Origin of the sequence: Curtobacterium uvaldense (assembly GCF_028307415.1) — a bacterium.
GTDB lineage: Bacteria > Actinomycetota > Actinomycetes > Actinomycetales > Microbacteriaceae > Curtobacterium.
Genome location: NZ_JAQMHU010000020.1, coordinates 1 through 57406, shown reverse-complemented (window position 1 = coordinate 57406; position 57406 = coordinate 1). Strand labels below are relative to the sequence as shown.

Sequence of the window (57406 nt, the reverse complement as noted above, 5' to 3'; positions counted from 1 at the left end):
GACGGGAGGTAGTCGATGACCGCGTCGAGCATCGGCTGGACGCCGCGGTTCTTGAAGGCCGAGCCGCAGAGGACGGGGTAGACCTCGGAGGCGATCGTGAGCTTGCGGATCGCGCCCTTGATCTCGTCCTTGGTGAGCTCCTCGCCACCGAAGAACTTCTCGAGCAGGGCGTCGTCGGTCTCGGCGACGCGCTCGATCAGCTTCGCGCGGTACTCCTCGGCGCGGTCCTGGAGGTCCGCCGGGATCTCCTGGACCTCGTACTGGGCGCCCATGGTCACGTCACCCTTGGCGTCGCCGGGCCAGACCTTGGCGTGCATCTCGATGAGGTCGATGACGCCGACGAAGTCGTTCTCGGCACCGATCGGGAGCTGGAGCACGAGCGGCTCCGCACCGAGGCGGTTGATGATCGTGTCGACGGTGAAGTAGAAGTCAGCGCCGAGCTTGTCCATCTTGTTGACGAAGCAGATGCGCGGGACGTCGTACTTGTCCGCCTGACGCCACACGGTCTCGGACTGGGGCTCGACGCCCTCCTTGCCGTCGAAGACGGCGACGGCACCGTCGAGGACGCGGAGCGAGCGCTCCACCTCGACCGTGAAGTCCACGTGACCGGGGGTGTCGATGATGTTGATCTGGTTGTTGTCCCAGAAGCAGGTCGTCGCGGCCGACGTGATCGTGATGCCGCGCTCCTGCTCCTGCGCCATCCAGTCCATCGTCGCGGCGCCGTCGTGGACCTCACCGATCTTGTGCGTGATGCCCGTGTAGAACAGGATGCGCTCGGTCGTCGTGGTCTTGCCGGCATCGATGTGCGCCATGATGCCGATGTTGCGGACCTTGTTCAGGTCGGTGAGCACGTCCTGTGCCACAGGTTCCTCCGGAAGAGTTGTAGGAGAGGTTGGCGTCCGGGTGGGCGCCGACGGTTCATGACCGCCGGCACCCACCCGGAGCCGGGACTACCAGCGCCGGACTTACCAGCGGTAGTGGGCGAAGGCCTTGTTCGACTCGGCCATCTTGTGCGTGTCCTCACGGCGCTTGACCGCGGCACCGAGACCGTTCGACGCGTCGAGGATCTCGTTCATGAGACGCTCGGTCATCGTCTTCTCGCGACGGGCCTTGGCGTACGAGGTGAGCCAGCGGAGCGCGAGGGTGTTCGCGCGGTGCGGCTTGACCTCGACCGGGACCTGGTAGGTCGAGCCACCGACGCGGCGGCTGCGGACCTCGAGGGTCGGACGGACGTTGTCGAGCGCCTTCTTCAGCGTCGCGACGGCGTCCTGCTGGTTCTTGGCGGTGACGCCCTCGAGTGCATCGTAGACGATGCGCTCGGCGAGGCCCTTCTTGCCGTCCAGGAGGATCTTGTTGACGAGCTGCGAGACGATCGGCGCGCCGTACACCGGGTCGGCGACGACGGGACGCTTCGGGGCGGGACCCTTACGAGGCATCTAACTCAACCCTTCTTCGCGCCGTAGCGGCTGCGGGCCTGCTTACGGTTCTTGACGGCCTGGGTGTCCAGGGCACCGCGGATGATCTTGTAGCGCACACCGGGGAGGTCCTTCACACGACCGCCGCGGACGAGCACCATCGAGTGCTCCTGCAGGTTGTGGCCCTCACCGGGGATGTAGGCCGTGACCTCGGTGCCGTTCGAGAGCTTGACACGAGCGACCTTGCGCAGGGCCGAGTTCGGCTTCTTGGGGGTGGTGGTGTAGACGCGGGTGCAGACACCACGCTGCTGGGGGTTCGCCTTCAGTGCCGGCGCCTTGGTCTTGACGACCTTGGGCGTACGACCCTTGCGAACGAGCTGCTGGATGGTAGGCAACTGTTCTCCTGGTTCTTCGCTCGTGTTCTGGCCGACGCCTTCCGTCGGCTTCCTCATCCCACGCTGATCACCGCCTGACGGCGGAGGGGAGGTCGTGGGATGGATGACCCGGTACGGTCTCGTCGAGGACGACGAGGGTGACCCGGGATTTCGGGCGCGCCCGAGAGCGCACACCTGGTAGAGACTACCCGCGTCACACGGCGAAATCAATCCGGGCGCGTCGCGCTCCGAGCGACCCGCCGACGCGCCAGACCGGCCCCGTACCGGACCGCACCGGTCGGGGCGGAGGCGGGGCGGGCCTCCCGGCCGTCGACCGCGGGTCCGGGCCGGTCCGCGTCAGGAACCCGAGTCCGACGACCCGTTCCCGACGGCGGACTCGAAGGTGGCGCCGTCGTCGGAGAAGCCCGACACGTACCCGCTCGCGTTCACGTTCATCGGCCCCGCCGTGGCCGTGCCGACGCCGTCGGGTCCGGAGATGTCCGCGGTGAAGGTGGCGCGGCCGAGCGTCGTCGTCGAGATCGTCCACCCGCGCGACAGCCAACCGCCGACCGTGACCTCCGGGCGCTGCTCGAGCGTCCACTTCTGGTTGGTGTAGGTGTACGCCGGGTCCTCGCCGTAGGCGTAGAAGCTGCAGCCCGCCGGGGCCGGGTCGGTGGAGGCGATGCAGCCGTCCACCCAGCGGTCCACCGCCTGCTGCGCGGCCTGCTTGCCGTCGTCGGTGAGCTCCGTCGTCAAGGACACCGGCACCGAACCGGTCCCGCTGAACCCGGGGACACGAGCGGAGGCGCGCTCTGCCGTGAACCACTTCCCGCCGTCGACGGTCACGTCGTACGTCCCGGGCAGCGCGGTCAGGTTCGCGATGCCGTCGTCGGACGTCCGGACACGCTGGCCGGCGACCTCGACCGGGGTCCCGCCGGGGCCGCGCACCGAGACCTGCACCCGGCCGAGGTCGGGGGCCTCGAGCTCCCACACCGGGAAGACCCCCCAGTCGGTCCCCGTGCGGTCGAGCGTGAAGGTGGAGGCGACGTCCCGGCCGCCCTGACGGAGGTAGGCACGCACGGTCGCGGTGTCGCCGTCGGTGCGCGTCGCCGCGATGCGGTACCCGGTGACCCGGTCGGACGCCTTCGCGTAGGCGGCGTCGGTGAGCAGGACGTCCTCGTCGTCGTGGTCCACACCCGCCAGACGCAGCGCGTCGTCGACGTGACCGGCGGTCAGGTCGTCGAGGAAGGCCCGCACCGGCCGGTCGGCCGAGTGCGAGGAGGACTGGAGCGCGTACCCGACGACCCCCGTCGCGAGCAGCAGCACCACGGCGGCACCGCCGGCGATGATCCCGACCAGTGCGCCGCGGCGCATCCGGCGACGAGGCCGTCGTGCAACCGGGGCGGCCGCCGGGACCGGTGCTTCATGCGTCCCGCGGATCGTGTCGACGTGCGGGACACGTGCCCACCCGTCCGGCTCATGGTCGGTCATGCGTCCCCCGTCGTGCCTGTTGCGTGCCCCCGGATCCTACCGCCGACCGGCGCCGCGGGACCGGGGCTGTGGCCGGCGCTGTGGAGCGCGGGTCGGAGTCGGAGTCGGGGCGGGGTCGGGGGGGGGGCGCACACGCATGCACGGCGCGCGACGGCCGGGGGGGGCGCCGAGCGCGCGGGTGACTCCTAGCGGCGGTCGCCCTCCACGCCGGGGGTCGCGCCCGCCGGACGCTGCCGGGCCTGGTAGCGGGCGGCGGAGACGCCGCCGACGACGCAGAGCAGCGCCACGACGACGGACCCCACGACGAACGGGCTCAACGCGGACCCCGCCGGGAACACGAGGAGCTCGGTACCGTCGCCCCGCGTCATCGAGTACCCGACCGCACCCGTGCCGAGCATGACGAGGTACGTACCGGCAGCGGCGACGAGCCCGGTGACGCCCGGGTTGCCCTCGCGGATGCCCGCGGCGGTGGCGAGGAACACGACGGCGGCCGCCGCGACCACCATCGCAGGGCCGAGGTAGGGACTCGCGTCCGGCTGCGGGATCGCCTCGACGTCGGCGAGCAGGGCTTCGAAGCCCGTCACCGCGATGACGAGCGCGATGAAGAGGACCGACGTCATCGTCGCGATCAGCCACCGGGACATGGCTCGATGCTACTGCCGGGCACCCTGGGTGGCGGGTTGCGGCGCCGTCACGTCACCGTGCGGCGTGCTCCTGCGCGTGCTGGGGTCCCTGCGCTGCGGGGCTGCCCTGGGTCGCCTGGTGCTGCGCGGAGTCGTCCTGGGTCGCCCGGTGCTGCGCCGAGTCGTCCTGAGCCACGTGGTGCTGCGCGGGGCCGCCCTGGGTCGCCTGGTGCTGCGCGGCCGCGACGAGCGCGAGCGCGATCGTCGCCGTGATGACGGGGACGGACTCCGTCATGGGAGCGACGGGGGCCGTCATGGTGCCGTCCTGGAGGCGCGACTCGCCGCGGTCGCGCTCCCCCGGCTCCGCCTCGTGGTCGCGCAGGGCCGGCCCGACGACCGGCAGGACCGCCGTCGTCGTCGGCGGCTCGCTGTGCAGGACCGGCGCCGTCGGCAGGGCCGACGCGCTCGGCAGGGCCGAAGCCTGGTTCCGGGCGGCCCGACGTGCGCGGCCCATCCTGACCAGGACGACCACCGCGATGACCGCCCAGATGCCGTTCACGATCGTCGACGGGATCGCGTGGTGCGCAGCGACGTTGACGGCGACGGAGAGGCCGCCGACCAGGTTGAGGGACTGGTAGAGCGGCCCGTTCGGGATCTTGCCCAGTGAGAACAGCAGGTAACCTGCGAGAACGGTTACGGCTCCGAACCAGCCGAGGAACTCCACGATTCCGACCAACACGCGCGACTCCGGGCACGACGAGGAACGGCCGTCCTGAGGCGACCGTCCGAGAGGGGTGTGAGCAGCCGCGAGTGCGGCGTCGGGAGCATCGTAGGCACACCGACGGGTGTCGCGGAAGTGGGCGCGGCGTGGCGCGTCGCACCCACTTCGCGGGGGGCTCTGCGGAGGGGGTGTCAGCCGTTCGCCGAGGCCGTCGACGAGGTGTCCGTGAAGACGTAGACCGATCCGGAGAGCGACCAGGACTGCGACTCCATCGGGGGCGCGTCGTCCTCCTCCTCGCTCGCGGCCGCGATGCCGGAGACCAGGAAGAGCCGCGACCCGGACTGCATCGCCTTCGTGAACGCGAGCGCCTGGTCGTACGACCCCTGCACCGCCACCGTCACGGGGACGAGCGAGAAGTTCGCGTCGGTGACCGCAGGGTCGGTCGCCGGCTGCGCCGAGGGCACGTCCTCGTCGGTGCTCGAGGTCGCGGCCGCGGACGGCGCCGCGGATGCCGTCTTCTCCGCCGTGGGCTCGGTGGCGGGGGCGTAGGCGGTGGCGTCCCCGATGGTGACGTTCGTGACCTGGACGCCGGCCGCGGCGGCGTTCGCGTCGATCTGCCGGACGAAGGACTCGCTGTCCGTCGTCGACGGCACCGATGCCCGGAGCTGCGCCAGTTCGGCCTTCGTGGCGTCGAGTCCGGCGAACGCCGCGGCGAGCCGCGTGAGCTCCGCACGGTTCTTGTCGTTCGTCGCGTCGATGGTGCTCTGCTGCGCCTGGTTCGACGACGCCGCCGCGAGTTGCGGCTGCACACCGAGGAACCAGCCCCCGGCCAGGACGACCGCGCAGACCACGAGCGCGATCACGAGGGACAGGTGGTGCTTCGTCATCGGTCGGCGTCCTTCTCGTACTTGCCGTCGTAGGCCCGCGCATCGAGCTCGAGCTCGATCACGGAGGTGTACTCGCCGCGGTCCTCGTCGTACGAGATCGACGAGATCGACGAGTCCAGGTAGCCGGTGGTCCCGGACAGGCGCGAGGTCCAGTCCGGGACGGACGGGATCGTCGTCGACCGGGCGGTCAGCGTGAGGGTGGCGACCCTCGGCGTGGGTCCTGCGTCCGCTGGCTGCCCGAACGGCTCCGTCACGGTCGCGGACGCGATGGTCATCCCGCTGATCGCGAGGTCTGCCGGCAGGACGTCCCGGATGCCGCCGAGCGTGCCGTCCCAGTCGACCTCCGTCGACCCGCCGACGGCGCGGGCGGAATCGAGGAGGTCGGTGTCGCGTTCTGCCGCACGCAGTTCCGCGTACCGCTGCTGCTGGGCGAGGAGCGTCGTGGTCTCACCCTGCGCCGCGGTCAGCGCCGCCGCCGTTGCCATCTGGTGCGCCATCGCCCCGCCGCTCGCGAGCACGACGGCGGCTGCCGCCACCACGACACCGAGCCAGGCGCGACGCGTGACCGCGCGCTGCCGACGCTCGACGTAGACCTCCGCGGGCAGGAGGTCGACGCGGGGCGTGCGCCCCGCGGTCGAGTCCGCAGCCGCTCGACGGCCTGCCCGACCCCGACGACCCTGCGTCGCGTCCGTGCGTTCCTCTGTGCTGGTCATGCTGCCTTGCTCCCCACCGCGAGTCCGTACGCGACCGCCACCGAGTCGCCGTGCGCGAGGACGTCCTCCTCGCGCACCGCCCGCCCGAAGCCCGCACCGCGGAAGGCGGAGGGCGTCGAGACCGGCAGGTGTGTCGTGTCGGCGAGTGCCTCGCGCAGCCCGATGAGCTGCGCGCCGCCGCCCACGAGGGCGATCCCGGCGACGACCTCGTCCGGACGGGTGTTGACGTAGTAGTTGATGGTGTTGCGGAGGCTCGTCACGAGTTCGTTCACCGTGTCGAACACCGCCGCGACGGCGCGGACGTCGTCCGGTGTGCGGGCCCCCGGTCCGATGCCGAAGTGCCGCTTCACCGCCTCGGCCTGGGCGAAGGGGATGTCGAGTCGACCGGCGAGCGACCGGGTGATGTCGTCACCGCCGGACGGGATGATCCGCACGAACTGCGGCACACCGTCCGTGGCGAGCACGACGCTCGTGGTGTCCGCACCGACCTGGATGATCGCGATGGTGCCGTGCTGCGCCTGCGTCGGGCTCAGGACCCGGGTGAGGGCGAACGGGATGAGGTCGACACCGACCGGGTTGAGACCCGCGAGCCGCACGGCGCGCACGTTGGCGAGCACGGCGTCCTTGATCGCCGCGACCAGGAGTCCCTTGATCACCGGACCGGTCTCGTCGACACCCTCGCTGACCGGGTAGAAGTCGAGGATGGCGTCCCCCACCGGCACCGGCAGCATGTCCTGCACGTGGAAGGGGAGGCTCTCGCGGATCTGCGCGAGCGGAGCGTGCGGCACGGTGAGGTCACGCGAGAGGACCCGCTGGTTGCCCATGCCGAGGACGACGTCGCGCGACCGGAACCTGCCGACCGACCAGAGCTGCCGCAGCGCGGCCCCAACCGTGTTCGGCTCGAGCACCTCGCCGCGGCTGACCGCACCCTCGGGTGTCGGCACCTCGGCGACCCGGAGGACGACGGGGCGGTCACGGTCGGCGTCCCCGACCTCGACCGCGCGGATCGACGACGCGGCGATGTCGACGCCGACGATGCTCTTTCCCATGGTGCTGCTTTCGTTGAGGGTCAGGAGAGGCCGAGGAGCCCGAGGTAGGCCGACCAGAGGGGTGCGCCGAGGACGATGCCGATCCAGGCGCCGACGAGCATCGACGGCCCGAAGGGGACTCCGCTGCCCATCCGTGCGCGACCGACGGCGACGAGTGCGATCGCGACCGTACCGCCGACGAGGAAGCCGCCGAAAGCTCCCACTGCGAGGGGTCCCCATCCGAGGTACGCGAGCACGAGGCCGAGGACCACGGCGAGCTTGACGTCGCCGAGCCCCATCCCCCCGGGGACCGCGAGCGCCAGGACCAGGTACGCACCACCGAGCACGACGGCGCCGAGGAGACCGCGCAGCAGGGCGCCCCAGTCCCCGGACACCGCGGACACCGCGCCGAGGAGCACCAGCAGCACGACGGCAGCCGGGTAGACGACGGCGTTCGGCAGCCGGTGCGTGTCGAGGTCGATCAGCGAGAGCGCGACGCTCACCGCCATCAGGAACAGGAGAGCGGCGAGCATCACGGTCCGACCGAGGGCCTCGCCGACGGTGGTGGCGCCGAGCGGCTGGGGGACGACGAGGGCGACGAGCACGAACAGGACCGCGGTCGCGCCCTCGACCGCGGGGTAGCGGGCCGAGATGGGAGCGGCGCAGTCGCGGCACCGCGCGCGCAGCAGCATCCACGAGAGGACCGGGACGTTGTCCCGCCTGCGGATCGGGTGGTCGCACCGCGGGCACGCGCTCGCCGGCGCGACGACGGAGATGCCGGCGGGGACACGGTGCACGACGACGTTGAGGAAGGAGCCGATCGCCAGACCGAGCACACCGGCCAGGGCGGCGAGGACCCAGGCGGCGCTCACCGGCAGGCTCCCGTGCTCGTCCTCGCGCACGCACCGTCGACCTGGTACGCGGACTGCACCTCGACCTGCGTCGTCACGCCGTACGAGGTCGAGACGGGCTGCAGGAACTTCGGCGGGGCGGTGGTGAGCAGCCGCTGGTCGTACACGTAGTTCTTCGAGAAGCCGGTGTTCCCGGTGGTCGCGACCGGTCCGCGCCAGTTCTGCGCGATGGAGCCGACGACCTTGAGCACGCCGAGCTTCGGTCCGACGTCGTAGTTCTGGTTCCAGAACGTCCCGGCGTTGCTGGCGATGGCACCGCTGATGGTGATGCCGTCCCCGGTCGAGCGGTTCAGCAGGGCGATCCCCGAGTTGTTGCAGGCGGTGCCGTCGGACGCGTACGAGGTGCACTTGGTCGGGTTGTACACCTCGACCGCGTTCTGGCCGACGAGGCCGAGGATGTCGGTGGTGGGGTCGGCGTACGTCACGCTGCCGGTCGCCCAGATCGTGCCCGACGAGGCGATCGTCATCGCGCCGGCGAACGGCCCGCTGACGAAGACGTCGCCGGCGGTGCACGAGTAGGTGTCCGGCGCGGAGCCGGCCTGCGTCGTGTTGTTGCGGCCGGCGCTGCGGCCGTTCACCCACTCCCCTGCGGCCGGGTAGCCCATGCCGTTGCTGAACGGCTGGTTCGCCTTCGTCGTCGCCCGGCCGTTCGCCCCGACCGTGACCGTCGTCGTGCAGTAGGTGTTGGTGTACTTCGACGGGAAGGTCCCCGACCAGGTGTTCACGTTGTTCGTCGCCGACGGGACGTCCTGCACGTACACGAGGTTCGCGGGCAGCGTGGGGATCGTCGCGCCGCCCTGGCTCTGCAGGGCGTCGATCGACCCGCAGAGCGACGCTGCCTTCGCGGTGTCCGCGCTCGCGGACACCTCGCCGGACTGGCTGTCCACCCGGATCTGCGTCGCCTTCGACCACGGCGACCAGACCGTCATCTTGCCGCCTCCGAGGAAGGTCACCCGGGTCGGGCCCGTGTACAGGCAGCCGGGACGGGGAACCGTCGCCGGGATGTCGGTCCGGGTCTCCTGGGACATGTTCGAGTTCAGCGCCGGAAGCCCCAGGTACGGCACCGGTGACGGGTCACCACCGAGGAACTGGCCGCTGCAGGTCCCGCTGGACGGACGCACCCGCGTGTCGTGCTGCTCGACGCTGCCGTTGAAGGTCGTCGCGCACGCCGCCGTGAAGACGTCGTTCGTCCGGATCGGGCCGTTGAGGACGTCGGTCCCGGCGAACTGGACGGCCTGGCACCTGTTCGACACGCCTCCCTGCCACTGGTAGGCGGTCGTGCAGTCACTGCCGGAGATCGACGGACTCGACGACTCGTAGTTCGTGAAGTACAGGTAGTTGATGAAGCCGTCGCCCTTGAGGTTCGCCACGAGCGACCGGACGCTCCCGCCGGACTTCCCCGTGACGCGGACCCGGAGCACGCCCTTCGACGAGTAGTCGGCGTTGTCGACCTCGTACCGGAAGAACTGGTCCGTGGAGCCCACGACGGACGCCCACTGCGAGCCGCTGCTGGTGAAGGCGGTGTTCTTGTCGTCGCCGGTGAACGTCGACCCGCTCGTCTTGCTGAACTGTGCTGCCGCGTTGCCGTAGAGCGCGTAGCCGTTGTCGTTGGACAGCTTCGACTGGTAGTCGGCCAGGCCGGCGTACGCCGCGGCCATGGCGTTCTGGAAGTTCCGGTCCGTCGCCGACTTCACCGCCCCCGAGGTGGACACCGCGACCATCGTCGCGACGAGCATGAGCATGACCGTGCCGAAGATCACGACGTTCGCCAGGGCCATGCCCCGTTCGTCCCCGTGCGCGCGGCGGAGGGCAGCGCTGATCCGGCCGATCACGGTGTCGCTCCGGAGTTCGTGCCGTACGCCACGTTGAAGAGGTACAGCGTGTTCTGGATGTGGGTGTTGCCCGGGGTGTCCGCCGTGGGGGCTCCGAGCTCGAGGTTCACGCGGACGGCGCGGACCGCTCCGAGCTGCGTCGTGGCCAGGGAACCGTCGGCGAGGGTCGGCAGCGGAGTCCCGTTCGCACCGAGGTAGGTGAAGAGCGGGTCGCCGTCCCCGGTCGGGGAGGACACCGCTCCGCCGAGGACGGTCGAGGTGGTGGGCGGCTGCGTCGGTGCGGGGAAGGTCGTGAAGCCCTTCGTCGTGGTGCCCGTCCACCGGTCGAGCACGATGCCCTTCGCCCCGTTGAGCGAGTACCGCACCTGCACCGGGACGTCGGTGGCGTTGCCGTCGAGGTTCACGAAGGCGGTGAACGTCATCCTCGAACCGTCGGCCTGGGTCACCGCGGACGCGTAGGTGCCGTCCGCCTTCGGCAGCAGGCTCGCCGCGTGCACGTAGCGGGTGAGCGAGTTCATCACGACCGACGCCGATCGCGCGTTCTGGTCGGACCGGGTGTTCGTCGACCCGGCACGCAGCGTCGCGGTGAAGAAGCCCCCGACCGCGACGAGGATCACCATCGAGATGCTCATCGCGACGATGAGTTCCATGAGCCCGACGCCGTCGTCCTCGTGCCGGAAGCGACGGAGCACCCGCATCACGAGGTCTGCCCGCGCGGGTCGAGGGTGAGCGTGTTGTCGTAGCTGATGACGATGAGCGCGGTCTTCCTGTTGACCGTCCCGGGCGTGACCGGCGCGACGTTGGAGGCGTTCGTGGCGATCTCGTTGCGCGACGTCGACCCGAACGTCGTGCCGGACGAGATGGTCCACGTGCCGAAGGGCAGGGCGATGGTGGCGGTGTCCGCGGACGACACCGGGAACTTCATCGTCATGCCCGCTGCGCAGCCCGGATCGCCCGGACCGGGGTTCGCGGAGGAGACCGCGGTGACGTAGCGCCCCTTGACGCCCTTGACCGTCGCGACACCCATGCGCACGGAACCGCTCGAGGGCTCACCCGCGCTCGTCGTGATCACGTCGAGGGTGGCTCCGACCGCTCCGTCCGCGTTGGGCGTGGTCCACGCGGCGGGGCTCGGGCTGAGGCAGTTGACCCTGGCGTTCGGGCTGTTCGAGTAGGGGCCGGCGTAGGCCGTGTACCCGGAGGTGAAGGGGAAGACCGGGAGCGAGGGCGTCGAGGTCGAGGTGATCGCGAGCGTCGTGCTCGTCGTGTCCCAGGGCGTCACCGTGTCGAGCCCGCCGCCGGTGCTCGAGAGCACGGTGGGCATGTTCGTGGGGAGCGTCGCCCCGTAGGACTGCGCGTACCCGAGCGTCAGTCGGCTCGCGCGGTCGTAGACGAACGGGACGGGGGCGCTCGCGCCGGCGGCAACGGTGATCGGGGTCTGCTGGGAGGGCTGCTTCTGGTCGGTGTCGATGCCGCCCGCGACGCTGGCGGTGACGGTGTAGTCACCCGGCGCCACGTTGACCGCGTACGAGCAGCCCTGGGAGTCGGTCGGCAGCGGGGAGGTGCTCGGTGCGACGGCGCCGCTGCCCGAGATCGGCGTCAACGAGACGGTCACGCCGGCGAACGGCGCACCGGACGCGTTCGCGACCGAGACGATCACGGTGCCGTAGCCCGGGTCCGTGACGGCGTCGCTCGGGGCGATCGCCGAGGTCATCGACGTGGAGGACGTACCGCCGCGGGCGTTCGGCCAGGACACCGTCGCGACGACGCTCTTGTAGGCGAGCTTGCCGTTCGAGGTGCCGCACGCGCCGCTCGCACCGTCGCTCTGCACCCACCGCACCGACCGGTCGATCTGGTAGGTCACGCCGCCGAGGGTCTTCGTGTTGACCGCCCCGTCCTTGCTGATGACCTTGAAGATGCCGGCGGTCGTCGCGGCGGCCGTCTGCCGCATCGAGTCGATGTCCTGCGAGGCGAGCGCCACCGCGGTCTCGCGGCCACGGCTCGTCTGGGTGAGCTGGAGGGTGTTCGCGATGCCGTAGGCGATCCCGACGCTCATCACGGCGAAGACCATCATGGCGACCATGACCTCGATGACCGAGAGGCCCGCCTCACGGGTCGTCGGGTCGACCGGGCGCAGGACGCGCTGCAGGGTGCGGATCACGGTCACCTCCTCGGCGGTGGTCGGAACGATGATGGGGTGACCCGTCTACAGACCGGTCACCCCATCGGGGCCGTACTACACGCAGTTGCCGGCCTTGGTGGCCGCCGTAGTGTCGGTGATGGTGAAGGAGGTCTTCGTGTCGCCACTCGCGCAGATCGAGAACGACGTGCCGGTAGCGGCGGGCGTGTAAACGAACTTGGTCCCATCGCTCTTCGTGTACCCGTACGGAGACATGGTCGGGACGTCCTTGAACTCGGCGTCCGTCGGGAGCTTCCCGTTCTTGTCCGTCTGGAACGCGATGACCGCGGTCTTCGCGTTCGCCAGGTCGGACTTCACCGACGCGTCCTTCGCGTTGTTCTGCACATTCAGGTACACCGGGATGGCGATCGCGGCGAGGATGCCGATGATGATCACGACGACCAGGAGTTCGATGAGCGTGAAGCCCTTCTCCTTGTCCTCGAGGAGGCCCTTGCGGCGAGCGTCGAGCTTGCCCATGAGAGCGAAGTACATGATGGTTCCGTTCTTCTCGGGAATGCGATGGGGGTTGTGCCGCAGACTGCTCCGCCGCCGCTGGCAAGCGTATTGACGGCACTTTCCGGGCATAATCCCGAGAACGGGGGTGATCCGTGCTGCGAAATGCCCCCAGTACCGGGGGTGCGAAATTCCTGACCGGCCCCCGAACGGAGGGCGTGCGCCGTCGAGTTACTTGACGAGCGAGGAGATCTGGAAGATCGGCAGGTAGAGCGCGACGATCATGCCGCCGACCACGACGCCGAGGAATGCGATGAGCAACGGCTCGATGAGCGACGTCAGGGATTCCGTGGTCGATTCCACCTCGGAATCGTAGAAGATTGCGATCTTCTCCAGCATGACCTCGAGCGAACCGGCGTCCTCGCCGACCGCGATCATCTGCGCGACCATCGGCGGGAAGACGTTCTCCTTTGCCAGTGGCTCGGCGATCGATTCGCCTTTCCGGACGCTTTCCGCGACCCGGTCGAGCGCTTTCTGCACGACGAAGTTGTCGGATACTTCTCCGACGATCTTCAATGCCTGCAGGATGGGGACGCCGGCCCCGATCATGTTCGAGAAGTTCCGGGCGAACCGGGCGATGACGATCTTCTTCGTCAGCTGCCCGAAGACCGGCATCCGCAGCAGGATCGGGTCCCGGAACGCCCGGAAGCGGTCCGTGTTCTTGTTCCCCCGGTACCAGAGCCACCCGACGACGACGAGTACCGCCAGGATCGGTCCGGCCCAGCGCATCGCGTGCGAGAGCTGCACGAGGATCCGGGTCGGCAACGGCAGCTGCCCACCGAGCGACGCGAACATGTCCTGGAAGATCGGCACGATGAAGACGAGCATGACGACGACTGCCAGCAGCGACATCACGAGCACCACGACCGGGTAGGTCATGGCCGACTTGATCGTCGACCGGAGCTTGTGCTCCTTCTCGAAGTTCGTCGCGATCGAGTCCATCGCCTGGTCGAGGAATCCGCCGGTCTCCCCCGCGCGGATCATGTTGATCATGATCGGCGGGAAGTCGACCGGGTACTTCGCGACGGCGTCCGAGAACGAGACGCCGCGCTCGACGTCGTCACGCACCTTGCCGAGGATCTCCTTGAGCTTCTTGTTCTCGGTCTGGCCCGCCAGGATCGTCAGCGCACGCAGGAGCGAGAGCCCGGACGAGAGCATCGTCGAGGCCTGGCGCGACATGATCGCGAGGTCCTTGAGCCCGACGCCCTTCTCGAGCCCCGGGATCTTGATCTCGGTCTGCAGCCCGGTGCCGGGCTTCGCCTCGGTGATGGCGATCGGCGAGACGCCCATGCCGCGCAGGCGCTGGACGACCGCGCCCTCCGACGCGGCGTCGAGCCGACCCTTGACGAGCTTGCCGGCGCCGTCGCGGCCCCGGTAGTCGAACGCGAGCGACATCAGTGGCCTCCGGAGTACTTGTCGCCGAAGTCGATCTCGGATGCGGCGATCGCGGCGGCGGACGAGTCGGAGGGCGACTCGACGCGCTGGACGAGCCGGTCGAAGCCGTCCTCGTCGTGCACCTTCTCCATCGCCGCAGCCCGGGTGACGGTGCCGACGTTGACCAGCTCGGCCAGGTCCTGGTCCATCGTGTGCATCCCGGCGTCTCGGCCGGCCTGCATCGCCGAGGTGATCTGGTACGTCTTGCCCTCGCGCACCAGGTTCGCGATCGCCGGCGTCGTCCGCATGATCTCGGTGGCGACGACCCGGCCGGTGCCGTTCGCCTTCGGCACGAGCGTCTGGCAGACGACACCCTCGAGTGTCGCCGCGAGCTGCGTTCGGATCTGCCCCTGCTGGTGCGGCGGGAACACGTCGATGACGCGGTCGATGGTGCCCGGAGCGCTCTGCGTGTGGAGCGTCGCGAAGACGAGGTGGCCGGTCTCGGCCGCGGTGAGCGCGACGGAGATGGTCTCGAGGTCGCGGAGCTCACCGATCAGGATGACGTCGGGGTCCTGCCGCAGCACGTGCTTCAGCGCGGCGGCGAACGAGTGCGTGTCCGCCCCGACCTCGCGCTGGTTGATGATCGCCTTCTTGTGGTCGTGCATGAACTCGATCGGGTCCTCGACCGTCACGATGTGGTCGGCCCGGGTCTCGTTGACCAGGTCGATGAGCGCGGCGAGGGTCGTCGACTTGCCGGAACCGGTCGGCCCGGTGACGAGCACGAGGCCGCGGGGCAGCTTCGCGAACTCCCCCACGTGCTCCGGGATGCCGAGCTGCTTGAGCGTCTTGATCTTCGTCGGGATGATGCGGAAGGCCGCGCCCCAGTTGCCGCGCTGCTGGTAGTAGTTCACGCGGAAGCGGAACTCCGGCGACAGGGAGTACGCGAAGTCGAGTTCCTGCTCGTGGTCGAACTGCCCGGCCTGCTCGGGGCTCAACAGGGTCTTCAGTGCGGCGATCACCTTGTTGCGTGCCCAGGGTCCCCCGGGGACCGCGGGCCGCAGGGAGCCGTCGACCCGCACGGTGGGCGGGGCGTCGGCGGTGACGTGGAGGTCCGAGGCGCCCTGGTACACGACCTGCGAGAGCGCCGTGATGAGGTCGGCGTCGGCGACCTCGCGCGCGTGGCGCGTGAAGCCGATCTCGGGGTGCGAGCCGGCGTCGACGGCGCGGCCCTGCGTCGTGGTGGTGACGGCCTGGAGGCTCGTGGTCGGTACCGCGGGCGCCACCGGCAGGTGCTCGGTCACCGTCTCGGCGTAGCCGTACGCGGCCGTCGACGCGGGGACGGCCGCCGGGGGCGTGGCCGGCGCGGCCTGCGGCTGCGCGACCGGGACGGCGACGGGGTCGCCGGCGGGCGGCGGCCACGAGGATCCGCTGGAGGTCGCAGCCGCGGACGAGCCGCCCCACGCCGCCGTTGCGCCCCACGCGGGCTCGGTCGACAGGTCGTACACGGCACTGCTCGACGTCGGCACGGGCGAGCGGTCGCTCGACGACGCCGAGGGTGCCGACGCCGCAGCGGCCGCAGCAGCGGCAGCGAGCCGCGCAGCCCGACGACCGCCGACCTCGTTGCCCGGCTGTCCGGGGTGCCATCCGGCGACGGGGTCGTCGCCGGCCTCGATGTCGTACACCGATTCGTTCATCGTCCTCGTGCTCCCGGGACTACGCGACCACGCGCAGGATCTCGTCGACGCTGGTCATGCCGAGCTTGACCTTCTCCCACCCGTCCTGTCGGAGGGTGAGCATGCCCTGCTGCTGGGCGACGCGGCTGATCTCGGCGCTCGAGGCCCGCGCGACGGCGAGCCGCTCGATCTCCTCGGTGACGGTCATGACCTCGTGCAGGGCGATCCGGCCGCGGTAGCCGGTGTTCGAGCAGACGGCGCAGCCGATCGGTGCGTAGAACTCCGGCACGGCCGCGTCCGCACGGTCGAGGAACCCGAGCGCGTGCAGCTGCTCGGCCTCGTAGACCGCCGGGGCCTTGCACCGGTCGCAGAGCCGGCGGGCCAGACGCTGGGCGACCACCGAGTCGAGTGCGGAGCCGACCAGGAAGGGCTCGATGTCCATCTCGGTCAGACGGGTGACGGCCGACGGTGCGTCGTTGGTGTGCAGCGTCGAGAGCACCAGGTGACCGGTGAGCGAGGCCTCGATCGCGATCTGCGCCGTCTCGTGGTCGCGGATCTCACCGAGGAGCACCACGTCGGGGTCGGAGCGCAGGATCGAGCGCAGCGCGGACGCGAACGTCAGCCCGGCCTTCGGGTTCACCTGCACCTGGTTGATGCCGGCCATCCGGTACTCGACCGGGTCCTCGACCGTGATGACGTTGATCTCGGGCTTCGCGACGGCGTTCAGCGTCGTGTACAGCGTGGTCGACTTGCCCGAACCGGTGGGCCCGGTGACCAGGATCATGCCGTACGGCTTCGAGTAGGACCGCTGGTACGCCTGGAAGTTCTGCTCGAGCAGGTTGAGGTCCTTGAGCGTCAGCGACGTGTTCGTGTTGTCGAGGATCCGCATGACGACCTTCTCGCCCCACACGGTCGGCAGCGTCGCCACACGCAGGTCGATCTGCCGACCGCCGTGGCGCACCGACATGCGGCCGTCCTGCGGCTTCCGACGCTCGGCGATGTCGATGTCGCTCATGATCTTGAGCCGGCTGATGACACCGTTCTGGATGTTCTTCGGCGCCGGGGCCATCTCGTGCAGCACGCCGTCGATGCGGTAGCGCACCCGGACCTCGTGCTCGCCCGGCTCGATGTGGATGTCGGACGCGTGGTCCTGGATGGCCTGCGACACGAGCAGGTTCACGAAGCGGACGATCGGCACGTCGTCGAGCGCGCCGTCGGTCAGGTCCACCTGCTGCTGGGTCGGGGCGGCCGACTGGTCCTCGAACGACGAGGTCAGGTCGTTGAGCTCGTCGTCGGCGCGCAGGTACCGGTCGAGGGCGCTCACCAGGTCGCGCTCGTCGACCTGCAGCGGCTTGATCGAGCGACCGGAGGCGGTGCGGGCGTCGTCGATCGCGAGCACGTTCGAGGGGTTCACCATCGCCAGCACGAGCGTCTCGCCCTCGAACCCGACACCGAGCACACCGTGCCGACGGCAGAGCGCCGCGGGCAGCATCGACACCGCCGTGCCGTCGACCGGGTAGTCGGTCAGCGGGACGGTGTGCGCGTTGTTCGAGGCCGCACGCGCGGTGATGTACTGCGCCTCGCTCACCACGCCCTGGTCGACCAGGGTGCGGATCGAGCGCTCGTCGATCGCTTCGTCCCCCGTCATCGAGTCGAGGTGTTCGATCGGCAGTGCGCCGTTGAGGATGAGGATCTCGGAGAGCGTGGCCATGTGTCCCGGAGCCTCCTTCGGGTCGAGACCGGGTCGTGGGGATGCGTCCCGCAGCGGTGCGGCGCCCGTCCACGCTATTGCCGCGGTGCGCGGCGACCGCAGTCCCACAACGAGGGGGCGACGGGGTGGCGGGTGTCCCCAGTGCAGGGGTACCCGCCGGTACTGGGTGGTCCGGACGATGATCGACACGGGTCGATGCTCCGTCGCGAGCGTGCTCGCGGGGTGGGCGGTCCGGCGATCGGTGGAGCACTCGGTCGAGACCCCGGGCTGTGCAGGAACGGACGCGACGGGGTCCACGCGCGGCCGCCGCCCGCACCGCCCCACGACGAAGTCCTCGACGTGCGGCGCCGCCCCGGGCCATGATGAGCCATGGACATCACGAGCGTGACCGTGGGCCTCCCCGTCTCCGACATCGAGGCGTCCTGCCTCTGGTACGGCGCCGTGTTCCAGCGTGCGGACCCCGACCTGGAGCCCGAGGACGGCGTCGTCGAGTACGAGATCGGCGGCATCTGGCTGCAGCTGTACCTCGACGCGGACGCCGAACGGCGTCCGGCGACCGTCCGGTTCGGTGTCGACGACGTCCGGTCCCAGCACGCCCGCATCGGGTCGCTCGGCATCGACGTCGGCCCGGTCGAGTGCGTCGACGGTGCCGTCGACTGGTTCGACGTCCGCGACCCCGACGGCAACGTCCTCAGCCTGTACTCGCTGGTCGACGAGAAGGGCCGCACGGCCTGAGACGCGACCGCGCGCCGGCCTGGAGGCGCGTGGCGGGCCCGTCACGAGCCTCCAGGCCGGCAGCACGCCGCTGACCGGCCACGCGCCGGCAACGAGGAAGGCCCCCGCATCCGAGGATGCGGGGGCCTTCCGGGTTCAGCTCAGGCTCAGTTGTAGGTCCCGGGCGTGAAGTCGTCCGACGAGAAGCTGTCGAAGTCGACGAAGCTCAGGTCGGCGTCCGAGAACGAGGAGTCGTCGGCGAAGATGCGGTTGGGGTACCGCTCCGCCTTGGCTTCCTCGGTCGCGGCGACGTCCACGTCACGGTACCGGCTGAGGCCCGTCCCGGCGGGGATGAGCTTACCGATGATGACGTTCTCCTTGAGACCGACGAGGTGGTCCTGCTTGCCCTCCATGGCCGCCTGCGTGAGGACGCGGGTGGTCTCCTGGAAGGACGCGGCGGACAGCCACGACTCGGTCGCGAGGGACGCCTTCGTGATGCCCATGACCTCCTGGCGAGCCGAGGCGGTCTTGCGACCCTCCTGCAGCGCCGCACGGTTCAGCGCGTTGTAGCGCGACCGGTCGACGAGCTCGCCCGGCAGCAGGTCGGTGTCGCCGTGGTCGACGACGGTGACCTTGCGGAGCATCTGGCGGACGATGACCTCGATGTGCTTGTCGTGGATCGGCACGCCCTGCGAGCCGTACACGTCCTGCACACCGTTGACGAGGTGCTTCTGGACCTCGCGCACACCCTTGACCCGGAGGACCTCCTTCGGGTCCACCGTGCCGGCGATGAACTGCTCGCCGAGCTCGACGTGCTGGCCGTCCTCGATGAGGAGGGTCGCACGCTTGAGCACCGGGTAGATGAACGGCTCGTCGCCGTTGTCCGGCGTGAGGATGATCCGACGACCCTTGTCCGTGTCCTCGATCGTGACGCGGCCGGGGGCCTCGGCGATCGGGGACGCGCCCTTCGGGGTGCGGGCCTCGAAGAGCTCGGTCACGCGGGGCAGACCCTGCGTGATGTCGTCGGCCGAGGCCGAACCACCCGTGTGGAAGGTACGCATCGTCAGCTGGGTACCGGGCTCACCGATGGACTGGGCGGCGATGATGCCGACCGCCTCGCCGATGTCGACGAGGTTGCCCGTGGCGAGCGAACGGCCGTAGCACTTCGCGCAGACACCGACGGCCGACTCGCAGGTCAGGACCGAGCGCACCTTGATGCTCTCGACACCCGCCTCGAGCAGCGTGTCCAGCAGGACGTCACCGACGTCCGAACCGGCCTCGGCGACGACCGTGCCCTTCGCGTCCGCTGCCTCGGTGGCCAGCGTGCGCGAGTAGACGGTGTTCTCGACGCGCGGGTCGCGGACGAGGGCGCCGTCGGCACCCACGGTCGCGATCGGCAGCTCGAGGCCACGGGTCGTCCCGCAGTCGTCCTCACGGATGATGACGTCCTGCGACACGTCGACGAGACGACGGGTCAGGTAGCCCGAGTCGGCGGTACGGAGAGCCGTGTCCGCCAGACCCTTGCGGGCACCGTGCGTGGCGATGAAGTACTCCGCCACGGTCAGGCCCTCGCGGTACGAGTTGATGATCGGGCGGGCGATGATCTCACCCTTCGGGTTGTTCACCAGACCACGCATACCGGCGATGTTGCGCACCTGCAGCCAGTTACCACGAGCACCCGACGAGACCATGCGGTTGATGGTGTTGTCGACCGGGAAGTTGTCGCGCATCTCCTGCGCGATCTCGTTCGTGGCCTCGGTCCAGATCTTGATCAGGTCGGCGCGGCGCTCCGCGTCGGTGATCAGACCCTTGTCGAACTCGCCCTGGACCTTGGCGGCCTGGACCTCGTAGCCCGCGATGATCTCCTTCTTGCGAGGAGGCGTCACGACGTCCGACAGCGCCACGGTCACACCGGAGCGCGTGCCCCAGTAGAAGCCCGCGTCCTTGATCCGGTCCAGCGCAGCGGCCGTCTCGGTCTTGGAGTAGCGCTCGGCGAGGTCGTTGACGATCGCGGAGAGGGTGCCCTTGTCGGTGACGCGCTGGACGAACGGGTAGTCCGCCGGCAGCGTCTCGTTGAAGAGCGCACGGCCCAGGGTGGTCTCGAGGAGGATCGGCTGACCGACCTCGTAGCCCTCCGGCGCCTCGCCCTCGGCGAAGTGGACACCCGACATGCGGATCTTCACCATCGCGTTGAGGTGCAGTGTGTTCTGGTCCTTGGCCAGGATCGCCTCGGCGACCGACGAGAACGCACGGCCCTCGCCGAGCGCGCCCTCACGGACGGTCGTCAGGTGGTGCAGACCGATGATCATGTCCTGTGCGGGCAGGGTCACCGGACGGCCGTCCGACGGCTTGAGGATGTTGTTCGAGGCGAGCATCAGGATGCGGGCCTCGGCCTGGGCCTCGACCGACAGCGGCAGGTGCACGGCCATCTGGTCACCGTCGAAGTCCGCGTTGAACGCAGCACACACGAGCGGGTGGAGCTGGATGGCCTTGCCCTCGACGAGCTGCGGCTCGAACGCCTGGATGCCCAGACGGTGCAGCGTCGGCGCACGGTTCAGCAGGACGGGGCGCTCGCGGATGATCTCCTCGAGCACGTCCCACACCTGCGGACGCGAACGCTCGACCATGCGCTTGGCCGACTTGATGTTCTGCGCGTGCGACAGGTCGATCAGGCGCTTGATGACGAACGGCTTGAACAGCTCGAGCGCCATCTGCTTCGGCAGACCGCACTGGTGCAGCTTGAGCTGCGGGCCGACGATGATGACCGAACGGCCCGAGTAGTCGACGCGCTTGCCGAGCAGGTTCTGGCGGAAGCGACCCTGCTTTCCCTTGAGCATGTCGCTCAGGGACTTCAGGGCGCGGTTGCCGGTACCCGTGACGGGACGACCACGACGACCGTTGTCGAACAGCGCGTCGACCGCTTCCTGCAGCATGCGCTTCTCGTTGTTCACGATGATCTCGGGGGCACCGAGGTCGAGCAGGCGGCGGAGACGGTTGTTGCGGTTGATCACACGACGGTAGAGGTCGTTGAGGTCCGACGTGGCGAAGCGGCCACCGTCGAGCTGCACCATCGGGCGCAGCTCCGGCGGGATGACCGGCACGACGTCGAGCACCATCGCGGCCGGCGAGTTGCCGGTGGCGAGGAAGGAGCTGACGACGCGCAGGCGCTTGATCGCGCGGATCTTCTTCTGACCCTTGCCCTCGGCGATCTGCAGGCGCAGCGACTCGGCCTCGGCGGCCAGGTCGAAGGCCTCGAGCCGCAGCTTGATCGCCTCGGCGCCCATGTAGGCGTCGAAGTAGATCCCGAAGCGGTCCTGCAGCTCGTGGAACACGGCGTCCTCGGGCTTGAGGTCGCCGACCTTGAGGTTGCGGAAGTCCTCCCACACGCGCTCGAGGCGGGTGATGTCCTCGTCGAAGGACTTGCGGACCTGGGACATCTCCTTCTCGGCGGTGTCCTTGGTCCGGCGCTTCACGTCGGCCTTGGCGCCCTCTTCCTCGAGCGCTGCGAGGTCGTCCTCGAGCTTCTTGAGGCGGTCGGCGATGATCGAGTCGCGCTGACCCTCGAGGTTCTTGATCTCGAGGCGCATCTCGTTCTCGAGACCGGGCATGTCGGCGTGACGGCCCTCTTCATCGATGTCGATGATCATGTACGCCGCGAAGTAGATGACCTTCTCGAGGTCCTTCGGCGCCATGTCGAGGAGGTACCCGAGGCGCGACGGGACGCCCTTGAAGTACCAGATGTGCGTGACGGGGGCGGCGAGCTCGATGTGGCCCATGCGCTCACGACGGACCGAGGACTTGGTGACCTCGACGCCGCAGCGCTCGCAGACGATGCCCTTGAAGCGGACACGCTTGTACTTGCCGCAGGCGCACTCCCAGTCGCGGGACGGACCGAAGATCTGCTCGCCGAACAGACCGTCCTTCTCGGGCTTCAGGGTGCGGTAGTTGATGGTCTCCGGCTTCTTGACCTCGCCGTACGACCACTGACGGATGTCCTCGGCGGTCGCGAGGCCGATCCGGATGGCGTCAAATGACGTTGCTTCGAGCAATGTTCTTCTCTCTTGCTGAGTTCGAAACGTGTTCGGTACGGGCCGGCTCAGATGTCGTCGACGGACGACGACTCGAACCGCGAGGAGATGTTGATGCCGAGCTCTTCAGCGGCACGGAAGACCTCGTCGTCCGTGTCGCGGAGGCTGACCGCCTGGCCGTCCGCCGAGAGGACCTCGACGTTCAGGCAGAGCGACTGCATCTCCTTCATGAGGACCTTGAACGACTCGGGGATGCCGGGTTCCTGGATGTTCTCGCCCTTGACGATCGCCTCGTAGACCTTCACGCGGCCGAGGATGTCGTCGGACTTGATCGTCAGGAGCTCCTGGAGGGCGTAGGCGGCGCCGTACGCTTCGAGCGCCCACACCTCCATCTCACCGAACCGCTGTCCACCGAACTGCGCCTTACCACCCAGCGGCTGCTGCGTGATCATCGAGTACGGACCGGTCGAACGGGCGTGGATCTTGTCGTCGACCAGGTGGTGCAGCTTGAGGATGTACATGTAGCCGACCGAGACGGGCTCCGGGAACGGCTCGCCGGAGCGGCCGTCGAAGAGCTGCGCCTTGCCGGAGGAACCGATCAGGCGCTCGCCGTCGCGGTTCGGGAGCGTGCTGTCGAGGAGCCCCTCGATCTCGCGCTCGTACGCACCGTCGAACACCGGGGTGGCAACCTTCGTGCCGGGCGCCGCGCTGTGCGCTGCCTCCGGCAGGGCGGATGCCCACTCCTGGATGCCCTCGACGTTCCAGCCCTGCTTCGCGAGCCACCCGAGGTGGATCTCGAGGACCTGGCCGAAGTTCATGCGGCCGGGGACGCCGAGCGGGTTGAGCACGATGTCGACCGGGGTGCCGTCCGCGAGGAACGGCATGTCCTCGACCGGCAGGATCGTCGAGATGACGCCCTTGTTGCCGTGACGACCGGCGAGCTTGTCACCCGCGGTGATCTTGCGCTTCTGGGCGATGTAGACGACCACGCGCTGGTTGACACCCGAGCCGAGCTCGTCGTCGCCGTCCTGCGCGTCGAAGACCTTGACGCCGATGATCGTGCCCTCTTCACCGTGGGGCACCTTCAGCGAGGTGTCGCGCACCTCGCGCGACTTCTCGTTGAAGATCGCGCGGAGCAGGCGCTCCTCGGCGGAGAGCTCGGTCTCGCCCTTCGGCGTGACCTTGCCGACCAGGATGTCGCCGGGGCGGACCTCGGCACCGATGCGGATGATGCCGCGCTCGTCGAGGTCGGCCAGGAGGTCCGGGCTGACGTTCGGGAGGTCGCGGGTGATCTCCTCCTTGCCGAGCTTCGTGTCGCGGGCGTCGACCTCGTACTCCTCGATGTGGATCGAGGAGAGCGTGTCGTCCTTCACGAGGTTCTGCGACAGGATCATCGCGTCCTCGTAGTTGTAGCCCTCCCACGGCATGAACGCGACGAGGAGGTTCTTGCCGAGCGCGAGCTCGCCGTTCTCCGTCGCGGGGCCGTCGGCGATGACCTCGCCCTGCTCCACGCGCTCGCCTGCGGAGACGATGACGCGGTGGTTGTAGCTCGTGCCCTGGTTCGAGCGGTCGAACTTGCGCAGGTAGTAGGTCTGCGTGCCGCCCTCGTCGAGCTGCAGGGTCACGGCGTCGGCCGAGACCTCGGAGACGACACCCGCCTTGTCGGCGGTGACGACGTCACCGGCGTCGATGGCGGTGTAGCCCTCCATGCCGGTGCCGACGAGCGGCGACTCGGAACGGAGCAGCGGGACGGCCTGACGCTGCATGTTCGCACCCATGAGGGCGCGGTTCGCGTCGTCGTGCTCGAGGAACGGGATGAGCGAGGTCGCGACCGACACCATCTGGCGCGGCGAGACGTCCATGTAGTCGACCTCGTCCTTGCCGACGAGCTCGACCTCGCCGCCCTTCTTCCGGACGAGCACCTTGTCGTCCTGGAAGTGGAAGTCGTCGGTCAGCGGCGCATTGGCCTGGGCGACGACGAAGTCGTCCTCCTCCGATGCCGTGAGGTAGTCGATGGTCGTGGTGACCTGACCGTTCACGACGCGGCGGTACGGCGTCTCGATGAAGCCGAAGGAGTTGATCCGACCGAACGACGCGAGCGAGCCGATCAGACCGATGTTCGGGCCTTCCGGGGTCTCGATCGGGCACATGCGGCCGTAGTGCGACGGGTGGACGTCGCGGACCTCGACGCCGGCACGCTCACGGGACAGACCACCCGGGCCGAGGGCCGACAGGCGACGCTTGTGCGTCAGACCCGCGAGCGGGTTGTTCTGGTCCATGAACTGCGACAGCTGCGAGGTGCCGAAGAACTCCTTGATCGCGGCGACGACGGGTCGCACGTTGATCAGGGTCTGCGGGGTGATCGCCTCGATGTCCTGCGTGGTCATGCGCTCGCGGACGACGCGCTCCATGCGGGACAGACCGGTGCGGACCTGGTTCTGGATGAGCTCGCCGACGGCGCGGATGCGACGGTTGCCGAAGTGGTCGATGTCGTCCACGTCGAGGCGGAGCTGGACGGGCTCGCCGTCACGGACACCGTCGAGCGTCGTCTTCTCGGCGTGCAGCGAGACGAGGTACTTGATGGTGCGGACGATGTCCTGCACGGTCAGCACCGAGTCCGAGAGCTGCGCGTCGATGCCGAGCTTGCGGTTCAGCTTGTAGCGACCCACCTTGGCGAGGTCGTAGCGCTTCGAGTTGAAGTAGAAGTTGTCGAGGAGCGCACGCGCGGCCTCGGCGGCGACCTGCTCGCCCGGACGCAGCTTGCGGTAGATGTCCTTGAGCGCCTCTTCCTTGGTGAGGACGGCGTCCTTCTCGAGGGTCGACTCGATCGAGGCGAAGCCCTGGAACTCCTCCATGATCTCCTCGCTCGTCAGGCCGAGGGCCTTGAGGAAGACGGTCACGGACTGCTTGCGCTTGCGGTCGATGCGCACGCCCACCTGGTCGCGCTTGTCGATCTCGAACTCGAGCCACGCACCACGCGACGGGATCACGCGGGCGGAGTAGATGTCCTTGTCGGAGGTCTTCTCCTGCTGGCGCTCGAAGTAGACGCCCGGCGAGCGGACGAGCTGCGAGACGACGACGCGCTCGGTGCCGTTGATGATGAACGTGCCGCGCTCGGTCATGAGCGGGAAGTCGCCCATGAAGACGGTCTGCGTCTTGATCTCACCGGTCATGTGGTTCATGAACTCGGCGTTGACGTACAGCGGCGCGGCGTAGGTCTTGCCACGCTCCTTGCACTCGTCGATGGAGTACTTCGGGTCCTCGAGCTCCGGGGACGTGAACGAGAGCTGCATGGTCTCGCCGAGGTCCTCGATCGGGGAGATCTCCTCGAAGATCTCCTCGAGGCCGGAGTGCAGCGCGAGGTCGGTGCGACCCTGCTCCTGTCCTTCGGCGAGGCGGGCCTTCCAGACGTCGTTGCCGACGAGCCAGTCGAAGCTCTCCGTCTGGAGGGCGAGCAGATCCGGCACCGTGAGGGTGTCCGTGATCTTGGCGAACGAGAGTCGCGAGTGGTTGCGACCGTTCTTGGGGTTGGTGGATGCGTTGGGCGCAGCAGCCAAGGGTGTGACCTCCGGTAGGCCCCGTCGGGCCGGTACTGACGAGCAGCACGTAGGTGAGTGGATTGATCGCTCGGCGCGACCCCGGGACCACCGACACGGAACGCACGACGGCAACGACCGTCGAGGACCTGTGGGATGATCGGTGAGCGGGTCCCGCCGCCATATACGGGACCGGCTGCACCAGGGCGCGTGTTCGACCGCAATATGACGACACACGAATGCCAGGGAGCGCGAACTGTCATCATAGGTCGCCCTGGCGCGCGCTGTCCAGTCCTGGCTTGACCGGATTCGGCGATGGCGTGTATAAGCACGCGGACCGCCCCCGCGACGGCGTGTACAAGCACGCGGACCGCCCCCGCGACGGCGTGTACAAGCACGCGGACCGCCCCCGCGACGGCGTGTACGAGCACGCCGACCGCCCCGGGATTCCCGCAGCGCGGCCCGGATCAGTCCTCGAGCGCGTGCAGCAGCTCCTCCGGGTGCTCGGTCCGGACGAAGGTCACCCGCCCCCGGTCGTCCGTGATCCGCACGCCGCGGCCCGGCGTGAGGATGAGCGCCCGCACCCCGCGACCGAGCCGCAGGCCCACCCCGCCGAAGGTGCTCGCGTCCGCGTCGGCGACCGTCACGTCGGCGATGCGTCCCCGCGCGATCCGCCGCGTCGGCAGCGGCCGGAAGTGCAGGACGACGGCGGCGTCGGTCACCGCGATGCCGGTCCGGGCGAGCAGCAGCAGGGCACCGGCCACGAGTGCGACCACGCCCGGCAGCAGCAGCGCGACCTCCGGTGCGTCCCCCGGCCAACCGAGGACGGCCGCGGTCAGCGCGCCCCCGCCGAGCAGCAGCACGGCGCCGACCACGCGCATCCACCGGGGAGCGCGCTCACCGTCGACGGCCACCGGCCGGGAGGCGCGGTGCGGCCGGGCGGACCGGCGACCGTCCGCCGCGGCGGAGCCGGTCCGGCTGCGTGGCACGCCGGCCGGGCGCCGGGCGGGACGGAGGGTGGGGATGCTCAGGGTGTCGGTCATCGCGGGTCTCCTGCGGGAGTCGTGTTCCTGCCGCGGGCGCCCGGGTCGTCGGACGGCGCACGCGTGGTGCCGTGCGCCGTCGCACGCGGGAGGGCGGCGAGCCTCTGGTGGGGGTGCGGGGCGCGCCGACGACGTTCGGGGCACCCGGGCGCGGTGGGGGTCGCGCGGGGTCGTGCCGGTCCACGTCGCGGTCACCCGGACCGGCGGAACACCACGGCCTCGGCCGCACGGTGCTCGACACCGGTCGGGTGACGACGACGAGAACGGTACGTCGTGTCCCTTGACGTCGGCTGGTCGTGCGGAGAGCGGAGGCTCCGCGGTGGTGTTCCATGGGAGGCATGGCTGATGCGTTCGACGGGTTCCGGATCGGTGCGGGCTGGGCGTCGGTGGAGCCGGACCGGCACCGCCCCGGGTCCTTCACGCTCGTGGTGGACGGCACGCCGCAGTCGCACGTCGACCTCGAGGACCCGACGCACCTGGCGTTCGAGTACATCCGGCGCATCGGACACGCGATCGACCTCCTGCCGGAGGGACCGATCACGGCGCTGCACCTCGGTGCGGGTGCACTGACCCTGCCCCGGTACGTCGCCGTCACCCGCCCGGGCTCGCGGCAGCAGGTCGTGGAGCTGGAGCGGGACCTCGTCGAGCACGTGCGCGAGGTGCTCCCGTTCCCCCGCGGCGCCTCGATCCGGGTCCGCTACGGCGACGCCCGCGAGGTGCTCGGCAAGCTGCCGGCCGGCCTCCGCGGCACGGTGGACCTGGCGGTCGTCGACGTGTTCGGCGGCTCGCAGATCCCCGCGCACGTGACGAGCGTCGAGTTCTACCGCTCCGTCGCCGAGTTCCTCTCGCCCACGGGGATCGTCGCCGTGAACGTCGCGGACGGGGCCGGCCTGGCCTTCGCACGCGGGCAGGCATCGACGCTGCAGGCCGTCCTGCCGTCGGTCGCGGCCGTCGCCGACACCGGCATGCTCAAGGGGCGGCGGTTCGGCAACATCGTGCTGCTCGGGTCGCGGACCGACCTCCCCGTGGCGGACATGCCCCGGCGCTACTCGTCCGACCCGATGCCGGCGAAGGTGGTGCACGGGCAGGAGCTCCGTGCCTTCACGGCCGGCGCGCCCATCGTCACCGACGCGACCGCGGTCGCGTCCCCCGAACCGAACCGCAGCGTCTTCGGCGGCTGAGCCCGCGGTCGCGTCCCGACCACACGCCGGACGGGAGGCCCGGTGCCGGTCCGGTGCCGGGCCTCCCGGCCGTGGGACGGGTACAGGAGCGCCGAGTCCCCCTGAACACGTCGGGCATCCGGCTGCCAGGATGGGGGACAACGACCGCGCGACCGCGCGACCGACCGAGGGAGTCCCCTGATGACGAACGACGACCGGAGCAACGAGGACCGGACGGGCGACGGCGACGCGCCGGTCTGGGGCAGTGCGCCGCAGCGCGACCAGCGCGACCAGCACGACGCACCCCGCTACGGCGAGCGCGTGGACCCGGCACCGGGATCGGCGCCGCAGTACGGCGAGCAGCACCAGGGCCAGCAGCAGTACGGGCAGCAGCAGTACGGCGAGCGCGACCAGTACGGGCAGCAGCAGTACGGCCAGCCGCAGCACGGCGAGCACGACCAGCACGACCAGCACGGTCGGTACGACCAGCGCGACGGCCGTCACGAGTCCCCGACGTGGGGCGAGCACCAGGGGTCGCACCAGCCCTACGCGGCGTCCTCGGCGCCGGCGAGTGCAGGCAGCCCGGCGTGGCAGTCCTCCGAGGAGACGAAGCCGGCGAAGAAGAAGAAGAAGACCGTCGGCCTCGTGGCGTTCGCGCTCGGGGTCCTGTCGCTCGTGCTCGGCGTCGTCGGCGGTGCCGTGCTGGGCGCCGCGTTCGCGGGCAACGCCGCAATCGAGCAGATCGCGCGCGACGGCGGCGGATCGGTGCAGCAGCAGGAACAGCTGCGGCAGCAGCTCATGAACGACCCGTCCGCGATGAGCCAGTTCGGCGGCGGGTCGATCATCATCCTCATCGCAGCCGTCCTCGGTCTCTGGGCCCTGGTGCAGGGCATCATCGCGGCGGTCGCGGGCCGGGGTCGCGTCTGGGGTGTCCTCGCGATCATCCTCGCCGTCGTCGCCACCTTCGCGACGTTCATCGCGGTCAGCATCGCCGCGGCTGCCGCGGTCACCGGCGGCAACTGATCCACGAGTACCACCGACGGCCCGTCCCGCTGCAGCGGGGCGGGCCGTTCCGCGTCCCGGACCGGTCCGCGTTCTCGGACCCCCCGTGCGCGTGGCACCGCCCGCTCACGGGAGCCCGCGGTTACCCTCGAACCGATGTCCCTCCCGCCTGACGACAGCCAGCAACCCGACCGCGCTCGGGAACCCCGTCACGCCGCGCCGGGCGACTCCGCCCCGGTCACCGCGGGTGTGAGCCCGGGGAGCACCTTCGCGCCGATCAGCCTGCGGCCGGCCGTCGACGCCGACGCCGTGCAGCAGCGGCTGCGCGACCTCGGGCAGAGCCGGAGCACCGAGGCCCTGGCGGAGCGGGCCGAGCTCCTCCGCCTGCTCGGCCGGCTCGACGAGTCGCTCGTCGTCGCGGAGGAGGTCTTCCGGTTGACGATGTTCACCGGTGAGCGGTCGGACAAGGTCGCCGCGCGCATCCGTCGTGCGCACGTGCTGCACGACCTGGGACGCCACGAGCGTGCCGCGACCGAGGCCGCGATGGCGCGCGACACCGCCCGGACCGAGGAGTGGCCGGAGCTCGAGGGCGCCGCCGCCGAGCTCGAGGGCTGGTCGCTGTTCGAACTGTCACGGTTCGACGAGGCCCGGTCGGCGCTCTCGCGTGCCTACCAGGCCTTCCGGCAGGCAGGGGCTCCCTCGGAGCGCACCGAGGCACTCCGCACCGCGGTCGAGGCCGCACTCCGGGCCTCGGTGGCGCAGCCGAAGGCCCCCGAGGACAAGCCCCGCACCGCCCGCGAGGTCGCTGCGCGCCGTGCCGAGGACGACGAGCCGCAGACGACCCGCGTCGCCGAACCGGTGAAGCAGGTCCCGCCGGTCCGTCGCCGTGTGCTCGGAGCACCCGACGCCGCACGCACCGACGCCGACGACATCTGGGGCCGGATCGCCGCGAAGGCGGCGCAGAAGGGTCAGGCGCCGCGCGACGAGCCCACCGACGACCTGCGGGACCCCGGCGCACGGTGACGACGCAGCCCGCAGCGGCGACGCAGCCCGCGGCGATGCTCGAGCGGGTCCGTGCACGAGCCGAGCACCTGCTGGCGGTGCACCTCGGCCCGGGCGGGTGGACGTTCGCGTTCGACCACGCCAGGACCCGCGCGGGGCAGTGCGACTTCGGCCGCCGACGCATCACGGTGAGCCGGCACATCGTCACCCGGGTGTCGGACGACGACGTGGACCAGGTCCTGCTGCACGAGGTCGCGCACGCGCTCGCCGGTCCCCGTGCCGGTCACGGTCCCGTCTGGCGACGCACCGCGGCGGACATCGGGTACACCGGCTCCCGCCTGTACGACGGGCCCGTCGCGTCGGAGCTCGCGCCGTGGGTCGGCACCTGTCCGGCGGGCCACGAGCACTTCCGCTACCGGACACCGACGCGCCCCCTGGCCTGCGCCCGGTGCGCGCGACGCTTCGACGGCCGGAACCTCATCACCTGGGAGCGGCGCGCGGCTACCGCATGATCGATCCGGCACCTGGAGGCGCGCCGGGGAGCCGTTAGCCTGGGCGGATGCACACGGGGCAGCACATCCGGACGGACAGCGGGTCGTCGTGGTTCTTCGACGCCGGCCGGATCGCCCTGGACTTCGCCCACACCGGTGGGTTCGCCGACGATGCCGACGGCCGTCGCCCCCGCGCCCGGCTCGGTGAGCTCCTCGTGACGCCGGCCGACCTGGACGAGTGGCTCGGCGACCACACCGAGCCGATCGACGTCGGCGCGACGGCACGGGAGCTGCAGGACGCCCGAGCCCTCCGCGCCGCGATCGGACGACTGGCCGTCGCCGCTGCCCCGGCCCCCGTCGGCTCGTCGGGCCCCGCCGAACGGACCGCGGTCGCCGCCGGGCTCCGCGCCGGTACCGGACGGACCCGGCCGGCACCGGACGACATCGACACGGTGAACCTGTTCGCGGCGCTGCCGGACGTGCCCCCGAGCCTGCCCGGGGGCCGACGTCGCGCGGGCGCGAACCGGGTCCGTCTGGCCCAGGCGCTGTCGAGCGTGGCCCGCGACGCGGTGGCGCTCTTCACCGAGGTCGGCTTCGACGACGTCGCCGCGGACGGACAGGCGACCCGCCTCAGCCGGTGCTCGGCGGACGACTGCGGGCTCGTCTTCTACGACTCGTCGCGTGGCGGCACCCGCCGGTGGTGCTCGATGCAGCGGTGCGGCAACCGCGCGAAGGTCCGCGCGCACCGGGCGCGACGCGCGGCCGCCTAGGGCGCCCTGCCCGGACGACTCGTGACACGCCGAATCTGAGGATTCGGCCCGCCGAAACCTGGCAGGCTGTCGGCATGTCCGACACCGCCGCCGCCCGCCGTGCCCCCTCCGGACGTCTCGACGACGGCACCGGCGGACCCGGTCCCGGTCGGCCGCGTCGCCGTGCCGCCGGCCTCACGCTGCTCGGGCCCGCCTTCGTCGCCGCGATCGCCTACGTCGACCCGGGCAACGTCGCGGCGAACCTGACCGCCGGTGCGCAGTACGGGTACCTGCTGCTCTGGGTGCTCGTCGCCGCGAACGCCAGTGCCGTCGTGGTCCAGTACCTGTCGGCGAAGCTCGGGGTCGTCACCGGGAGGTCGCTGCCGGAACACCTGGGCCTGCGGATGCGTCGCACCCCGCGGCTGCTCTTCTGGGCCCAGGCCGAGGTCGTCGCCGCCGCGACCGACGTCGCCGAGGTCATCGGCGGGGCGCTCGCGCTGCACCTGCTGTTCGGCCTGCCGCTCGTCGTCGGCGGCGTGCTCACCGGCGTGGTCTCGATGGCGATCCTGCTCCTGCACAGCCGCCGGGGCACCCGCACGTTCGAGGCCGTGGTGACGACGATGCTCGCGGTCCTCACCGTCGGCTTCTGCGCGGGCCTGCTGTCCGCGCAGGTCTCCCCCGGCGAGCTCGTCAGCGGCCTGGTCCCCCGGTTCGAGGGCGCGCAGTCGGTGCTCCTCGCCGCCTCGATGCTCGGTGCGACGGTGATGCCGCACGCGGTCTACCTGCACTCGGCCCTGGCACGGGACCGGCACGGCGACGTCCCCGCCGGGCCGGAGCGCCGCCGGGTGCTCGTCGCGACGCGGTGGGACGTCGGGCTGGCCCTCGTCGTCGCGGGCGGTGTCAACGTCTGCATGCTCGTGCTCGCCGCCGCCACGCTGCCCGGGGTCGCGGGCACCGACACCATCCCCGGCGCGCAGGCCGCGATCGCGGCGAACGTCGGCCCCGTCGTGGGCGTGCTGTTCGCGGTCGGCCTGCTCGCGTCCGGTCTGGCGTCGACCTCGGTGGGCTGCATGGCCGGCGCGGAGATCATGCACGGGCTGCTGCACGTCCGCATCCCGGTCGCGGTGCGCCGGCTCGTCACGCTGCTGCCCGCCGTGGTGCTCCTGGCCGTCGGCGCGGACCCGACGATGCTCCTCGTGCTCAGCCAGGTGGTGCTGAGCTTCGGCATCGCCTTCGCGATCGTGCCGCTCGTGGTCTACACGTCACGGCGGAGCATCATGGGCGCCGACGTCAACGCGATGACCACCCGCGTGGTCGCGGGCGTCATCGCGCTGGTGATCGTCGCCCTCAACGTGGCGCTCGTGGTGCTGACGCTGGCCGGCTGAAGCCGCCGGACGGCGACGACCGGGCCGTCCCCGCGTCAGTCGACGACGCGGACTTCCTTCCAGAAGGCGTAGTAGCCCGAGTAGTCCTTGCCGACCCGGTCGAACGACGACGGGATCGGCGTGGGGTAGGTCCAGGCGCGGTCCGGCAGCGCCTGACCGTCGACCGTGACGGTGTAGTACTGCGTGTCGCCCTTCCACGGGCAGTGGTACTGGGTGTCGCTCTCCGAGAAGAACTCCGGCGCCACGCTCGACGGCGGGAAGTACCAGTTCCCCTCGATCTGGATGAGGTCCTCCTGCGGAGCCTCCGCGATCACGGTGTCGCCGACGACTGCCTTCATGACGTGCTCCTTGCGATCAGCGGCGTCCTGGCGACGCCGTTCCCGATCGGGAACGCTACGCCCGGGTGCCGGATTCCCGCAGGACGACGAGCTCGGGCCCCGCGGCGAGCGCCGCGTGCACCGTCTCCCGGTCCAGGTCCGCCGCACCCTCCGCGGCGCTCACGAGGTGCCGCACCGCGCGACGGAGTCCCGTGTACGCGGCGCAGGCGGTGGCCGCCTCGGGCGAGGTGTGGTCGATGCCGACCGTGACGAGGGCGTCGACGACGGCCCCGGCGGCGAGCAGGTCCTCGACCGCGGGCTCCGGCGTCTCCGCGCCGTCCGTCGGCTCCCCGGCGGCGTCCGCGACGGTGACGCCGGGGTCGGTGGTGCGGCCCGCGGCGACGACCGCGACGACGCACCGGTCCCCGCGCTCGGCCTGGAGGCTCGTCACGCGTTCCGCGACCGCCGCCGCGTTGCCGAGGTGGCCGAGCACGACCTCCGGACCGTCGGGCAGCAGGGCTGCCGCGGCCCGCGCCCGTGCCGCGGGGTCGGCCCCGCCCCCGGACGGTTCCGGCAGGACGTCCACCCACACCACGAGGTGCGTGCCGTGCGCGATCCGGTCGGCACCGGCGCTCCCCCACGCGAACCGGACCTGGTACTGCTCCTGGGTGCGTGCTGCCACCGGTCCACGATAGCCGCGGGCCGTCCCCGTCCGTCCCGGTCCGTCCCCGTCGGTCCCTGTCCGTCCCCACAGGAGCCCGGTCCACAGCCTGTGCCCGCTCGACCCCGCTGTCGGTGCCGCGACCGTAGGATCGGTGACCATGGAGATCGCCACCGTCCCCACGCTGACCGGCGACCGCGTCACCCTCGAGCCCCTGGCGGCCGAGCACGCGGACGACCTGCGGGCGGCGGTGGCGGACGGCGACCTCTGGCGCACCTGGTACACCTCGGTGCCGGCCCCCGACCGGGTCGAGGCCGAGATCGACCGGCGGCTCGGCGAGCACGCGGCGGGGCGGATGGTGCCCTTCGCGATCCGTGACCGCCCGACCGGTCGCGTCGTCGGGGCGACCACCTTCGCGAACATCGACACCGCCAACCGTCGCGTCGAGATCGGCTACACCTTCCTGGCGCGGGCGGCACAGCGGAGCGGGATCAACACCGAGGCGAAGCTGCTCCTGCTCTCGCACGCGTTCGACACCTGGGACTGCATCGCCGTCGAGTTCCGGACGCACTGGCACAACCAGCAGTCGCGGGCGGCGATCGCCTCGCTCGGCGCGAAGCAGGACGGCGTCCTGCGCAGCCACTCGATCGGCCGGGACGGCACGCTGCGCGACACCGTGGTCTTCTCGATCACCGCCACCGAGTGGCCGACCGTGCGCCTGTCGCTCACCGAGCGCCTGCGCACGCGGGACCGTGCCGAGGGCGCACGGCGTCGGGCCGCCCGGCACGCCTGACCCGTCGGACGCACGGGTGCACCGTCCCTCGCGGGGACGTCGCCCGCCCAGCGCCACGGCGTAGCGTCCGCAGCATGCACGTCGGTCTCCGCATCGTCCTCGACGCCCCGGTCGACGCCGTCCGCGACGCCCTGCTGTCGCCCTCGGTGATGGTCGCCGTCACGAAGCCGTTCCTCGTCTACCGCTCACGGTCACCGGAGGGACTCCCGGAGCGCTGGACCCCCGGCGTCCCGCACCCGATCACCGCCGACGCACTCGGGGTCGTGCCGAGCGGCGACACGCACGTCGACATCGACCTGTACGAGGTCGACGGGGTGCCGGTGCAACGCGACAACGGAGGTGGCACCTCGGGACTCTTCGGGCGGATGACCATGCGGCACCGGATGGCCACCGTCGACCTCGGTGACGGGCGGACCCTGCTGCTCGACCGGCTCACCTACCGGATGCGCCCCACGCTCCTCGGGGCCGCACTCTGGCCGGGCATGTGGGTCATCTGGCAGTGGCGTGCGCTCCGGATGCGGCAGCTCGCCCCGTCGTGGGGCCGTCCCGGGCACTGACGCGCGACGTCCGTCAGGACTTCGGCTGCTCGTCCACCTGCACGTGGACGGCGTAGTCCGTGCCGTCGACGTCACGCACCTCGACGACGGAGTCGTACACGGTCGTGTCACCCTCGGCACCGATCTCGCAGTGCACGGTGTCCCCCTCGACCAGGTCGATCGGGTCCGTACCGCAGTCGACCAGCGGACGCTGACCGACCTCGCGTTCGAGTGCGTCGGCCACCACGTCCTCGAACCCCGACGGCGACACCGTCCGGTTCGCGGAGGCGGACACCGTGCACCCGCTCAGGACCGCGACGAGGGTCAGACCCGCCACGGTCGGGGCGATCGAGCGGTGCACGCGTGGTGCCGCCCGTCCCGCCGTGGTCCGCGCGGCGGCGGTCCGTCTGGTCGTCGTTCCCCTGGTCACGTCGCCCGTCCCCTCGTCGGTCGCTGTCCGACCAATGTGCCAGGGCCGTCACGGGAGCACCCGCAGGGGACCGTCCACAGCCCCGGCCCGTCGCTGGCGGGTCCGGAGCACCCGGGCGTACGCTCGTCCTCGTGAGCCAGACGCAGGAGCCGAGGGCCCAGGACCGCGTGCACAGCACCCTCGCCACCGTGGACTGGCGGCGGATGACGTTCGACCTGTACCGACGGGTGCGGGCGACGGCCGACCCCGAGACCGCGCACGCGATGTGGCGCGAGACCCGCGACGCGATGTTCGCCGAGCACCCGGCCAGTCCGCTGCTCGACGAGGACGCCCGCGACTTCGAGGCGCTGCCCGTGCCCGACTACGACCCCGAGTGGCGGTTCCGCGCGCGCATCGAGTCCGCCGAGCCCCGTGCGATGGACGTCGAGACGGGCACCGACGGCGTCGTGCACTTCGACCGGCTCGGTGTCGTGCGGCTGCCGGGCATCGGCACGCTCGACGTCTGGTCGCACGGCGGCTACGCGGGCGGGGTCTTCGTGCCCGTGAAGGACGCCAGCGCCGGTCGTGCCCGCGGCACCTACGGCGGCGGGCGGTACCTGCTCGACACGATCAAGGGTGCGGACCTCGGCGGCGACGACGGCGAGCTCGTCCTCGACTTCAACTTCGCGTACAACCCCTCGTGCGCGTACGACCCGGCGTGGGCGTGCCCCCTCGCGCCCCCGGGCAACACCGTCGCCGTGCCGATCCCGGTCGGCGAGCAGTACGACTTCTGACACGACGCACGCACGAGCACACGGACAGGACGCAAGGGTGGATCGCATGACGGGACTCGTGGCACTCGACGCGGGCGGCCGGGTGCCGCCCTTCGAGCAGGTCCGTTCGCAGATCGCGGCGCAGATCGCCGCCGGGTACCTGGTGGACGGGGAGCGCCTGCCGAGCGTGCGCGCCCTGGCCGAGGAGCTCTCGCTCGCCGCGGGCACCGTCGCGAAGGCCTACCAGCTGCTCGAGGAGGCCGGGCTCGTGCACACCGCCCGGGGCGCCGGCACGCGGGTGGTGCGGCCGGCCGAGGTGCCCGACGCCGTCGCCGGGGCAGCGCACGCCCTGGCCGCCGCCGCGCGAGCGGCCGGGTTGTCCGCCGACCAGGCCGCAGCGGCACTGCGCGACGCCTGGCCCGCCTGAGGCGACCGCCCGCCGTCCGCGACGCGCGGGGCGGAAGGCACACCGGGCCTCCCGGCCGACCGCCGTGTGCGCGCCTCCCGCGACACGCAACGTCGGCGAGGTCTCGCAGCGCTGGACTCCTGCGCACTGCCGCCGACGTTGCGTCGCGCCGGGCGGGACGGGACCGGACGGGGTCCTCAGCAGTGCTCGAAGACGTACTCGTCCGAAGCAGGGGTGACCAGGTCGCGGTCCCGCAGGATCGTCATGGCCGGGCGGTCGCGCAGGCGGCACACCGATGCCCACGAGCGGTCGAGCGTGTCCGCGTACTCGACGTCGACCACGCGCTTCCCGTACGCGGCCGTGTAGGCCGAGCACTCGTCGTACTGCACGCACTCCTCGGCGACGACGAAGTCGAAGCCCGTCGACTGCCGCCCGGCCTTCCCGAGCTGCGGCGTGTTCTTCTGCCCGACGGCCAGACCGCGATCGTGCCCGAGCCGCACGAGCGTCGCCGCCAGCGCGAGGTTCCCCGCGCGGGTCAGTCGCTTCCCCGACCGTGTCCACGAGTCGAGGTTGTCGAACTCGACGGCGGCGAACCCGCGGTCGGCGCACCGCGCGACCGACTTCGTGAGCTCCTTCGTGATCGCGGCGCGCTTCGCGGCGGTCCGGGTGTCGAGGAGCACCTCGTCCGGCCAGCCCGGGTCGGCCACGAGCTCGCCGGAATGGTCGCGCAGCAGTGCCGACGGCGCCCGGCGCTCCCACCCGGCGAGCGCTCCCGGCTGGGTCTGGAAGCCGTTGACGTAGCAGATGGAGTACTTCCCGGCGGCCGGGCGGTCGGTGCTGTCCCGCTCGACGATCGTCACCCCGGACGGCGGCGTGTACCCACCGCCGAGCTGGTAGTCGGGGCGCCCGGAGGTCGGCAGGTTCCGGTACGAGGAGGCCGTCGACCCGGCGGGTGTCGCGGCCTCGGCACAGCCTGCGCTGCCGAGGACGGCGACCAGCGCGATCGCGGTGGTCAGGAGGACGGATCGCGTGCGCACCACGGGATCATCGCACGCCACATCGCACGCCACGTCGCACGCCCGACGCGAACGGCCCCGGCTCGCTCGACGAGCACCCGCTATGCTGGTGGTACTCGAGGCGCCGATCGCCTCGTGCGTCGTACGGACGCCCCCGACTCCCGACCCTCATCCGGTCGATGATCGCGCACCGACATCCCGGTGCCAGGCTCTCTGCTGCGGCGACCGCGTCAGCCTCTGCTGACGCGGGGTTCCCGCCCGCGCGCCACATGCCAGCGCGCCCACGGCCGGCACGAGCCGGCCCGAAAGGTCACCATGACCAACCAGGACATCCGTTTCTCCGACCTCGGCGTCCCCGCGCCGATGGTCCAGTCCCTCGCCCAGCAGGGCAAGGAGACCGCGTTCCCGATCCAGGCCGACACCCTCCCCGACTCCCTGCAGGGCAAGGACGTGCTCGGCCGCGGGCGCACCGGCTCCGGCAAGACGATCGCCTTCGCGATCCCCCTGGCCGCCCGTCTGGCCGCGAGCCGTCGCCCGCGCCGCGCCGGCCGCCCCCGTGCACTGGTGCTCGCCCCGACCCGTGAGCTCGCGACGCAGATCGACGCGACCCTCGCCCCGCTCGCGAAGTCCATGGGCCTCAACACGACGACGATCTTCGGCGGCGTGGGCCAGGGCCGTCAGGTCGACGCGCTCCGTGCCGGTGTCGACGTGGTCGTCGCCTGCCCGGGCCGCCTCGCCGACCTCATGCAGCAGGGGCACGTGAGCCTCGGCGACATCGAGGTCACCGTCCTCGACGAGGCCGACCACATGGCCGACATGGGCTTCCTGCCCGGCGTGACGAAGATCATGCAGGCGACCCCGGAGCAGGGGCAGCGCCTGCTGTTCTCGGCCACGCTCGACAACGGCGTGGACAAGCTCGTCAAGAAGTTCCTGCACAGCCCGGTGATGCACTCGGTCGACGACGAGACCAGCCCGGTCGAGGCGATGACCCACCACCTGTTCGAGGTCGCCGACGCCGACGCGAAGAAGGACCTCGTCCGCGCGCTCGCCTCGGGCACCGGCCGCCGCATCCTCTTCATGCGCACCAAGCACCACGCGAAGCGCCTGGCGAAGCAGCTCACGAGCCAGGGCATCCCGGCCGTCGACCTGCAGGGCAACCTGTCGCAGGGTGCGCGTGAGCGGAACCTCGCGAAGTTCTCCTCCGGCGAGGCCCTCGTGCTCGTCGCCACCGACGTCGCCGCCCGTGGTGTGCACGTCGACCACGTGGAGCTCGTCGTGCACGTCGACCCGCCGACCGAGCACAAGGCGTACCTGCACCGTTCGGGCCGCACCGCGCGTGCCGGGTCCTCGGGTGACGTCGTCACCGTGACGCTGCCGGCCGAGCGCCGCGACGTCGCACAGATGATGCGTGCCGCCGCGATCAAGGTCACCCCGCAGCAGGTCACCGCGACCTCGCCGGCCGTCGCGTCGCTCGTCGGCGAGGTCGCGCCGATCCGCCACCTCGCTCCGGAGCAGCCCGCACAGCAGCAGCGCCAGCGGCAGCCGCGTGCGACCGAGACGGGTCTCGCCGAGTCCGCGGGCGGCGGTCGTCGCCGTGGTCGCGGCGGCCGGTCGGGAGGCTCGACGCAGGCTCCCGAGACCGCCTCGACCGGTCGCGGCTCGGGTCGCGCCGCCGGTGGTCGCGGTGGTCGTCCGGTCACCGCGGGGGCTCCGGCCTCCGCTGGTGGCACCGGGCGCGCCGGTGGCGCCGGTCGCGGCAACGGCTCGGGCTCGGGTGCTGCAGCGTCGGGCGGTGCGGCCGCCGGTGGTCAGCGTCGTTCGGGCGGGAGCCGTCGGGCGTCCAGTGACGTCGTCCGTGGCGGGTCCGCCCCGGTGTGGTCGTCCGAGGGCGGCTACGCAGCGGGTCGTTCCGGTGCGGGTGAGTCCGGCGGCGGTCGTCGCCGCGGCGGATCGCGTCGCGCATCGCGTCCGGCGGGGGCTGCCGACCGCCACTGAGCGGTCCGCTCGGGCCGGAGTGGTCCGTCGAAGCGACAGGACGCCGCCGATGTCCGGCGGCGTCCTGTCGCTCCCGCGTCGGCGTCGGCGTCGGCGTCCCGAACCTGGACGCCCGGTGGGAGCACCGGGCTTCCCCACGCGTAGGTTCTCCTTCACCGACGGCCGCGCGAGTGGCCGACGGGGAATCGTCCGTCGTTGGAAGGAGACCGTATGGCTGGCAGCGAAGAGAACCACACCGGCGAGAAGCTCGTCGGCAAGGTCAAGGAGGGCGTTGGCAACCTGACCGGCAACGACAAGCTGAAGGCCGAGGGTCAGACCGACCAGGCCAAGGCGTCGGCCAAGCAGGGCGTCGACGACGTCAAGGGCGCAGCGCACGGCGTTGCGGACTCCCTCCGCGACGAGAAGCACTGAAGCCGGTCCACGACCGAGCTGCGAAGCCCCCGGAACCGCATGGTTCCGGGGGCTTCGTCGTGTGTGCGGGGATGTCGGACCGACCGGCGCCGCGGGCGCGGGTGCCGCTAGTGCAGGGCGCCGACCGAGGCGAGGCCGGCGCGCAGGAGTGCACCGCGGCCGCCCTCCATCTCCTCGGCGACGGCGTCGGAGGCTGCCTCCATCGGGCTCATCCACGTGAGCTCGAGGGCGTCCTGCCGGGGCTCGCAGGTGCCGGTGACCGGGACGACGTACGCGAGGGAGATCGCGTGCTGCCGCTCGTCGGTGAACACCGAGGCGCCGGGGAGCGGGAAGTACTCGGCCACCGTGAAGGGCGTGGGGCTCGCGGGGAGCTGCGGGAACGCCATCGGACCGAGGTCCTTCTCGAGGTGCCGGAAGAGCGCCGTGCGGATCGACTCGCCGAACATCACGCGGCCGGAGACGAGCGTGCGCGCGATCGAGCCGCTCGGGGCGACACGGAGCAGCACGCCGACCTCGGTCACGACACCGAGCCCGTCGGTCCGGACGGGCAGGGCCTCGACGTAGCAGATGGGGAGTCGACGACGGACGTCGGCGAGCTCCTCGTCGGACAGCCAGCCGGAGTCGGGGTCGGGGGTGCGCAGCGAGGCCATGCACCGTGTCTACCAGTCGCCCCGGCGAGTTCGGCGGGAGGCGCGGTCGCCGTGGACGGCTAGCGTGGTCCCCGTGATCGATGCGGACATCGTGCAGTGGACCCGTCCGACCGGGGAACGCGCGGGCACGCCCCTGCTCGTGGCCATGCACGGGGTGGGGTCGCACGAGCGCGACCTGCTCGGGCTCGCGCCCGCGCTGCCGTCCGTCTGGACCGTCGCATCGCTCCGCGCACCGATGCCGTGGGGTCCCGGGTTCTCCTGGTACCCGCTCGGCACGCCGGGGTCCCCCGCGCTCGAGCCGGTCGACGCCGCGGTCGCCGGTGTCCTCGACTGGATCGACGCCGTGTCCGCCGACCACCCGCGCATCGGTCTGCTCGGGTTCTCGCAGGGCGGGTCGATGGCGCTGCAGCTCCTGCGTGCCCGACCGGCCGCGTTCGCCTTCGCGGTGTCGTTGTCCGGGTTCGTGGTGCCCGGGGTGACCGACTCCCGCGACGAGGCGGTCGCGGCCGTCCGTCCCCGGGTCTTCCTGGGACACGGCGACCTCGACCCGGTGATCCCGGCCGAGGCCACCGCGCGGACGCAGGCGTGGGCCGCGACGCACACGGACGTGACCGACCGGACGTACGTCGGCCTGCCGCACGCGGTGTCCGCCGAGGAGCTCGCCGACGTGGCCGCGTTCGTCGACGCGTCCTGACGGCCGCTCCCGCGACGGGTCCGCGAAGGTGACCGGGTGACCGACTGACGGCCAGGAGGCGCGTGGCGGGGTCGCCACGTGCCTCCCGTCCGGCACGGCGCTACTCGGCGAGGATCTGCAGCAGGTCCTTGCGGAGCTGGTCGACCTTCGCCGTCGCGGCCCTGGTCTGCTCGTCGGAGGCGCTGGTGCGGTACATGTGCAGCACCCCCATCGCCTTGCGGAGGGCCTCGACGAACTCGCGCTGCGTGTCGGGCATGCCCGGCGCGGCGTCGAACGCGGCGGCGATCTCGTCCGCCTTCGCCTCGGCCTCGGCGCGGCCGGCGTCGGTGAGCTCGAAGAGCGTCTTGCGGCCGTCGCCGTTCGAGACGACGAGGTCCTCGTCGACGAGCTGCTGGAACGTCGGGTAGACCGAGCCGGGGCTCGGCTTCCAGGCACCGCCGGTGCGCTCGGCGATGGTCTTGATCACGGCGTAGCCGTTCTGCGGGCCCTCGGCGAGCAGCCCGAGGATCGCGAGGCGGACGTCGCCGCGACGGCGGCGCTCGCGCCCGAAGCCGGGGCCGCCGCCGAAGCCGGGACCGAAGCCCGGGCCGAAGCCGCCGCGTCCGCCGAACCCGGGGCCGAAGCCGCCGCGTCCGCCGTGGTCGTGGTCGCCGCGGTCGCGGCCGGGGAAGCCGTGGCCGTGGTGCTGCCGCGCGCCGCCGAAGCGGGGGCCGCGCGGACCGGTGCCGCGGGGGCCGCGGCGGGGCGTGGTGCTGTCGAGGTCATCGTACGAGGGGCGCATGATGACTCCTTCCTGTCGGTGGTGACGTGAGCTCGCGATGCGTTGTGTTCCTATCGCGATGGGTCAACGATAGATCGCTACGGATCGGCCTGTCAAGCACCCGTCCTCCCTCGGACCGCTGTCGGTGGCGACGGGCAGGATGGGACGGACCATGACGGACGTCCTCGAGCGCTTCTCCCCCGCGACCGCGGAGTGGTTCCGTGGCGCGTTCCCCGGCCCGACCGCGGCGCAGGCCGGCGCGTGGGACGCGATCTCCACCGGGCAGCACGCGCTCGTGGTCGCCCCGACCGGCTCCGGCAAGACGCTGGCGTCGTTCCTCTGGTCGATCGACCGGCTCATCAGCGCGAGCGACCGTCCGCCGGCGAAGCAGCGCACGAGGGTGCTCTACGTCTCTCCGCTCAAGGCCCTCGGTGTCGACGTCGAGCGGAACCTCCGCAGCCCGCTCGTCGGCATCACGCAGACCGCGCGTCGGCTCGGGACGGAACCGCCCGAGGTCACGGTGGGCGTCCGGAGCGGTGACACCCCGTCGTCCGACCGGCAGCGGCTCCTGCGGCAGCCGCCGGACATCCTCATCACGACGCCCGAGTCGCTCTACCTCATGCTCACGTCGCGGGCGCGCGAGACCCTGGTGAACGTCGACACCGTCATCGTGGACGAAGTCCACGCGGTCGCCTCGACCAAGCGCGGCGCACACCTGGCGGTCTCGCTCGAGCGCCTCGACGACCTGCTCGAGAAGCCCGTGCAGCGGATCGGCCTGTCCGCGACCGTGCGCCCCGCGGAGGAGGTCGCCCGGTTCCTCGGCGGCCGCGCGCCCGTGTCGATCATCGCCCCGCCGGCGCAGAAGACCTTCGACCTGCGCGTGGTCGTGCCGGTCGACGACATGACCGAGCTCGGGGCCCCGCCGGTCGGTGCCGACGCGACCGAGTCACCGACGAACGGCTCGATCTGGCCCCACGTCGAGGAACGCGTCGTCGACCTCATCGAGGAGCACCGCTCGACGATCGTGTTCGCCAACTCGCGCCGACTCGCGGAACGCCTGACGGCACGGCTCAACGAGATCCACGAGGAACGCGTGCTCGGGGCCGTCGACACGGCGGGTGTCGGCACGGCTGCGCTCGGCGCGCCGGAGGTCGTCGGCGCGGAGGCCGTGGGCGCGGTGGCCGGGTCGGCTCCCGTCACACAGTCCCCCGGTCGGGCGTCCGCGCACGCACCCGTCGCACAGCCGAAGCGACCGCCGGCGCAGCTCGTCGGGCAGTCCGGACAGACCGAGGGCGGCGGCTCCGACCCGTCGGTCCCGGTGCTCGCCCGCGCCCACCACGGCTCCGTGTCGAAGGACCAGCGCGCGATCATCGAGGACGACCTGAAGTCCGGACGTCTGCGCTGCGTCGTCGCGACCAGCTCGCTCGAGCTCGGCATCGACATGGGCGAGGTCGACCTCGTGGTCCAGGTCGAGGCCCCGCCGTCGGTCGCCAGCGGCCTGCAGCGCGTCGGTCGCGCCGGACACCAGGTCGGCGAGATCTCGCGCGGCGTGCTGTTCCCCAAGCACCGCGCCGACCTCGTGAACAGCGCGGTCACCGTCGAGCGCATGGTCTCCGGGCAGATCGAGTCGATCTCGGTGCCCGCGAACCCGCTCGACGTCCTCGCGCAGCACACCGTGGCCGCCGGGTCGATCGACACCGTCGAGGTGGAGCACTGGTTCGAGCTCGTCCGGCGGAGCGCCCCGTTCAGCTCGCTGCCGCGGTCGGCGTTCGAGGCGACGCTCGACCTGGTGACCGGGCGGTACCCGAGCGACGAGTTCGCCGAACTCCGGCCGCGCCTGGTGTGGGACCGCGTGCACGGGACCCTGACCGGGCGTCCGGGCGCCCAGCGACTCGCGGTGACGAGCGGCGGCACGATCCCGGACCGCGGCATGTTCGGCGTCTTCATGGTCGGCGAGAAGGCATCGCGCGTCGGCGAGCTCGACGAGGAGATGGTCTACGAGTCCCGCGTCGGCGACGTCTTCGCCCTCGGCGCGACGAGCTGGCGCATCGAGGAGATCACGCACGACCGGGTCATCGTCAGCCCGGCGTTCGGGCAGCCCGGGCGGGTCCCGTTCTGGAAGGGCGACGGCATCGGTCGTCCCGCCGAGCTGGGACGGGCGACCGGTGCGTTCGTGCGCGAGGTCGACGCGGCCTCCGACGACGACGCGCGTGCCCGGGTCGCCTCCGGCGGGCTGGACGAGCGGGCCGTGACGAACCTGCTGACCTTCCTGCGCGACCAGCGTGCGGCGACCGGTCACGTGCCGAACGACACCACGCTCGTGGTCGAGCGGTTCCGCGACGAGCTCGGCGACTGGCGGCTCATCCTGCACTCGCCCTACGGCATGCAGGTGCACGCGCCGTGGGCCCTGGCGGTCGGCGCCCGGCTGCGCGAACGGCACGGCATCGACGGCGACGCGATGGCGGCCGACGACGGCATCGTGGTGCGGATCCCGGAGACCGACGCGGAACCGCCCGGCGCCGACCTGTTCGTGTTCGAGCGCGACGACCTCGAGGCGCTCGTCACCGACGAGGTCGGCGGCTCGGCGCTCTTCGCCGCCCGCTTCCGCGAGTGCGCGGCCCGGGCCCTGCTCCTGCCGAGGCGGAACCCCGGGCAGCGGTCGCCGCTCTGGCAGCAGCGCCAGCGGGCGTCGCAGCTGCTCGAGGTCGCGCGGAAGTACCCGACGTTCCCGATCGTGCTCGAGACCGTGCGCGAGGTCCTGCAGGACGTCTACGACGTGCCGGCGCTGCTCGGCATCTCGGACCAGATCGCCGAGCGCCGCATCCGCCTGGTCGAGCGCGAGACCGAGCAGCCGTCGCCGTTCGCCCGGTCGATCCTGTTCGGGTACGTCGCGGCCTTCATGTACGAGGGCGACTCGCCGCTGGCCGAGCGCCGGGCGGCGGCACTGTCGCTCGACTCGACGCTGCTCGGTGAACTGCTCGGACGGGCCGAGCTCCGCGAGCTCCTCGACCCGGCGGTCATCGCCTCCGTCGAGCGCGACCTGCAGCGGCTCTCCCCCGACCGTCGGGCGCGCGACACCGAGGGGCTCGTCGACGTGCTGCGACTCGTCGGCGCCCTCGAGCTGGACGAGCTCGTCGCCCGCAGCTGGGTGGCCGACGCCGCTGACCCCGACGCCGCGCGTGCGACCGTCCGGTCGGCGCTGGAGACCCTCGAGCGCGACCGCCGTGTGCTGTCGTTCACGCAGGGCGGTGCGACGCGCTGGTCGGTGATCGAGGACGCCTCCCGCCTCCGCGACGCCCTCGGCGTCCCGCTGCCGATCGGCGTGCCGACCGCCTTCGTCGAACCCGTCGCGGACCCGCTCGGCGACCTGGTCGGCCGGTACGCCCGGTCGCACGGACCGTTCGCCGCGCAGGAGGCCGCGAGCCGGCTCGGCCTCGGCATCGCCGTCGTGCAGGACACCCTGCGCCGCCTGGTCGCCGACCGCCGCGTGGTCGAGGGCGAGTTCCGCCCGGACCGCCAGGGCGCGGAGTGGTGCGACGCCGAGGTGCTCCGCCGCATCCGGACGAAGTCCCTCGCCGCGCTCCGGCACGAGGTCGAGCCGGTGTCGCCGGACACCCTCGCCCGGTTCCTGCCGGCGTGGCAGCACGTCCAGGCGCCCGGCACCCGCGGCGGGCTGCGCGGGGTCGACGGGGTGCTGCAGGTCATCGACCAGCTGGCCGGCGTCGCCCTGCCCGCGAGCTCGTGGGAGACCCTCGTGCTGCCGTCCCGCGTGAGCGACTACTCCACGAGCATGCTCGACGAGCTGACCGCCACCGGCGAGGTCCTGTGGTCGGGCGGCGGCACGCTGCCCGGGAACGACGGCTGGGTGCGCCTGCACCTCGCCGAGACCGCGTCGACGACCCTGGCGGAGCCCGACGGCGGCGAGACCACCGAGCTGCAGCGCGACGTCCTCGGAGCGCTGGCCGGCGGTGGTGCCTACTTCTTCCGGCAGCTCGGCCAGGCGGTCGGCAGCACGGACGACCAGGCCCTGACGACCGCGCTGTGGGACCTGGTCTGGGCCGGACAGGTCACGAACGACACGTTCGCGCCGCTGCGGTCGATGCTCGGCGGCAAGGCGAGGTCGACGAGCGCGCCGCGGGCCCGGGCGTACCGCGGGCGGCGTCGGCCGACGCTGCCGTCGCAGTCCGGTCCGCCGTCCGTGGGTGGTCGGTGGTCGATCCTGCCGCTCGCCGAGTCCGACTCGACGCTGCGTGCGGCAGCGACCGCCGAGCAGCTGCTCGAGCGCTACGGCGTCGTGACCCGCGGTGCCGTGCAGGTCGAGGGCGTCCGTGGCGGGTTCGCCGGTGTCTACCGGGTGCTCAGCCGGTTCGAGGAGTCCGGCCGGGCACGTCGCGGGTACTTCGTCGAGGGGCTCGGGGCGGCACAGTTCGCGACGAGCCCGACCGTGGACCGGCTCCGGACCTACGCACGCGACCTCGACGACGACGAGCGCGCCGACCCGGACCGCGAACGCCAGGCACTCACGCTCGCGGCGACGGACCCGGCGAACCCCTACGGTGCGGCACTGCCGTGGCCGTCGGACGACGCCCCCGCCGACCCGGACGCCGACCCCGCTGCTCCCGGTCCCACGGCCGACCCCGCACCGACGGGCGCCCGTGGTGCGGCCGTCCCCGCCAGCCGGTCGACGTCGACGACCGGTCGCGGTCACCGACCCGGGCGGAAGGCCGGAGCCCTCGTGACCACGGTCGACGGCCGCCTCGCGGTCTACGTCGAGCGCGGTGGGAAGTCCGTCCTGACCTTCACCGACGACCCGGCGGACCTCGCGGTCGCGGCGCGGTCGATCGCCGCCACCGTGCGGAGCGGGCTGCGGAAGCTCTCGGTGGAGCGGGTGGACGGCGACTTCGTGCTGGAGACGCCGCTCGGGTCGGCACTGCGCGAGGCGGGGTTCACGGCGACCCCGCAGGGACTGCGGCTGCGTGTCTGACGCGACCAGGGCCTCCCGGGCGTGCGCCGGTGCACGGGACGTGACACGGCCGACCGGACGAGCCGCAGCGGAGGTGTGCCGTGCCCGAGGGTGACACCGTCTTCCGCGCTGCCCGGCGCCTGCACACCGCGCTCGCGGGCAAGGTCCTGACCCGCTCGGACTTCCGCGTCCCCGCGTTCGCGACCCTCGACCTGGTCGGACGGACGGTCGACGAGGTCGTGCCCCGCGGCAAGCACCTGCTGCACCGCATCGGCGACGTGACCGTGCACTCGCACCTGAAGATGGAGGGCCGCTGGGACGTCTACGCGCCCGGGGAGCGGTGGCGACGGCCCGCGCACCAGGCCCGGGTCGTGCTCGACGCCGCGGACGTCTCGACCGTCGGGTTCACCCTCGGGGTGCTCGAGGTCGTCCCGCGCGACCAGGAGTCCGAGGTCGTCGGGCACCTCGGCCCCGACCTGCTCGGTCCCGACTGGGACGCCGACCGGGCGCTCGAGAACCTGACGGCGGACCCGGAGCGCCCGATCGGGCTCGCGCTGCTCGACCAGCGCGTGCTGGCCGGACTCGGCAACGTGTACCGGAACGAGCTGTGCTTCCTGCGGGGGGTGCTGCCGACGCGACCCGTCGGACAGGTGCCGGACCCGGCGCGGGCGATCGCGCTGTCCCACCGGCTCATCACGATGAACCGTGACCGCAGCAACCGCGTCACGACGGGCGTCGACCGGCCCGGGCGCCGCTTCTGGGTCTACGGCCGCGCCGGCAAGCCCTGCCTGCGGTGCGGGACCCCGGTGCGTCGGGGCGAGCTCGGCGACTCGGAGCTCACGCTGCGGGACACCTACTGGTGCCCGCGCTGTCAGACCTGAGCCGGGCCGGGGGTCAGCGGTCGGCGGCCTCGACGGCGCAGCTCTCGGCGCGCTTCGCGGCGTCGGAGTCCGCGCTGAACGCGCTCGGTGCCGGCGACGCCGAGCGTGACTCGTCCGAGGTGGCGTCCTTCGCGGTCTGGTTCACGGCGTAGATCGTGCCGTCCCAGTCGTCGGCCGTCGGGTCGGTCTCCGTCGCCCAGATGGTCAGCTCGTCGTCGTTGGCGTCCTTGCTGTCCGACGGCACGATCGACGCAGCCAGGTACCAGCCACCGTCGCCCTCCGCCACGTTCGCGAAGTCCGTCGTGTCGTGCGGACCGACCGCGGTGCCGATCGCGTCCACGGCGTTGCTCGCGGCGACGGCGCACTCGGTCGACTGCGACTTCTGCTCGTCCCCGGGGACCTTGCCGACCGGGTCGATGTTCTGGGCACCGCCCGGGTCGCACGCCGTCAGGAGCAGGGCGAGGGTGGCAGCGCCGAGCAGCGCGGTGGCGGTCTTGGCTCGCGTGGTCATGTGGTGGACGGTAGGCCGCGGTCCCCGTGCAGGACCCCAGGGCGTCCGGGAAGCGAACGACGGGCGGCACGCGGTCGGTGGACCGTCGTGCCGCCCGTCGGGCTCGCGCGGGGGACGGGCCGCTACGCCCGACCCTGGGTCATGATCCATGCGAGCAGGTACGACCGCGTGTTCGCCGAGTCGATCACCGCGTCCGGCAGCCGTTCCGCGTCGCGCAGGGCTGCCGCCGCGTCGGCCTTCCCGCCGAGCGCCCGGTACATGAGCAGGTAGTCGCCGAACTGGACGCCGTAGCGACCGTCCGGCACGGCCTCGTCGAGCACCCGCCCGATCTGCTGCCGGCCGCCCGCGTCGACGTACTCCGCCGCCATCGCGGGCATCGGGATGAGCTCGATCCCCGCCGGCGCCGCGGCCGCCGCGCTGAACCACGTCGCGTGGTCGCGCTTGCCGCCCCAGGTCAGCGAGACGACCCGGTGCGTGAAGCCCGGGAACGCCGACAGGTCCGGGTCGAGCACGTCGCGCTGCGCCGAGGCGGCCTCGTTCGACAGCAGCCAGGTGCCGGTGGACTCGAGCGAGGCCGACCCGGACACGGCACCCCAGCGGGCCAGGCCGTTCCACGCGGACACCGCCTCGGACGACGACTCCTGGTTGTTGCCGTCGGCGAAGGGCGAGTAGCCGGACGCCCAGGAGTGCTGCGCGTACGGGTCGTAGACGCGGAGCGCGGGGAACGACTCCGTCGCGGTCGGCGAGGCGATGTCCGCGGCGACGAGGTCCGCGACGGTGCGCCACTTCCGCACGAGGGACGCGTCACCGTCGGCCACCATCGCGGCGGCGGACAGCACGTACCCGTAGTGGAAGTGGTGGTCGTTGAACTCGTCCGAGCCGAACGACGCCTCCTGGCCGACGAGCCCGTGGACCTGGGGGTCGTAGGCGAAGCACCGCGCGGTCCTCCCGCCGCAGCCCGCCGGGTCGAACCACTGGTCGAGCTCCGCGACGACGGACGTCTTCAGCGCCGCGGCCTGGTCGTCGAGCCCGAGCGCGACGGCGAGCCGGTACAGCGTGGCGACGCGGTACAGGTCCTTGCCGCCGCCGTACGAGTCGGCCGCGTACGACGAGGCGTCGACCCCGGCGGCGTCCTGCCGGACCTGTGCGGCCAGGGTGTCCCGCTGACCGTCGGACAGGCCGGACAGGTCGAGCCGGTCGGACGGCTCGACGGTGTCGGCGTCGAAGCGCAGCGCCGTCCCGGTGCAGACCGGCGCGGGACCCGTCAGGGTCGCGACCCGCAGGTCGGTGCACGTCAGCCCGTGGGTGCCCTGGCCAGGCTGCGGCACGAGCACCCCGGCACCGCCGTCGAAGTCGTACGACAGCGTGGTGCGCTGGGACCCACCGGACGCGCTGCGCTCCAGCGACGAGCCGGAGAGCGGCCGTGCGGCCGCGACGAGCCGGGAGACCTCGGACGACGACGCGCCGTCCGGTGTCGGCAGGAGCACGACCGACCCGCCGCTGCGCAGGCGCACGCCGGACGCGGCGACCGAGCCGTCGCGCACGACGACCTGCCAGGTGCGGCCGCCGCCGGACATCGTCGCCGTGCCGTCGCCGGTCGGGTCGAGTGGCGAGGTGCCGGTCAGCGTCTGGTCGCGGTCGGCGGTGTAGGTCACGAGGGGCGACCCCTCGGCGACGACCGAGTGCCCGAGCACGGTGTCGCCGTCACGGTGCTCGACGGTCACCGACACCGCGTCGTACGCCGACACGAGGGTGCTCGTCGCGCCGAGGTCGAAGCCGACCTGCGGTACGGCGCCGCCGGCGATGGTCTTCTCGGTCGCGGTCACGTCGGGCAGTCCGGCTGCGAAGCCGTGGTCGGTGACCTGCCACGAGATCGGCGTCGGGAACACCGGCTGGGGTGCGTCGCCGAACACCAGGCCGGAGAACCACCGGTTCGTCGGCGGGGTCAGTCCCTCGGCCAGGCGCATCGTGCCCACCGTCGACGACGCGACGTCGCCCAGGGCGGCGACCGCGCGTGCCTGGGCCGCCGCGTCGGTCGGGGTGGCCGACGGGGTCGGGTGGTCCGTGCCTCCCGTCCCGGTGCACGCAGCGAGCAGCAGGGCGACGGACGTCACCAGGGGGACGACCAGGAGCGTCGACCGGGAGGCCCGGCGTGCGCCCGCAGGGCGGCGGCCGGGGTGCAGGTGGTGCCGCACCGGCTACAGCCCGATCTGGCGCGAGAAGTCGCGGACGGCGTCGGTGACGCCCGCCAGCGTGCCGTCGTCGCGCAGGTGCAGGGTCGCGTCGACGGGCGTCCCCGGGCTCGTGATGCCCGACGACGGCGAGGCCGACAGCTCGGGGCTCTCGACGTCGACGGTGGTCTTCGCCCGGCCGTCGTCGTTCGTCTCCACGCTGACGCTCTTCACGGTGCCGGTGATGGTGCGGTCGTCCGGCAGGCGGAGCTCGACCTCGGCACCGTTCCGGATGCGCCCGTAGTCGCGCGCGGTGACGGTGAACTCCGAGGTGACGAAGAGGCTGTCCTCCTTGTGGATGGTGCCGAGCTCGGAACCGGCCTGCACGTACCCACCGGTCTTCACGTCGATCTTCGCCACGGTGCCCGAGACCTCGGCCTTGAACGTGATGAAGCCGTCCTCGCCGATGTCGTACGCGCTCGTCTGCGTGTCCGCGCCGACGACGCCCTTCCGGATGTCCTGCGCCAGCTGCAGGCTCTGCACCTGCAGGAGCTTCTCGCCCTTGGTGACGGAGTCGCCCTCCTGGACGTACTCCTCGGTGACGGTCCCGCCGTAGTCGGTGCCGACGGCGTACTCCTGCGCGGCGATGGCGGCCGAGGTGCTCGCCACGGCGCTCTGGCGCTGGTTGAACACGAGGGTGCACGCGGCGACGATCACCAGGACGACGACGAGGCCGCCGAAGAGTCGGAGTCGGTTGGTCCAGGTCATGCGCGGGGTCCGTCCTGCAGCTGCATCGCGACGCCGGCGATCGCGGCGCGCTGGGGTTCGAGGGTGTCGGGGCGGACGACGGTCGTCCGCACGGGGCTGACCGGGGCCTGCACCAGCGGTGCGGCCGGTCGGACGGCCTCGCCGCGAGCGCGCTGCCGGTCGGCCACGCGGTTGCGGGCCTGCTCGCGGAACGCCGCGACGATGAACGCGGCGAAGACCAGCGTGTTCGTGATGTTCCACGCGGTGGCGAGCGTGAACTGCCCGTTGCCGGTGTCCCGCCAGACCGCGACCACGCTGGTCAGGGTGAGGAACACGAAGACGAGCACCTGCGGCACGATGAAGTTGAACGGTGAGGGTGTCCGTCCGCGGTCGGCACCGGTGACGTGCCAGGCCTGCTCCTTGCCGCAGAGCACGTTCCAGAGCGCGCTCGCGTAGATCGGGAAGGACACCGCCGCGAGCAGGAGCGTCTCGTAGCGGAACGAGCCGAGCGCGTAGAAGGCCAGCACCACCTGCATGAGGTAGAACCCGAGGTAGAACAGCACCCACTCGCCCGCACCGATCGACAGGTTCATCGGGCGGAGGTCGAAGAAGATCTCGAGCGGCGGCACGAGGAGCAGGAGCCCGGGGACGATGCCCGTCAGGTAGAAGCTCGCCGTCACCAGGTACTGCAGACGCTGGTCCATCGTCAGGCGGTGCTTCGGGTTGAACGGGAAGTGCGTCAGCAGGATCTCGAACCCGCCGGTCGCCCAGCGCAGCTGCTGCTTCGTGAAGCCCTCGATGGTCTCGGGAGCGTCGCCGACGGCGAGGGTCATCGGGATGAAGACCGACTTCCACCCGCGCTCGTGCAGCATCAGGCTGGTCCAGACGTCCTCGGACTTCGAGTCGGTGTGCATGCCGCCGATGTCGTCGATCGCGCTGCGGCGGAAGATGACGTTCGTGCCGACGCAGAACGCCGCGTTGAAGCGGTTCCGGCCGGGCTGGATGAACTTGTAGAAGACGGTCTGCATGTACCCGGCGCCGCGGGACACCAGGTTGTGCAGGTTGCCGTAGGTCTGGGGCGTCTGCACGAACGCGATGGTGTCGTCCGCGAAGAACGGCACGGTCTCGAACAGGAACTCCGGCTCCGGGACGAAGTCGGCGTCGAACACGGCGTAGTAGTCGCCCTTGGCGAGGGTCAGGGCGTGGTTGATGTTGCCGGCCTTGGCACCGTGCGACGACAGCCGGCGGACGTACCGCGCGCCGAGCCGGGCGGCGAGCGCCTGGACCTCGTCGCTCCGGCCGTCGTCGAGCACCCACGTGCGGTGCTCGCCGCGCATCGCGACCGCTGCCCGCACGGTGGCGGCGATCTTGGACAGTTCCTCGCCGTAGACGGTGATGAAGACGTCGATCTCCACCTGACGGCCCCGCACGTGCATCGGCCAGCGGTGGGGCTGGTCGGTGAGCCCGTCGCGCTCGATCGTGTCCCGGTCGAACAGGGTGTCCTGCGTGTGGTGGAACGCGAAGTCCCGCGGGTCGGCACCGCCGGACAGGATCGTCCACATCGACAGCAGCGCCTGGCCGACCAGCACGCTCTCCGCCACGATCACCAGGCCGTACGGCAGGAAGTCGCCGCGGTTCGCGGGGTCGAGGAGGAACACCGCGTAGGCCATCACGCCGAGGGTCGCGACGAGCACGATGAGCACCATGACGGGGCTGTGCGCGCGGCTCTCGGAGCGGGGTCGCACGTGCCCGACCTGCTCGGCCTGCCAGCGTCGACGGGCGCGCTCGCGGTCACGCGGGGTGAGCGGCTGGGGGAGCGGCTGCGGCGGGAGCGCCTGCTGCTGGAGCAGTCGGGGCTGCTGGAGCAGTTCCGTCTGCTGCGGCGGGACGGGCTGGGCCGCGTCCGGGGACTGCGGCTGGGCGCTCCGGCGGTACTGCGGGGTGCTGGCGTCCGGGCGTGCGCGACGGACGTCCGTTGGTGCGGACATGAGGATCTCCTGTCGGGTCGGGAGAAGCTCGCGGCCCGCAGGCAGGGACGCCGACGGGTCGCGAGACGGGCGTCGGCGACTGTGGCGACATGGGCCCGGACCGTCGGGATGGGTCCGGCTCGGCGAGGGACCAGGGATCCTGCGCCGGGGAGGTCGCGACCGAGGGTGCGGTCGCGGTGTTCGGTGTGTCGAGAGCGGTCGTGCGACGACGGCCCGTGCCGTCGGTCGAGTGTGACACTACGACCCGCTCGACGCGCTCGGGTGTCCGTCGTGTGAATCCCGCAGGACCCCGCTGCTTCTTGCGGTTTCCCGCATCACCGCGTTGCGGGATCGGGTGGGGGCGCCGACACTCCCCTGCTCCCCCGCTCCCCTGCTCTCTCGCTCTCTCGCTCTCTCGCTCTTTCGCGAGACGCAACGAGGGCGGCTGCTCGCAGCGGTACAGCGCTGCGAGCAACCGCCGGGGTTGCGTCCTGCGGAGGGCGAGGCGGCGTCAGGCGGCGGAGCGCTCGGCGGCCGGACGACGGCGGAGCTCGGGTCGCAGGAGCGCGGGCGGCTGGTACTGCTGGTCGAGCCGCGTGACGTCGGTGCCCGGCGGGACGATCGCGTCGATGCGGTCGAGCACCTCGTCGGAGAGTGCGACGTCCGCCGCCGCCAGCAGGTCGTCGAGTTGTTCCACCGACCGCGGCCCGATCAGCGCGCTCGTCACGCCGGGGTGGGCGATCGCGAACGCGAGGGCGAGGTGGGTGGTGGGGATGCCGGTCTCCTCGGCGAGGGCGACGACCTGCTCCACGGCGTCGATCCGCCGGTCGTCCTGGTCGTGGCGGAACATGCCCGCCCGCGACAGGTCGTTCTGCTGTCCCCGACGGAAGCGCCCGGTCAGCATGCCGCCGGCGAGCGGACTCCAGACCAGCGCTCCCATGCCGTAGCGCTGGGCGACCGGCAGGACCTCGCGCTCGATGCCCCGGCTGAGGATCGAGTAGGTCGGCTGCTCGGACCGGAAGCGCTCGAGACCGCGACGCTCGGAGGTCCACTGCGCCTCGACCTGCATCGATGCGGGGAAGTCCGACGAGCCGATCGCACGCACCTTGCCGCTCCGGACGAGGTCGGTGAGTGCGGACAGGGTCTCCTCGAGGTCCACGGTGTCGTCGGGGCGGTGCGCCTGGTAGAGGTCGATGTGGTCGGTCTGCAGGCGTCGGAGCGAGTCCTCGACCGCCGTGGTGATCCAGCGGCGGGAGTTGCCGCGCCGGTTCGGGTCGTCCCCCATCGGGCCGTTGAACTTCGTGGCGAGGACCACGTCGTCGCGCCGGCCCTTGATCGCCTTGCCGACGAGCACCTCGGACCCGCCCTGCGAGTAGCGGTCGGCGGTGTCGATGATGTTGATGCCGGCGTCGAGCGCGCGGTGCACGATGCGGATGGAGTCCTGCTCGTCGCCGTTGCCGATGCGACCGTCGGTGCCGAGCATCATGGCGCCGAGCGCGAAGGGGCTGACCTGGATGCCGGTGCGGCCGAGGGTGCGGTACTGCATGGTGGTGCCTCCTGTCGGTGGCGTCCCGAGGCCGGTCGTCGTAGGCTGGCTCGAAGCGGAACGCTCTTCCGCAACGATACGGAAAGCTGTTCCGTTTCCGCAAGCCCTCACCGCGACCCCGTTCGGAGGAACCGTGCGCGCCGATGCCCGCCGCAATCTCGACGCCCTCGTCGACGCTGCCCGTCAGGTGTTCGCCGACCAGGGCGTCGACGCTCCCGCCAGGGTGATCGCCGACCTCGCCGGCGTCGGTGTCGGCACGCTGTACCGCCACTTCCCGCAGCGCTCCGACCTGGTGGTCGCGGTGTTCCAGCAGGCCGTCGAGGAGTGCGCCGACGCCGCCGCGGACCTCGCCGAGCACCACGAGCCGGACGACGCCCTCGCGTTCTGGCTCCAGCGGTTCACCGGGTTCGTCGCGACGAAGCGCGGGCTCGCTGCGGCGCTCCAGTCCGGTGACCCGGCGTTCGAGGGACTGCACCCCTGGTTCATCGGTCGACTCGGCGGGGCGCTGACCGGACTGCTCGACGCGGCCTCGGCAGCGGGGACCATCCGCAACGACATCGACGCCACGCAGCTGCTCCGCGCGGTCGCCGACCTCTGCCACGGGGCGCCGACGACCGAGCAGAGCCAGCAGCTGGTCGGACTGCTCGTCGACGGGCTGCGCTGGCGGGCGACCGTCTGATCCGGCACCGCGGGCGGGGTCCGCAACCCGCTGGGCGGGGCGGAGAGCGTCCGCGGTCAGCCGGGCTGGTGCAGTCGCTCGTGCGCGGTCGCCCGCACGGCCTCGGTCACCCGTTCGAGCAGCGGTGACGCCAGGTTCCACCGCTGCCACCACAGCGCCACGTCCGCCCGACGTCCCGGCGTGAGCTCGACGAGTGCTCCGCTGCGCAGGCCGTCGAGGCACTGGGCCTCCGGCAACATCCCCCACCCGAAGCCGAGCGACACCGCGCGCGCGAAGTCTGCCGACGTCGGGACGAAGTGCCGCGGCCCGCGAGGGGCGTGCCCGAGGACCCGGCGGAGGTACCCCTGCTGCAGGTCGTCGTCGCGGTCGTAGTCGACGAGCGGGACCGCGTCGAGCCGTGCGGTCATCTGCCGCTCGGACACCGCACCGGCGAGGTACCGGTCGACGAAGGCAGGCGCGGCGACGGCCCGGTAGCGGTCGACCCCGAGTGCCACCGACGAGCAGCCCTGCACCGGGTCGGCCTCGGCGGTGACCGCGGCCATCACGGTGCCCGCACGCAGGAGCTCGGCGGTGCGGTCCTGGTCCTCGCGGTGCAGGTCGAACACGACCTCGGTGTCGGCTCGGACGAGCGCGAGTGCGTCGAGGAACCACGTGCCGAGCGTGTCCGCGTTCACGGCGAGCGGGATCGACGGCACGACGGGCGCGTCCGCATCCCCGACCGCGCCGAGCGCCCGGGCGGTCTCGTCCTCGAGGAGCCGGGCCTGCCGTGCGTGCCGGAGCACGACCGCACCGTCGGCGGTGGGCGCGACCGGCGTCGTCCGCTGGAGCAGCACCCGGCCGAGCTGCTGCTCCATCGCCTTGATGCGCTGCGACACCGCGGACGGGGTGATCGCGAGGGCGCGGGCCGCAGCGTCGAGCGTGCCGTGGTCGACGGCGGCGAGGAGCGTCTCGAGGTGGTCCCGCTGCAGACGGAGCATGCAGCAGAGCTTACGGCGGTACAGGAACGTGAGCTGGACTGCACCGAGGGGCGCTCCTACCGTCGAGACCATGACCGTCCTCCTCCCCCTGTTCGCCGGCCTCGGCACCGGCCTCGCCCTGATCGTCGCGATCGGGGTGCAGAACGCGTACCTGCTCCGGCTCGCGGTCAGCGCCCCGGCGCGGGTCGTCGCCGCCGCGGTCGCCGTCTGTGCGGTGTCCGACGCGGTGCTCATCGTCGCCGGGGTGCTCGGCGTCGGGGTCGTCGTCGAGCGGTTCCCCGTCGCGCTCGTGGTGGTGCGGTTCGTGGGCGCGGCGTTCCTCGTGGTGTACGGGGTGTTCGCGGCCCGCCGGGCGTTCCGTCCCACCGGGGAGGCCATGGCCGTCGAGCAGGAGGCGGCGGACGACGGCGTGGTGGCGCCGACGACGGTCGCGCCCACGGCGGTCGCGGCGCCTGCGACGGCCTCGTCCGAGACGGCCGCGCAGGCGGCTGGTGACCCCGGACCGGCCGCGGGCCGAGCCGCGCGGCGGGCCGACGACACCGTCGTTCCCGACGGCGGGGGCGGGGCTGCGGGACGGAGTGCGGAGGAGCCTCCCGGCCGGACCACGACACCCGCGGTCGCGACGCGGACCGCCTCCGCAGCACGCGCCGTCCCGACCCTCGGTGCGGCGGTCGCGACGATGCTCGTGTTCACGTGGGCGAACCCGCACGTGTACCTCGACACCCTCGTGTTCCTCGGCTCGGTGGCGAACCAGCAGGGCGTCGACGACCGCTGGTGGTGGATCGTCGGCGCGGTCGCCGCGAGCTGCCTCTGGTTCGGCGCACTCGGGTTCGGGGGACGACTGCTCCGACCGCTGTTCGCGAAGCCGCTCACGTGGCGGGTCTTCGACGGGCTCGTCGCCGTCGTGATGCTGTCGTTCGGCGTCGCGCTCGCCGTCGGGGCGTAGCCGCGGCGGCGCGGGGCGCGCGGCACCCGGCACGGCGGGCGGCGG

At 71.7% G+C, this 57406-nt stretch carries 50 protein-coding genes (1 of these 50 cut by a window edge); 18 read left to right on the top strand and 32 right to left on the bottom strand.

The window, feature by feature from the left end; genetic code table 11:
• The 17 genes from fusA to PIJ49_RS12160 form a co-directional block, all read right to left on the bottom strand.
• Positions 1–863: the 5' end (the start) of an elongation factor G gene (gene fusA / locus PIJ49_RS12240; RefSeq protein ID WP_066657042.1), read on the bottom strand. Its footprint begins 1252 nt before the window's first position; the window shows 863 of its 2115 coding nt (coding positions 1–863); the start codon lies at positions 861–863; the stop codon falls past the left edge of the window.
• 102 nt (positions 864–965) lie between these two features.
• Positions 966–1436 carry a 30S ribosomal protein S7 gene (gene rpsG / locus PIJ49_RS12235; RefSeq protein ID WP_058742332.1) on the bottom strand — a complete coding sequence of 157 codons (471 nt, stop codon included), beginning with the start codon at positions 1434–1436 and terminating at the stop codon, positions 966–968.
• Between the two features lie 5 nt (positions 1437–1441).
• Complete coding sequence (gene rpsL, locus PIJ49_RS12230; RefSeq protein ID WP_058728453.1) at positions 1442–1810, bottom strand: 30S ribosomal protein S12; 369 nt, start codon at positions 1808–1810, stop codon at positions 1442–1444.
• A gap of 336 nt (positions 1811–2146) precedes the next feature.
• The gene (locus tag PIJ49_RS12225) at positions 2147–3280 is read right to left on the bottom strand and encodes a hypothetical protein (RefSeq protein ID WP_271826705.1); all 1134 of its coding nucleotides are present in this window, start codon (positions 3278–3280) and stop codon (positions 2147–2149) included.
• Between the two features lie 185 nt (positions 3281–3465).
• Positions 3466–3924, bottom strand: a complete 459-nt coding sequence (locus tag PIJ49_RS12220; protein WP_271826704.1) for a DUF6121 family protein — start codon at positions 3922–3924, stop codon at positions 3466–3468.
• Positions 3925–3976: 52 nt separating this feature from the next.
• The gene (locus tag PIJ49_RS12215) at positions 3977–4642 is read right to left on the bottom strand and encodes a CBU_0592 family membrane protein (protein WP_271826703.1); all 666 of its coding nucleotides are present in this window, start codon (positions 4640–4642) and stop codon (positions 3977–3979) included.
• Between the two features lie 173 nt (positions 4643–4815).
• Positions 4816–5511: a hypothetical protein gene (locus PIJ49_RS12210; RefSeq protein WP_271826702.1), complete on the bottom strand. Its 696-nt coding sequence runs from the start codon at positions 5509–5511 to the stop codon at positions 4816–4818.
• Complete coding sequence (locus PIJ49_RS12205; RefSeq protein WP_271826701.1) at positions 5508–6224, bottom strand: hypothetical protein; 717 nt, start codon at positions 6222–6224, stop codon at positions 5508–5510. The genes PIJ49_RS12210 and PIJ49_RS12205 overlap by 4 nt, the downstream gene beginning before the upstream one ends.
• A complete protein-coding gene (gene pilM / locus PIJ49_RS12200) occupies positions 6221–7273 on the bottom strand; it encodes a type IV pilus assembly protein PilM (RefSeq protein ID WP_066657057.1) in 1053 nt (350 codons plus the stop codon). Before pilM ends, PIJ49_RS12205 begins: the two co-directional genes overlap by 4 nt.
• A 20-nt stretch (positions 7274–7293) precedes the next feature.
• A complete protein-coding gene (locus PIJ49_RS12195) occupies positions 7294–8124 on the bottom strand; it encodes a prepilin peptidase (protein ID WP_271826700.1) in 831 nt (276 codons plus the stop codon).
• Positions 8121–9941: a hypothetical protein gene (locus PIJ49_RS12190; protein ID WP_271826699.1), complete on the bottom strand. Its 1821-nt coding sequence runs from the start codon at positions 9939–9941 to the stop codon at positions 8121–8123. Before PIJ49_RS12190 ends, PIJ49_RS12195 begins: the two co-directional genes overlap by 4 nt.
• 50 nt (positions 9942–9991) lie before the next feature.
• On the bottom strand, positions 9992–10696 hold the full coding sequence (locus PIJ49_RS12185) for a PulJ/GspJ family protein (protein WP_144411394.1): 705 nt from the start codon (positions 10694–10696) through the stop codon (positions 9992–9994).
• Complete coding sequence (locus PIJ49_RS12180) at positions 10693–12153, bottom strand: hypothetical protein (protein WP_144411395.1); 1461 nt, start codon at positions 12151–12153, stop codon at positions 10693–10695. The genes PIJ49_RS12185 and PIJ49_RS12180 overlap by 4 nt, the downstream gene beginning before the upstream one ends.
• Before the next feature lie 75 nt (positions 12154–12228).
• Positions 12229–12663, bottom strand: coding sequence for a type IV pilin protein (locus PIJ49_RS16960; protein ID WP_334212828.1), 435 nt, complete (start codon positions 12661–12663; stop codon positions 12229–12231).
• Between the two features lie 192 nt (positions 12664–12855).
• A complete protein-coding gene (locus PIJ49_RS12170; RefSeq protein ID WP_271826698.1) occupies positions 12856–14079 on the bottom strand; it encodes a type II secretion system F family protein in 1224 nt (407 codons plus the stop codon).
• On the bottom strand, positions 14079–15752 hold the full coding sequence (locus PIJ49_RS12165; RefSeq protein WP_271826697.1) for a type IV pilus twitching motility protein PilT: 1674 nt from the start codon (positions 15750–15752) through the stop codon (positions 14079–14081). The genes PIJ49_RS12170 and PIJ49_RS12165 overlap by 1 nt, the downstream gene beginning before the upstream one ends.
• A 19-nt stretch (positions 15753–15771) precedes the next feature.
• On the bottom strand, positions 15772–17442 hold the full coding sequence (locus PIJ49_RS12160; RefSeq protein ID WP_209684897.1) for a GspE/PulE family protein: 1671 nt from the start codon (positions 17440–17442) through the stop codon (positions 15772–15774).
• Between the two features lie 369 nt (positions 17443–17811).
• Here PIJ49_RS12160 and PIJ49_RS12155 point away from each other — a divergent pair, with 369 nt between their 5' ends.
• A complete protein-coding gene (locus PIJ49_RS12155) occupies positions 17812–18177 on the top strand; it encodes a VOC family protein (RefSeq protein ID WP_058728464.1) in 366 nt (121 codons plus the stop codon).
• Positions 18178–18323: 146 nt separating this feature from the next.
• On the opposite strand, the gene PIJ49_RS12150 is transcribed toward PIJ49_RS12155, so the two are convergent.
• The 3 genes from PIJ49_RS12150 to PIJ49_RS12140 all read right to left on the bottom strand — a co-directional run bounded on the left by PIJ49_RS12150 (position 18324) and on the right by PIJ49_RS12140 (position 26763).
• The gene (locus PIJ49_RS12150; protein WP_066657075.1) at positions 18324–22205 is read right to left on the bottom strand and encodes a DNA-directed RNA polymerase subunit beta'; all 3882 of its coding nucleotides are present in this window, start codon (positions 22203–22205) and stop codon (positions 18324–18326) included.
• A gap of 47 nt (positions 22206–22252) precedes the next feature.
• Complete coding sequence (gene rpoB / locus PIJ49_RS12145; protein ID WP_066657077.1) at positions 22253–25741, bottom strand: DNA-directed RNA polymerase subunit beta; 3489 nt, start codon at positions 25739–25741, stop codon at positions 22253–22255.
• A 446-nt stretch (positions 25742–26187) separates the two neighbouring features.
• A complete protein-coding gene (locus PIJ49_RS12140; protein ID WP_271826696.1) occupies positions 26188–26763 on the bottom strand; it encodes a hypothetical protein in 576 nt (191 codons plus the stop codon).
• Between the two features lie 338 nt (positions 26764–27101).
• Between PIJ49_RS12140 and PIJ49_RS12135 the strand changes: the two genes are divergently transcribed.
• The 6 genes from PIJ49_RS12135 to PIJ49_RS12110 all read left to right on the top strand — a co-directional run bounded on the left by PIJ49_RS12135 (position 27102) and on the right by PIJ49_RS12110 (position 32552).
• A complete protein-coding gene (locus tag PIJ49_RS12135; protein ID WP_066657081.1) occupies positions 27102–27944 on the top strand; it encodes a spermidine synthase in 843 nt (280 codons plus the stop codon).
• Between the two features lie 180 nt (positions 27945–28124).
• On the top strand, positions 28125–28946 hold the full coding sequence (locus PIJ49_RS12130) for a DUF4064 domain-containing protein (RefSeq protein WP_271826695.1): 822 nt from the start codon (positions 28125–28127) through the stop codon (positions 28944–28946).
• 135 nt (positions 28947–29081) lie between these two features.
• Complete coding sequence (locus PIJ49_RS12125) at positions 29082–29948, top strand: tetratricopeptide repeat protein (RefSeq protein WP_271826694.1); 867 nt, start codon at positions 29082–29084, stop codon at positions 29946–29948.
• 35 nt (positions 29949–29983) lie between these two features.
• On the top strand, positions 29984–30439 hold the full coding sequence (locus PIJ49_RS12120) for a SprT-like domain-containing protein (protein WP_271826707.1): 456 nt from the start codon (positions 29984–29986) through the stop codon (positions 30437–30439).
• Between the two features lie 47 nt (positions 30440–30486).
• Positions 30487–31188 (top strand): CGNR zinc finger domain-containing protein, encoded by a 702-nt coding sequence (locus tag PIJ49_RS12115; RefSeq protein WP_066657096.1) that lies wholly within the window; start codon positions 30487–30489, stop codon positions 31186–31188.
• Positions 31189–31262: 74 nt separating this feature from the next.
• On the top strand, positions 31263–32552 hold the full coding sequence (locus tag PIJ49_RS12110) for an Nramp family divalent metal transporter (RefSeq protein WP_271826693.1): 1290 nt from the start codon (positions 31263–31265) through the stop codon (positions 32550–32552).
• 35 nt (positions 32553–32587) lie between these two features.
• On the opposite strand, the gene PIJ49_RS12105 is transcribed toward PIJ49_RS12110, so the two are convergent.
• Positions 32588–32890: a DUF427 domain-containing protein gene (locus PIJ49_RS12105; RefSeq protein WP_066657097.1), complete on the bottom strand. Its 303-nt coding sequence runs from the start codon at positions 32888–32890 to the stop codon at positions 32588–32590.
• 55 nt (positions 32891–32945) lie between these two features.
• A complete protein-coding gene (locus PIJ49_RS12100; RefSeq protein WP_066657098.1) occupies positions 32946–33551 on the bottom strand; it encodes a hypothetical protein in 606 nt (201 codons plus the stop codon).
• A gap of 139 nt (positions 33552–33690) precedes the next feature.
• Here PIJ49_RS12100 and PIJ49_RS12095 point away from each other — a divergent pair, with 139 nt between their 5' ends.
• On the top strand, positions 33691–34323 hold the full coding sequence (locus tag PIJ49_RS12095) for a GNAT family N-acetyltransferase (RefSeq protein WP_066657099.1): 633 nt from the start codon (positions 33691–33693) through the stop codon (positions 34321–34323).
• Positions 34324–34397: 74 nt separating this feature from the next.
• On the top strand, positions 34398–34880 hold the full coding sequence (locus PIJ49_RS12090) for a hypothetical protein (protein WP_066657101.1): 483 nt from the start codon (positions 34398–34400) through the stop codon (positions 34878–34880).
• A gap of 13 nt (positions 34881–34893) precedes the next feature.
• On the opposite strand, the gene PIJ49_RS12085 is transcribed toward PIJ49_RS12090, so the two are convergent.
• Entirely contained in the window at positions 34894–35220 is a 327-nt protein-coding gene (locus PIJ49_RS12085) for a hypothetical protein (protein WP_271826692.1), read from the bottom strand.
• A gap of 272 nt (positions 35221–35492) precedes the next feature.
• On the opposite strand from PIJ49_RS12085, the gene PIJ49_RS12080 reads away from it, so the two are divergent.
• On the top strand, positions 35493–36062 hold the full coding sequence (locus PIJ49_RS12080) for a DUF1684 domain-containing protein (protein WP_066658792.1): 570 nt from the start codon (positions 35493–35495) through the stop codon (positions 36060–36062).
• A gap of 46 nt (positions 36063–36108) precedes the next feature.
• Positions 36109–36468 carry a GntR family transcriptional regulator gene (locus PIJ49_RS12075; RefSeq protein WP_066657105.1) on the top strand — a complete coding sequence of 120 codons (360 nt, stop codon included), beginning with the start codon at positions 36109–36111 and terminating at the stop codon, positions 36466–36468.
• Positions 36469–36644: 176 nt separating this feature from the next.
• Here the strand turns inward: PIJ49_RS12075 and PIJ49_RS12070 are convergent, their stop codons facing one another.
• Entirely contained in the window at positions 36645–37484 is an 840-nt protein-coding gene (locus PIJ49_RS12070) for an endo alpha-1,4 polygalactosaminidase (protein WP_271826691.1), read from the bottom strand.
• A gap of 294 nt (positions 37485–37778) precedes the next feature.
• On the opposite strand from PIJ49_RS12070, the gene PIJ49_RS12065 reads away from it, so the two are divergent.
• Positions 37779–39458 carry a DEAD/DEAH box helicase gene (locus PIJ49_RS12065; RefSeq protein WP_209684889.1) on the top strand — a complete coding sequence of 560 codons (1680 nt, stop codon included), beginning with the start codon at positions 37779–37781 and terminating at the stop codon, positions 39456–39458.
• A gap of 210 nt (positions 39459–39668) precedes the next feature.
• Positions 39669–39869 carry a CsbD family protein gene (locus PIJ49_RS12060; protein ID WP_066657109.1) on the top strand — a complete coding sequence of 67 codons (201 nt, stop codon included), beginning with the start codon at positions 39669–39671 and terminating at the stop codon, positions 39867–39869.
• Between the two features lie 107 nt (positions 39870–39976).
• Here PIJ49_RS12060 and PIJ49_RS12055 read toward each other — a convergent pair whose 3' ends face one another.
• Positions 39977–40519, bottom strand: coding sequence for an NUDIX hydrolase family protein (locus tag PIJ49_RS12055; protein ID WP_066657112.1), 543 nt, complete (start codon positions 40517–40519; stop codon positions 39977–39979).
• Positions 40520–40592: 73 nt separating this feature from the next.
• Between PIJ49_RS12055 and PIJ49_RS12050 the strand changes: the two genes are divergently transcribed.
• The gene (locus PIJ49_RS12050; protein ID WP_271826690.1) at positions 40593–41213 is read left to right on the top strand and encodes an alpha/beta hydrolase; all 621 of its coding nucleotides are present in this window, start codon (positions 40593–40595) and stop codon (positions 41211–41213) included.
• Between the two features lie 100 nt (positions 41214–41313).
• Here PIJ49_RS12050 and PIJ49_RS12045 read toward each other — a convergent pair whose 3' ends face one another.
• Positions 41314–41994, bottom strand: coding sequence for a PadR family transcriptional regulator (locus PIJ49_RS12045; RefSeq protein ID WP_066657116.1), 681 nt, complete (start codon positions 41992–41994; stop codon positions 41314–41316).
• Positions 41995–42145: 151 nt separating this feature from the next.
• Between PIJ49_RS12045 and PIJ49_RS12040 the strand changes: the two genes are divergently transcribed.
• Entirely contained in the window at positions 42146–46957 is a 4812-nt protein-coding gene (locus tag PIJ49_RS12040) for an ATP-dependent helicase (RefSeq protein ID WP_271826689.1), read from the top strand.
• Between the two features lie 80 nt (positions 46958–47037).
• Positions 47038–47817, top strand: a complete 780-nt coding sequence (locus PIJ49_RS12035) for an Fpg/Nei family DNA glycosylase (RefSeq protein ID WP_066657129.1) — start codon at positions 47038–47040, stop codon at positions 47815–47817.
• A gap of 13 nt (positions 47818–47830) precedes the next feature.
• Here PIJ49_RS12035 and PIJ49_RS12030 read toward each other — a convergent pair whose 3' ends face one another.
• The 5 genes from PIJ49_RS12030 to PIJ49_RS12010 form a co-directional block, all read right to left on the bottom strand.
• Positions 47831–48328 (bottom strand): hypothetical protein, encoded by a 498-nt coding sequence (locus PIJ49_RS12030; protein WP_066657132.1) that lies wholly within the window; start codon positions 48326–48328, stop codon positions 47831–47833.
• 122 nt (positions 48329–48450) lie between these two features.
• On the bottom strand, positions 48451–50442 hold the full coding sequence (locus tag PIJ49_RS12025; RefSeq protein WP_271826688.1) for a glycosyl hydrolase: 1992 nt from the start codon (positions 50440–50442) through the stop codon (positions 48451–48453).
• Between the two features lie 84 nt (positions 50443–50526).
• Positions 50527–51267: an efflux RND transporter periplasmic adaptor subunit gene (locus tag PIJ49_RS12020; protein WP_066657136.1), complete on the bottom strand. Its 741-nt coding sequence runs from the start codon at positions 51265–51267 to the stop codon at positions 50527–50529.
• Positions 51264–53234: a glycosyltransferase family 2 protein gene (locus PIJ49_RS12015; RefSeq protein WP_271826687.1), complete on the bottom strand. Its 1971-nt coding sequence runs from the start codon at positions 53232–53234 to the stop codon at positions 51264–51266. The genes PIJ49_RS12020 and PIJ49_RS12015 overlap by 4 nt, the downstream gene beginning before the upstream one ends.
• 490 nt (positions 53235–53724) lie before the next feature.
• Positions 53725–54759: an aldo/keto reductase gene (locus PIJ49_RS12010; RefSeq protein WP_251155178.1), complete on the bottom strand. Its 1035-nt coding sequence runs from the start codon at positions 54757–54759 to the stop codon at positions 53725–53727.
• Positions 54760–54892: 133 nt separating this feature from the next.
• Between PIJ49_RS12010 and PIJ49_RS12005 the strand changes: the two genes are divergently transcribed.
• Positions 54893–55438: a TetR/AcrR family transcriptional regulator gene (locus tag PIJ49_RS12005; RefSeq protein ID WP_271826686.1), complete on the top strand. Its 546-nt coding sequence runs from the start codon at positions 54893–54895 to the stop codon at positions 55436–55438.
• 56 nt (positions 55439–55494) lie between these two features.
• On the opposite strand, the gene PIJ49_RS12000 is transcribed toward PIJ49_RS12005, so the two are convergent.
• Positions 55495–56487, bottom strand: coding sequence for a LysR family transcriptional regulator ArgP (locus tag PIJ49_RS12000; RefSeq protein ID WP_334212827.1), 993 nt, complete (start codon positions 56485–56487; stop codon positions 55495–55497).
• Here PIJ49_RS12000 and PIJ49_RS11995 point away from each other — a divergent pair.
• Entirely contained in the window at positions 56486–57361 is an 876-nt protein-coding gene (locus tag PIJ49_RS11995) for a LysE/ArgO family amino acid transporter (RefSeq protein ID WP_271826685.1), read from the top strand. The genes PIJ49_RS12000 and PIJ49_RS11995 overlap by 2 nt on opposite strands.
• The last annotated feature ends 45 nt before the right edge of the window (positions 57362–57406 follow it).

Coding starts and splice junctions, on each gene's coding strand:
- PIJ49_RS12110 (WP_271826693.1), top strand. CDS start 31,263: ATGTCCGACACCGCCGCCGCCCGCCGTGCCCCCTCCGGACGTCTCGAC.
- PIJ49_RS12065 (WP_209684889.1), top strand. CDS start 37,779: ATGACCAACCAGGACATCCGTTTCTCCGACCTCGGCGTCCCCGCGCCG.
- PIJ49_RS12015 (WP_271826687.1), bottom strand. CDS start 53,234: ATGTCCGCACCAACGGACGTCCGTCGCGCACGCCCGGACGCCAGCACC.
- PIJ49_RS12120 (WP_271826707.1), top strand. CDS start 29,984: ATGCTCGAGCGGGTCCGTGCACGAGCCGAGCACCTGCTGGCGGTGCAC.
- pilM (WP_066657057.1), bottom strand. CDS start 7,273: ATGGGAAAGAGCATCGTCGGCGTCGACATCGCCGCGTCGTCGATCCGC.
- PIJ49_RS12000 (WP_334212827.1), bottom strand. CDS start 56,487: ATGGTCTCGACGGTAGGAGCGCCCCTCGGTGCAGTCCAGCTCACGTTC.
- PIJ49_RS12020 (WP_066657136.1), bottom strand. CDS start 51,267: ATGACCTGGACCAACCGACTCCGACTCTTCGGCGGCCTCGTCGTCGTC.
- rpsG (WP_058742332.1), bottom strand. CDS start 1,436: ATGCCTCGTAAGGGTCCCGCCCCGAAGCGTCCCGTCGTCGCCGACCCG.
- PIJ49_RS12060 (WP_066657109.1), top strand. CDS start 39,669: ATGGCTGGCAGCGAAGAGAACCACACCGGCGAGAAGCTCGTCGGCAAG.
- PIJ49_RS12165 (WP_271826697.1), bottom strand. CDS start 15,752: ATGAACGAATCGGTGTACGACATCGAGGCCGGCGACGACCCCGTCGCC.
- PIJ49_RS12010 (WP_251155178.1), bottom strand. CDS start 54,759: ATGCAGTACCGCACCCTCGGCCGCACCGGCATCCAGGTCAGCCCCTTC.
- PIJ49_RS12190 (WP_271826699.1), bottom strand. CDS start 9,941: ATGGCCCTGGCGAACGTCGTGATCTTCGGCACGGTCATGCTCATGCTC.
- PIJ49_RS12040 (WP_271826689.1), top strand. CDS start 42,146: ATGACGGACGTCCTCGAGCGCTTCTCCCCCGCGACCGCGGAGTGGTTC.
- PIJ49_RS12115 (WP_066657096.1), top strand. CDS start 30,487: ATGCACACGGGGCAGCACATCCGGACGGACAGCGGGTCGTCGTGGTTC.
- PIJ49_RS16960 (WP_334212828.1), bottom strand. CDS start 12,663: ATGTACTTCGCTCTCATGGGCAAGCTCGACGCTCGCCGCAAGGGCCTC.
- PIJ49_RS12105 (WP_066657097.1), bottom strand. CDS start 32,890: ATGAAGGCAGTCGTCGGCGACACCGTGATCGCGGAGGCTCCGCAGGAG.
- PIJ49_RS12225 (WP_271826705.1), bottom strand. CDS start 3,280: ATGACCGACCATGAGCCGGACGGGTGGGCACGTGTCCCGCACGTCGAC.
- PIJ49_RS12155 (WP_058728464.1), top strand. CDS start 17,812: ATGGACATCACGAGCGTGACCGTGGGCCTCCCCGTCTCCGACATCGAG.
- PIJ49_RS12170 (WP_271826698.1), bottom strand. CDS start 14,079: ATGTCGCTCGCGTTCGACTACCGGGGCCGCGACGGCGCCGGCAAGCTC.
- PIJ49_RS12030 (WP_066657132.1), bottom strand. CDS start 48,328: ATGACCACGCGAGCCAAGACCGCCACCGCGCTGCTCGGCGCTGCCACC.
- PIJ49_RS12125 (WP_271826694.1), top strand. CDS start 29,082: ATGTCCCTCCCGCCTGACGACAGCCAGCAACCCGACCGCGCTCGGGAA.
- PIJ49_RS12210 (WP_271826702.1), bottom strand. CDS start 5,511: ATGACGAAGCACCACCTGTCCCTCGTGATCGCGCTCGTGGTCTGCGCG.
- PIJ49_RS12055 (WP_066657112.1), bottom strand. CDS start 40,519: ATGGCCTCGCTGCGCACCCCCGACCCCGACTCCGGCTGGCTGTCCGAC.
- PIJ49_RS12160 (WP_209684897.1), bottom strand. CDS start 17,442: ATGGCCACGCTCTCCGAGATCCTCATCCTCAACGGCGCACTGCCGATC.
- PIJ49_RS12095 (WP_066657099.1), top strand. CDS start 33,691: ATGGAGATCGCCACCGTCCCCACGCTGACCGGCGACCGCGTCACCCTC.
- PIJ49_RS12090 (WP_066657101.1), top strand. CDS start 34,398: ATGCACGTCGGTCTCCGCATCGTCCTCGACGCCCCGGTCGACGCCGTC.
- PIJ49_RS11995 (WP_271826685.1), top strand. CDS start 56,486: ATGACCGTCCTCCTCCCCCTGTTCGCCGGCCTCGGCACCGGCCTCGCC.
- PIJ49_RS12220 (WP_271826704.1), bottom strand. CDS start 3,924: ATGTCCCGGTGGCTGATCGCGACGATGACGTCGGTCCTCTTCATCGCG.
- PIJ49_RS12135 (WP_066657081.1), top strand. CDS start 27,102: ATGGCTGATGCGTTCGACGGGTTCCGGATCGGTGCGGGCTGGGCGTCG.
- PIJ49_RS12080 (WP_066658792.1), top strand. CDS start 35,493: ATGACGTTCGACCTGTACCGACGGGTGCGGGCGACGGCCGACCCCGAG.
- PIJ49_RS12045 (WP_066657116.1), bottom strand. CDS start 41,994: ATGCGCCCCTCGTACGATGACCTCGACAGCACCACGCCCCGCCGCGGC.
- PIJ49_RS12130 (WP_271826695.1), top strand. CDS start 28,125: ATGACGAACGACGACCGGAGCAACGAGGACCGGACGGGCGACGGCGAC.
- PIJ49_RS12075 (WP_066657105.1), top strand. CDS start 36,109: ATGACGGGACTCGTGGCACTCGACGCGGGCGGCCGGGTGCCGCCCTTC.
- PIJ49_RS12140 (WP_271826696.1), bottom strand. CDS start 26,763: ATGACCGACACCCTGAGCATCCCCACCCTCCGTCCCGCCCGGCGCCCG.
- PIJ49_RS12205 (WP_271826701.1), bottom strand. CDS start 6,224: ATGACCAGCACAGAGGAACGCACGGACGCGACGCAGGGTCGTCGGGGT.